This is a genomic window from Desulfovibrio desulfuricans DSM 642, from assembly GCF_000420465.1.
GTDB lineage: Bacteria > Desulfobacterota > Desulfovibrionia > Desulfovibrionales > Desulfovibrionaceae > Desulfovibrio > Desulfovibrio desulfuricans.
Window position 1 is genome coordinate 1 of sequence record NZ_ATUZ01000014.1, and the last position, 57,671, is coordinate 57,671.

The 57,671-nt window shown below is 59.0% G+C and carries 49 protein-coding genes and 1 pseudogene (1 of these 50 running past the window's edge); 32 read left to right on the forward strand and 18 right to left on the reverse strand.

What is annotated here, in order from left to right:
• Nucleotides 1-272 precede the first annotated feature (272 nt).
• The 6 genes from G449_RS0108195 to aprB form a co-directional block, all read right to left on the reverse strand.
• Nucleotides 273-995, reverse strand: coding sequence for a hypothetical protein (locus tag G449_RS0108195; protein WP_022658825.1), 723 nt, complete (start codon nucleotides 993-995; stop codon nucleotides 273-275).
• A 103-nt stretch (nucleotides 996-1,098) separates the two neighbouring features.
• Nucleotides 1,099-2,280: a quinone-interacting membrane-bound oxidoreductase complex subunit QmoC gene (gene qmoC, locus G449_RS0108200; RefSeq protein WP_022658826.1), complete on the reverse strand. Its 1,182-nt coding sequence runs from the start codon at nucleotides 2,278-2,280 to the stop codon at nucleotides 1,099-1,101.
• Nucleotides 2,281-2,293: 13 nt separating this feature from the next.
• Complete coding sequence (locus tag G449_RS0108205) at nucleotides 2,294-4,558, reverse strand: FAD-dependent oxidoreductase (RefSeq protein WP_022658827.1); 2,265 nt, start codon at nucleotides 4,556-4,558, stop codon at nucleotides 2,294-2,296.
• Nucleotides 4,559-4,563: 5 nt separating this feature from the next.
• Entirely contained in the window at nucleotides 4,564-5,799 is a 1,236-nt protein-coding gene (locus G449_RS0108210) for a CoB--CoM heterodisulfide reductase iron-sulfur subunit A family protein (protein ID WP_022658828.1), read from the reverse strand.
• Between the two features lie 365 nt (nucleotides 5,800-6,164).
• Nucleotides 6,165-8,153: an adenylyl-sulfate reductase subunit alpha gene (aprA, locus tag G449_RS0108215; RefSeq protein ID WP_022658829.1), complete on the reverse strand. Its 1,989-nt coding sequence runs from the start codon at nucleotides 8,151-8,153 to the stop codon at nucleotides 6,165-6,167.
• A gap of 37 nt (nucleotides 8,154-8,190) precedes the next feature.
• Nucleotides 8,191-8,679 carry an adenylyl-sulfate reductase subunit beta gene (aprB, locus tag G449_RS0108220; RefSeq protein WP_022658830.1) on the reverse strand — a complete coding sequence of 163 codons (489 nt, stop codon included), beginning with the start codon at nucleotides 8,677-8,679 and terminating at the stop codon, nucleotides 8,191-8,193.
• A gap of 492 nt (nucleotides 8,680-9,171) precedes the next feature.
• Between aprB and G449_RS0108225 the strand changes: the two genes are divergently transcribed.
• A complete protein-coding gene (locus tag G449_RS0108225) occupies nucleotides 9,172-10,962 on the forward strand; it encodes a 3-phosphoshikimate 1-carboxyvinyltransferase (protein WP_022658831.1) in 1,791 nt (596 codons plus the stop codon).
• A gap of 291 nt (nucleotides 10,963-11,253) precedes the next feature.
• Here G449_RS0108225 and G449_RS0108230 read toward each other — a convergent pair whose 3' ends face one another.
• Nucleotides 11,254-11,691, reverse strand: coding sequence for an MbtF (locus G449_RS0108230; protein ID WP_027180823.1), 438 nt, complete (start codon nucleotides 11,689-11,691; stop codon nucleotides 11,254-11,256).
• A gap of 88 nt (nucleotides 11,692-11,779) precedes the next feature.
• Between G449_RS0108230 and G449_RS0108235 the strand changes: the two genes are divergently transcribed.
• The 12 genes from G449_RS0108235 (at nucleotide 11,780) to G449_RS0108290 (ending at nucleotide 24,712) form a co-directional block, all read left to right on the forward strand.
• Complete coding sequence (locus tag G449_RS0108235; RefSeq protein ID WP_022658833.1) at nucleotides 11,780-12,970, forward strand: pyridoxal phosphate-dependent aminotransferase; 1,191 nt, start codon at nucleotides 11,780-11,782, stop codon at nucleotides 12,968-12,970.
• A gap of 52 nt (nucleotides 12,971-13,022) precedes the next feature.
• A complete protein-coding gene (locus tag G449_RS0108240) occupies nucleotides 13,023-13,442 on the forward strand; it encodes a rhodanese-like domain-containing protein (protein ID WP_022658834.1) in 420 nt (139 codons plus the stop codon).
• 247 nt (nucleotides 13,443-13,689) lie between these two features.
• Complete coding sequence (locus G449_RS0108245; RefSeq protein ID WP_022658835.1) at nucleotides 13,690-15,180, forward strand: flagellar hook protein FlgE; 1,491 nt, start codon at nucleotides 13,690-13,692, stop codon at nucleotides 15,178-15,180.
• Between the two features lie 256 nt (nucleotides 15,181-15,436).
• Nucleotides 15,437-16,318: a shikimate dehydrogenase family protein gene (locus G449_RS0108250; protein ID WP_022658836.1), complete on the forward strand. Its 882-nt coding sequence runs from the start codon at nucleotides 15,437-15,439 to the stop codon at nucleotides 16,316-16,318.
• A 24-nt stretch (nucleotides 16,319-16,342) separates the two neighbouring features.
• The gene (gene aroQ / locus G449_RS0108255; RefSeq protein ID WP_027180824.1) at nucleotides 16,343-16,795 is read left to right on the forward strand and encodes a type II 3-dehydroquinate dehydratase; all 453 of its coding nucleotides are present in this window, start codon (nucleotides 16,343-16,345) and stop codon (nucleotides 16,793-16,795) included.
• Between the two features lie 119 nt (nucleotides 16,796-16,914).
• The gene (locus G449_RS0108260; RefSeq protein ID WP_022658838.1) at nucleotides 16,915-17,496 is read left to right on the forward strand and encodes a 4Fe-4S dicluster domain-containing protein; all 582 of its coding nucleotides are present in this window, start codon (nucleotides 16,915-16,917) and stop codon (nucleotides 17,494-17,496) included.
• Complete coding sequence (locus G449_RS0108265; RefSeq protein ID WP_022658839.1) at nucleotides 17,493-18,425, forward strand: CoB--CoM heterodisulfide reductase iron-sulfur subunit B family protein; 933 nt, start codon at nucleotides 17,493-17,495, stop codon at nucleotides 18,423-18,425. Before G449_RS0108260 ends, G449_RS0108265 begins: the two co-directional genes overlap by 4 nt.
• On the forward strand, nucleotides 18,425-20,386 hold the full coding sequence (locus G449_RS0108270; protein WP_022658840.1) for a CoB--CoM heterodisulfide reductase iron-sulfur subunit A family protein: 1,962 nt from the start codon (nucleotides 18,425-18,427) through the stop codon (nucleotides 20,384-20,386). Before G449_RS0108265 ends, G449_RS0108270 begins: the two co-directional genes overlap by 1 nt.
• Complete coding sequence (locus tag G449_RS0108275; protein ID WP_022658841.1) at nucleotides 20,374-21,822, forward strand: hydrogenase iron-sulfur subunit; 1,449 nt, start codon at nucleotides 20,374-20,376, stop codon at nucleotides 21,820-21,822. Before G449_RS0108270 ends, G449_RS0108275 begins: the two co-directional genes overlap by 13 nt.
• The gene (locus G449_RS0108280; protein WP_022658842.1) at nucleotides 21,819-22,904 is read left to right on the forward strand and encodes a 4Fe-4S dicluster domain-containing protein; all 1,086 of its coding nucleotides are present in this window, start codon (nucleotides 21,819-21,821) and stop codon (nucleotides 22,902-22,904) included. Before G449_RS0108275 ends, G449_RS0108280 begins: the two co-directional genes overlap by 4 nt.
• Before the next feature lie 179 nt (nucleotides 22,905-23,083).
• The gene (locus tag G449_RS0108285; protein WP_051135423.1) at nucleotides 23,084-23,944 is read left to right on the forward strand and encodes an FAD/NAD(P)-binding protein; all 861 of its coding nucleotides are present in this window, start codon (nucleotides 23,084-23,086) and stop codon (nucleotides 23,942-23,944) included.
• A 228-nt stretch (nucleotides 23,945-24,172) separates the two neighbouring features.
• Nucleotides 24,173-24,712: a hypothetical protein gene (locus G449_RS0108290; RefSeq protein WP_022658844.1), complete on the forward strand. Its 540-nt coding sequence runs from the start codon at nucleotides 24,173-24,175 to the stop codon at nucleotides 24,710-24,712.
• A gap of 133 nt (nucleotides 24,713-24,845) precedes the next feature.
• Here G449_RS0108290 and G449_RS0108295 read toward each other — a convergent pair whose 3' ends face one another.
• Both G449_RS0108295 and ilvD read right to left on the reverse strand, forming a co-directional pair.
• Nucleotides 24,846-25,781 (reverse strand): AEC family transporter, encoded by a 936-nt coding sequence (locus G449_RS0108295; RefSeq protein WP_022658845.1) that lies wholly within the window; start codon nucleotides 25,779-25,781, stop codon nucleotides 24,846-24,848.
• Nucleotides 25,782-25,895: 114 nt separating this feature from the next.
• Nucleotides 25,896-27,581: a dihydroxy-acid dehydratase gene (gene ilvD / locus G449_RS0108300; RefSeq protein ID WP_022658846.1), complete on the reverse strand. Its 1,686-nt coding sequence runs from the start codon at nucleotides 27,579-27,581 to the stop codon at nucleotides 25,896-25,898.
• Nucleotides 27,582-27,801: 220 nt separating this feature from the next.
• Between ilvD and G449_RS0108305 the strand changes: the two genes are divergently transcribed.
• Nucleotides 27,802-29,349, forward strand: a complete 1,548-nt coding sequence (locus G449_RS0108305) for a lipopolysaccharide biosynthesis protein (protein ID WP_022658847.1) — start codon at nucleotides 27,802-27,804, stop codon at nucleotides 29,347-29,349.
• On the opposite strand, the gene G449_RS18450 is transcribed toward G449_RS0108305, so the two are convergent.
• On the reverse strand, nucleotides 29,338-29,553 hold the full coding sequence (locus G449_RS18450; protein WP_159060456.1) for a hypothetical protein: 216 nt from the start codon (nucleotides 29,551-29,553) through the stop codon (nucleotides 29,338-29,340). The two genes, G449_RS0108305 and G449_RS18450, sit on opposite strands and share 12 nt — an antisense overlap.
• 322 nt (nucleotides 29,554-29,875) lie before the next feature.
• Between G449_RS18450 and G449_RS0108310 the strand changes: the two genes are divergently transcribed.
• The gene (locus G449_RS0108310; protein ID WP_022658848.1) at nucleotides 29,876-30,640 is read left to right on the forward strand and encodes a hypothetical protein; all 765 of its coding nucleotides are present in this window, start codon (nucleotides 29,876-29,878) and stop codon (nucleotides 30,638-30,640) included.
• Nucleotides 30,641-30,933: 293 nt separating this feature from the next.
• Here the strand turns inward: G449_RS0108310 and proB are convergent, their stop codons facing one another.
• The 4 genes from proB to rplU form a co-directional block, all read right to left on the reverse strand.
• Nucleotides 30,934-32,178 carry a glutamate 5-kinase gene (gene proB, locus G449_RS0108315; protein ID WP_022658849.1) on the reverse strand — a complete coding sequence of 415 codons (1,245 nt, stop codon included), beginning with the start codon at nucleotides 32,176-32,178 and terminating at the stop codon, nucleotides 30,934-30,936.
• A 17-nt stretch (nucleotides 32,179-32,195) separates the two neighbouring features.
• Nucleotides 32,196-33,296 carry a GTPase ObgE gene (gene obgE / locus G449_RS0108320; RefSeq protein WP_022658850.1) on the reverse strand — a complete coding sequence of 367 codons (1,101 nt, stop codon included), beginning with the start codon at nucleotides 33,294-33,296 and terminating at the stop codon, nucleotides 32,196-32,198.
• A gap of 256 nt (nucleotides 33,297-33,552) precedes the next feature.
• On the reverse strand, nucleotides 33,553-33,822 hold the full coding sequence (gene rpmA, locus G449_RS0108325) for a 50S ribosomal protein L27 (protein ID WP_022658851.1): 270 nt from the start codon (nucleotides 33,820-33,822) through the stop codon (nucleotides 33,553-33,555).
• A 132-nt stretch (nucleotides 33,823-33,954) separates the two neighbouring features.
• Nucleotides 33,955-34,263 (reverse strand): 50S ribosomal protein L21, encoded by a 309-nt coding sequence (gene rplU / locus G449_RS0108330; RefSeq protein WP_027180826.1) that lies wholly within the window; start codon nucleotides 34,261-34,263, stop codon nucleotides 33,955-33,957.
• Between the two features lie 237 nt (nucleotides 34,264-34,500).
• Between rplU and G449_RS17790 the strand changes: the two genes are divergently transcribed.
• From G449_RS17790 to G449_RS18780, 8 genes and pseudogenes are all read left to right on the forward strand, one after another.
• Nucleotides 34,501-36,135, forward strand: a complete 1,635-nt coding sequence (locus tag G449_RS17790) for a class I SAM-dependent RNA methyltransferase (RefSeq protein WP_022658853.1) — start codon at nucleotides 34,501-34,503, stop codon at nucleotides 36,133-36,135.
• 167 nt (nucleotides 36,136-36,302) lie between these two features.
• Nucleotides 36,303-36,695, forward strand: a complete 393-nt coding sequence (locus G449_RS0108340) for an AtpZ/AtpI family protein (protein ID WP_022658854.1) — start codon at nucleotides 36,303-36,305, stop codon at nucleotides 36,693-36,695.
• Nucleotides 36,679-37,101, forward strand: coding sequence for a hypothetical protein (locus tag G449_RS0108345; RefSeq protein ID WP_034605423.1), 423 nt, complete (start codon nucleotides 36,679-36,681; stop codon nucleotides 37,099-37,101). The genes G449_RS0108340 and G449_RS0108345 overlap by 17 nt, the downstream gene beginning before the upstream one ends.
• Before the next feature lie 146 nt (nucleotides 37,102-37,247).
• The gene (atpB, locus tag G449_RS0108350) at nucleotides 37,248-37,952 is read left to right on the forward strand and encodes a F0F1 ATP synthase subunit A (protein WP_022658855.1); all 705 of its coding nucleotides are present in this window, start codon (nucleotides 37,248-37,250) and stop codon (nucleotides 37,950-37,952) included.
• A gap of 126 nt (nucleotides 37,953-38,078) precedes the next feature.
• Nucleotides 38,079-38,402: an ATP synthase F0 subunit C gene (atpE, locus tag G449_RS0108355; RefSeq protein ID WP_022658856.1), complete on the forward strand. Its 324-nt coding sequence runs from the start codon at nucleotides 38,079-38,081 to the stop codon at nucleotides 38,400-38,402.
• A gap of 675 nt (nucleotides 38,403-39,077) precedes the next feature.
• Complete coding sequence (locus G449_RS0108360) at nucleotides 39,078-39,719, forward strand: redox-sensing transcriptional repressor Rex (RefSeq protein WP_022658857.1); 642 nt, start codon at nucleotides 39,078-39,080, stop codon at nucleotides 39,717-39,719.
• A 6-nt stretch (nucleotides 39,720-39,725) separates the two neighbouring features.
• Nucleotides 39,726-40,526, forward strand: coding sequence for an adenosylcobinamide-GDP ribazoletransferase (locus G449_RS0108365; RefSeq protein ID WP_022658858.1), 801 nt, complete (start codon nucleotides 39,726-39,728; stop codon nucleotides 40,524-40,526).
• A 136-nt stretch (nucleotides 40,527-40,662) separates the two neighbouring features.
• A pseudogene (locus G449_RS18780) lies at nucleotides 40,663-40,974 on the forward strand (nitroreductase family protein); the annotation flags it as partial.
• Between the two features lie 273 nt (nucleotides 40,975-41,247).
• On the opposite strand, the gene G449_RS0108375 reads toward G449_RS18780, so the two are convergent.
• The 3 genes from G449_RS0108375 to G449_RS0108385 form a co-directional block, all read right to left on the reverse strand.
• Nucleotides 41,248-42,441: a glycosyltransferase family 2 protein gene (locus G449_RS0108375; RefSeq protein WP_027180828.1), complete on the reverse strand. Its 1,194-nt coding sequence runs from the start codon at nucleotides 42,439-42,441 to the stop codon at nucleotides 41,248-41,250.
• A gap of 17 nt (nucleotides 42,442-42,458) precedes the next feature.
• A complete protein-coding gene (locus G449_RS0108380) occupies nucleotides 42,459-44,105 on the reverse strand; it encodes a cobyrinic acid a,c-diamide synthase CobB (protein WP_022658861.1) in 1,647 nt (548 codons plus the stop codon).
• A gap of 267 nt (nucleotides 44,106-44,372) precedes the next feature.
• Nucleotides 44,373-45,650 (reverse strand): AICARFT/IMPCHase bienzyme formylation region, encoded by a 1,278-nt coding sequence (locus G449_RS0108385; RefSeq protein ID WP_022658862.1) that lies wholly within the window; start codon nucleotides 45,648-45,650, stop codon nucleotides 44,373-44,375.
• A gap of 314 nt (nucleotides 45,651-45,964) precedes the next feature.
• Between G449_RS0108385 and G449_RS0108390 the strand changes: the two genes are divergently transcribed.
• The 4 genes from G449_RS0108390 (at nucleotide 45,965) to G449_RS0108405 (ending at nucleotide 51,718) form a co-directional block, all read left to right on the forward strand.
• Entirely contained in the window at nucleotides 45,965-46,330 is a 366-nt protein-coding gene (locus tag G449_RS0108390) for a hypothetical protein (RefSeq protein WP_022658863.1), read from the forward strand.
• A gap of 202 nt (nucleotides 46,331-46,532) precedes the next feature.
• Nucleotides 46,533-47,810: an adenylosuccinate synthase gene (locus tag G449_RS0108395; protein WP_022658864.1), complete on the forward strand. Its 1,278-nt coding sequence runs from the start codon at nucleotides 46,533-46,535 to the stop codon at nucleotides 47,808-47,810.
• 23 nt (nucleotides 47,811-47,833) lie between these two features.
• Nucleotides 47,834-48,739 (forward strand): hypothetical protein, encoded by a 906-nt coding sequence (locus G449_RS0108400; protein ID WP_027180829.1) that lies wholly within the window; start codon nucleotides 47,834-47,836, stop codon nucleotides 48,737-48,739.
• A gap of 141 nt (nucleotides 48,740-48,880) precedes the next feature.
• Nucleotides 48,881-51,718, forward strand: coding sequence for a diguanylate cyclase domain-containing protein (locus G449_RS0108405; protein WP_159060457.1), 2,838 nt, complete (start codon nucleotides 48,881-48,883; stop codon nucleotides 51,716-51,718).
• Nucleotides 51,719-51,959: 241 nt separating this feature from the next.
• Here G449_RS0108405 and G449_RS0108410 read toward each other — a convergent pair whose 3' ends face one another.
• The gene (locus G449_RS0108410; protein ID WP_022658865.1) at nucleotides 51,960-52,436 is read right to left on the reverse strand and encodes a hypothetical protein; all 477 of its coding nucleotides are present in this window, start codon (nucleotides 52,434-52,436) and stop codon (nucleotides 51,960-51,962) included.
• Between the two features lie 259 nt (nucleotides 52,437-52,695).
• Here G449_RS0108410 and G449_RS0108420 point away from each other — a divergent pair, with 259 nt between their 5' ends.
• The 5 genes from G449_RS0108420 to G449_RS0108440 all read left to right on the forward strand — a co-directional run.
• Entirely contained in the window at nucleotides 52,696-53,139 is a 444-nt protein-coding gene (locus tag G449_RS0108420; RefSeq protein ID WP_022658867.1) for a DMT family transporter, read from the forward strand.
• A gap of 105 nt (nucleotides 53,140-53,244) precedes the next feature.
• The gene (gene asnS / locus G449_RS0108425) at nucleotides 53,245-54,609 is read left to right on the forward strand and encodes an asparagine--tRNA ligase (RefSeq protein WP_022658868.1); all 1,365 of its coding nucleotides are present in this window, start codon (nucleotides 53,245-53,247) and stop codon (nucleotides 54,607-54,609) included.
• A gap of 225 nt (nucleotides 54,610-54,834) precedes the next feature.
• A complete protein-coding gene (locus G449_RS0108430) occupies nucleotides 54,835-55,881 on the forward strand; it encodes an aspartate-semialdehyde dehydrogenase (protein WP_022658869.1) in 1,047 nt (348 codons plus the stop codon).
• 59 nt (nucleotides 55,882-55,940) lie between these two features.
• Complete coding sequence (locus G449_RS0108435) at nucleotides 55,941-56,891, forward strand: aminotransferase class IV (RefSeq protein WP_027180831.1); 951 nt, start codon at nucleotides 55,941-55,943, stop codon at nucleotides 56,889-56,891.
• Nucleotides 56,891-57,671 carry the 5' portion of a glycosyltransferase gene (locus tag G449_RS0108440; RefSeq protein ID WP_022658871.1) on the forward strand. 461 nt of this gene lie beyond the right edge of the window, so the window shows 781 of its 1,242 coding nt (coding positions 1-781); the start codon lies at nucleotides 56,891-56,893; the stop codon falls past the right edge of the window. The genes G449_RS0108435 and G449_RS0108440 overlap by 1 nt, the downstream gene beginning before the upstream one ends.

Sequence of the window (57,671 nt, forward strand, 5' to 3'; positions counted from 1 at the left end):
TTGGCGACCAGCCGGAAAATTCGCTGCCGCCCCACTCCATGCCCGAACGCTGGTAGCAGATGCGCCCGGCGCGCAGGGTATAAAGGAGCGCTGCCAAAGGTTGCTCTGTGACTGTTATGGCAGAGGGCGCAGACGCACCCCTCCGCCAGCACGACTCACACGCTCCGGGTATTAAGTACTGCAGACAAATAAAAAACCCGCCAATGGCGGGGTTTTTATTTGTCTGAGGGTTCGGGGCAAGGCCCCAAAACCTCTCACAGGCAATCTTTACTTTAGAAGCCGAAGCCGTCGTTGTTGGCGCCGGAAGTACCGAAGCCGAAATCATCCGGCACGGCGCTTTCTTCAGCCGCAGGAGCAGCTTCATCACCGGCAGCGGCGGCAGCGCCAGCGGCAACGCCGCCCACAACCATGCCTTTCAGGCCGTCCTTGATGGCGTCCTTGATGTTCATCATCAGTTCGTCATGGTTGATGGCGACCTTGCCCTGGAATTCGGCAACCTGCTTGCGCAGCCCGCCCATATCGGTGTTCATGGTCTTGATTTTGGCTTCAAGCTCATCAACTTTCTTGGAAAGAGCGGCAGCGCGGGCTTCAGCGGGTTCCAGAGCGCGCACGCGGTCTTCAAGGGCCACGGCGGCGGCGGTCTGAGCAGCCATGCTGGCGTAGGTTTCGCCAAGGTAGTTCAGCACCTTGTCGCACAGGGCCTTGGTCAGGCCGTCCATGCAGGTGAGGGAAACATTGTCGCCAAGGGCGCTGCGGCCCGTGTTGACAAAAGCGTCCCAGGACTGGCCTTCAACCCAGTTCAGGTCGGCAAACTTGGGGTACCAGCGGGCCAGCCATGCGGCGGCAAAGGGGCCAACGGCCTTGGCGCAGGTATCACAGGCAACGGAACGACCGGCAACAAAACCGGCGATTTCCTTGACGTCTACGCCCTCCTTGCCCACAACCAGGGCAAGCACGGACTCCACGGGAAAAACCTTACGAGATGTATCGGACATGGCGGCCTCCTCCTCGGAGATCGTATTTTTTTCAGAAAAGCTCACGGGGAACTGTGCGCATCCTCAAGGGCGACCCCCGGCGCAAGGCCAGGGGCCAACGCCGTTAGCTTCTGCCGTACATGCGGGCGTAAACCAGGGCCGCCGTGCGGTACACGAAGTGGCCAAGCTTAGACCAGGGCAGGTAAGCGAAAAGCATCCACACAAATACCAGGTGCAGGTAGTACACCAGGAAAGCGGGCACAATGACGTCCGCCAGGCGGAAGCACTGCGACAGCACACCGGTGACGGCCACCAGCCAGATGATGCCCAGCAGATACCAGTCGTGCCAGCTTGAACCCTGGAACTTGGGGTTGAGCATCACGCGGCGGACAGTCAGGATGGCAAGACCGGCCAGCAGCATGAGCGCGCCCAGGTTGGCCAGAATCTTCACCGGGAAGAGCAGCGGCATGGGCGTTTCAATGTGGATGAGCGGAATAACCTTGCCGCCCCAGTGGCCAACAGCCACAACCGCCGTAACAAAGGCCAGAATGGCGAAGCTGTAAACCAGCAGCATGTGGCCGAACTTACGGTTGGGGGTTTCCGTGCCGGTGGCGGGGCCGTCTTCGCAGTCGTCAAACTTGCGGTGGGTGATGACTTCATCCCACAGCACGTCCCACAAATGCCAGACCCAGCACTTTTTCTTGCCAATGACGGCCAGTGAGCCTTCAGGCTTGAACATGCCCCACAGTTTCATGACGCCCCTGGCGATGATCAAGGCCGCGCCAAAGAAGGTAAGCATGAAAATGGGGTCGATGGTGTAGTCGCCGTAAAAAATCTGACCAAAAACAATGCGGCCATCGGCAGCGCGGGGGAACCACTGACCGCCGTTGAAACCGGCGCGGATCCACCACACAAAGAGCCACAACACAGCCGGGATGGCGAAGAGCACGGGCAGGCCAGCAGGCTTGCTCATGAGCTTGCCCACGCAGGTGGGTTCGGTCAGTTCGCGGTAAATGACGTTGCGCGCTGCGCCCATGAGGTCCGCAGGCTTGGCGCCGCGCGGGCAAAGGTCGGAGCAGTTGCCGCAGTTGTGGCAGAGCCACAGGTCAACGTCGGCGCGCAGCTTGTCTTTAAGGCCCCAGGAAGCCCAGACCATTTCTTTGCGCGGATAAGGCGCATTGGCCGGAGCGAGAGGGCAGGCCACGGAGCAGGTGGCGCACTGGTAGCACTTCTTGAGGGATTCTCCCCCAGATTCTTCCAGCGCCCTGACAAACTCCATATCAGGTTTGATTGTACATTGTGCCATTGCTGCCATCCTCCTACATGCCCTTGAACGGGTTGGGGCCCATGGCCATGATGCGGTCAACAAAGCCGTCGATCAGGTCGGGAACCTTGTCGTATTCGTCAATGGCCACTTCAAGCTGTTCCACGCGTTCGGGCTGCACGCCAAGGCGGTTGAGCGTCTCGGCAATGTTTTCCTTGCGGCGGGAGCAGATTTCAGAGCCCTTCACAAAGTGGCACTGGTAGTCATCGCCATATTTGCAGCCCAGCAGCATGACGCCGTCGTAGCCCTTGCTCATGGCGTCAGACACCCAGATGGCGTTGACCGAGCCAAGGCAGCGCACCGGAATGATGCGGCAGTAGGGGCTCCAGGGCTTGTTGCGGGCACCGGCCATATCGAGCGCCGGGTAGGCGTCGTTTTCGCAGGCCAGAATCAGCACGCGGGGGCCATCGGCTTTGAAGTCCTTGGGCACCTGCACTTCGCGGATCATGGAGCCGATCTGGTCGATATTGTAGTTGGCGAAGGAGATAACGCGTTCCGGGCAAGCGCCAAAGCAGGTGCCGCAGCGGCGGCAACGTGCCGGATTGGGCTTGGGCGTTCCCTTTTCGTCGTCGTCCAGAGCGCCGAAGGGGCATTCTTCCGTGCAGCGCTTGCACTGGGTGCAACGCACAAAGTTGAACACGGGGTAAGAAAGGTCGCCCGAACGGGGATGCACGGCAACACCGTGGCTGGCGGCTTCAATGCACTGCATGGCCTTGAGCACCGCGCCCTTGGCGTCTTCTTCGCAGGCGTCCATGGTCAGGGGCTGACGCACGCAACCCGCTGCGTACACGCCGGTGCGGCGCGTTTCGTAGGGGAAGCAGATGTAGTTGGAATCCGCAAAACCATCGAACAGGTTCAGATCCGGGAAGTCCGGGCCCTGGCGATAGTCAAAGTAGACTGTCACGTCCTTGGCTGTGGTGGGAACGAGGCCCGTGGGCAGCACAACCAGATCCACATCCAGATCAAAATCCATACCCAGCAGGGTATTTTTGCAGCTCACAACCATGTGGTCGCCAGCTTCGCGGATGTCGGTCACGTCGGCCTTGGTCATCATGACGCCCAGGCGATCCTGCATCTTCTTGTAGAAGCGTTCAAGGATACCGGGAACGGTCATGTCCTTATACAGGATAAAGGTCTGACAGGTGTCGTTGGTCTTTTCGCAGACCGTGTTGGCAAGGCGGAGCATGCCCACGCTGTTGACCGCGTTGGAATACGCAACATGGCGGAAGCTTTCGAGGTTGGCTTTTACAAAGCCTTTTTCTTCGCCTTCCGCAGGCTTGGCAGCTTCGGCGGCTTCAGGAGCGGCTTCGGCTTCTTCAGCAGCCTTGCGCACGGCCTCTTCAGCCATGGTGGTGTCAAGCACAAAGGCTATGCGGCGGGCGTTCACCTGATCGGCCACCAGCATTTTGCCGAAGGTGGCGGCGTCCACAACCTTGGTGCTCTGCCCAAGGCCCATGGAGGCAAGGTATTTCTGATCAAGCGGCACCCAACCGGTAGCCAGCACCACAGCGCCCACTTCAATAGTCTGCGAACCTGAGGGAGTGGCAAAAGTGGCCTTGAACTCGCCGGGCTGGCCTTCCAGCTTTTCCATGCGGGTATTCAAGTGCACGGTGATCTTGCTGTTGCCGAGTACCTTGCTTGCCTTGTCGGCCACGTTGGTGGGCTGTTTGTCCGTCCACGGGGAGGCCAGGGGCGAACCCATGGGGATGTTGTTGGCAGCGCCGCCAAGCTTTTCGGCTTTTTCAACGAGCACAACTTCGTAGCCGGTTTCAGCAGCTTCCGCTGCAGCGGTAAGGCCCGTCCAGCCGCCACCGATAACGAGCACCCTCGGCACACCGGTAATGGCGGCAGAATCGGGCACTTCGCTCTTTTGCAGCTTGACCACGCCCATGTTCACATAGTCGCGGGCCATGATCGCCAGCAACTCGGGCGCGCCGTTGGCCGTGTCCACGGGAGTATGGTCAGGATTTTTATAGGCCTGCACGCACTGTTCGCGCAGGTTTACGTGTTCCACCTGCACAGGCAGGCGGTAGATGTCCGCATCCACGCGGGGGGAAGCGCCGCACAGCAGCACGCCGTCCAGCCCCTGCGCTTCGATGTCGGCCTTGATTTCGCTCACGGCCAGGGCCAGCACAGGAACGACCTTGACCACGGGCACAAGACTGCCCCACTTCTGGCTCGTCTGTTCGGCCAGAGCGGTCAGATCAAGCCCGCCGCCAATGTTCTGCTGGTCAAAATAGACGCCAATTTTACCCGACATGCCGCCTACCTCCCTTTCACCGTTTGTACCGCCTTCAGGGCGGCGGCTGTGCCGGACTGCGCCGAGCGCATCACATCAAGGGGCATGCGCGCGCAACCAGCGGCGAAAATGCCGGCCTCTTCTCCGCCCGCGATAAAGCCGTCTTCGTCCAGCGGCAGGGGCAGGGGCGCATTTTCGCCAGCCAGCGAGGGCTGCATGCCCGTGGCCAGCACAACAAGATCATAATCAAGGGTCATTTTTTCACCGCGCACGGCGTCTTCAGCCGTAATGCGCACCCTGTTGCCCTCAGCCTGCACGGCGTTGGCAACCTTGCCCTTGACGAACTTCACGTTGGGCAGCGCCTTGACCTTTTCCAGCACCTTCACATAGCGGCCCGGGGCGCGCAGGTCGATGTAGTACACCGTAATCTGCGTGTCAGGATTCTGCTCTGCAATGTACAGGCACTGTTTGAGCGTGGCCATACAGCAGATGTAGGAGCAGTAGTTCAGGTGGTTCTGGTCGCGGGAACCAGCGCACTGCACAAAGGCGACCTGGTGGGGAGCACGGCCGTCGGAAGGACGGACAATGCGGCCACCGGTGGGGCCAAAGGGCGAAGCAAGGCGTTCAAGCTGCATGTTGGACACGCAGTTTTTCACGTTGCCCGCGCCAAGATTGGTCAACCGTGTAACATCATAGGGCTTCCAGCCTGTGGCAACGACTACAGCGCCGACATTGAGATCAAGCTCGCGCTGCGGTTCATTCACATCAAGGAACTTGGCCCCGGCAACCCGTGCGCTGTCAGACTTGGAAAGCGCATCAAGGTCAAGCGTGTAGCGGCTGGGGAAGGCGAAAGGCATATCCTTGTGCAGGGCCTTGCGCGTGGCAAGACCAAGCTCGAATTCGCTTTCCACTTCGCCGGTCAGGCTGGAGGCCAGCAGGCTGAAATCGATGTTGTGCGGGGCGGTGTGACGGGGGCTGATGCGCACCTTCACCTTGTAATCGCCCTTTACGCCCATAAACCCGACTACTTCGGCCTGGGTGAAAAATTTGATGCGCGGGTTGTTCCTGATGCGCTGGAACTGAATTTCCAAGCCGCAGGAGGGGGGACAAAGTTTTGGAAAATACTTATTGAGCTGAGCCACGCGCCCACCAAGCCAGGGCGACTTTTCGACGATAAAGACGTCGTGGCCCAGTTCCGCCGCTTCAATGGCGGCTGTGAGGCCTGCAAAGCCGCCGCCCACGACGAGAATGGCATTGGACATCCTGGATATCCTCCTGCGTTGTTGCATAGCGGCTGAAGAAGGAAACGGACTCCCGCCGCGAAAAAAAAGGAGCGGCCCCGTGGCCGACCTCTGCGAGCGCCAGCGCACAAAACTGCCCGCACCACGCCCGCCGACAAAGGGGGGCCTGCTGCCGGTCATCCCCTTGCCGAACATTTGCCTTGTGCTGCGCACCTATGCCCAAACAATCGGCACACCAACAGGCTGGCACGAAAAACCGCTCTTTTTCCGGCAGGGAGTTGCCCGCCGCCGGCACGCGTTTTTCGCCGCCGCAAGCCTTGTAAGCCAGAGCTTGCAGCAGAGGGGGCGGCCTTGCGGCCGCCCCCATTTGGCATCAGTGCCGCCGACTAGTCGGGGATGATCTGGTAGTAGGGCTTCTTGAAGATCTTGGTCTCGCCGGTGGCGGGATTGTACTTCGAGTTCACGAAGCACTTCCAAGCGTCGTCGTCCAGGCCCATGAAGTCCGCACGGTAGTAGAAGCCGGGGTAGCGGGATTCTTCACGGAAGGAGATGTGCTGCATGTGCAGACGCACCGTCCACAGACGATGGTAGTTTTCCCAGCAGCGCAGCAGTTCGTGCAGGTCACGAGCGGCCAGCTTGAAGGAGTCTTCTTCCATCATGGCGAGCAGGTTGAAGCCGGTGTCAAGCAGCGCCTTGGAGGTGGTGTAGTACGTGCTCACGCCACCGCCGTATTCGTCGGTGCACTTCACGAGACGCATCATGAAGTTCTTGGGCGTGATGTAGTTCGGGTTCACCACGGGGTCGGTCGAAGCGGCCTTGCCTTCTTCGAAGTTGTAGAAGGGACGGTAAACGGCCTTCTTCAGTTCTTCGGCGGTTTCAGCGAACTCAGGCTTGAAGTCCTTGTGATCAAGGCACCAGCGGACCATCTGCTTGCCAGCCATGCGGCCTTCAGCATGCGAACCGGAGGAGAACTTGTGGCCGGAAGCGCCCACGCCGTCGGCGCAGGTAAAGAGGCCTTCAACGGTGGTCATGCGGTTGTAGACCTTGCCGTTGGCAGCGCGCACTTTGTAGTCTTCGGGCACCCAAGCTTCGTCGGGACCGGAAACCCAGATGCCGCAGCAACCGGAGTGGGAGCCGAGCAGGTAGGGTTCGGTGGGCATGATTTCGGAACCACGTTCTTCAGGCGCGGTGTTGGTGCAGGCCCAAAGGTTGGCCTGGCCAACGCACATGTCGAGGAAGTCTTCCCAAGCTTCGGATTCAAGATCCTTCTGCTGTTCTTCGTTCAGGGTCGCGAAGGTGTTCTGCAGGGCGCTCTTGGTGTCCATGTAGATGGGGCCGCGGCCTTCGCGCATTTCACGAAGCATCATGTGGTTACGCAGGCAGGTCGGAATGACATGGCCCTTGGCGTAGCCGCGATCTTCGTAAGGCTTCAGCATGGCGCGGTTGGTGGCGCAATAATCTTCACCCTTGGAGTTGGTGGCTTTGGCCTTGAACAGGAGGAACCACGCACCCACGGGGCCGTAACCGTCCTTGAAGCGGGCGGGCACGAAGCGGTTTTCCATCATGGTCATTTCAGCGCCAACCTGAGCGCACATGGTGTAGGTAGAACCAGCGTTCCACACAGGATACCATGCACGGCCCATGCCTTCACCGGTGGAGCGGGGACGGTACACGTTAACGGCACCGCCAGCGGCCACCATGATGGTGTTGGCTTTGAAGATGTGCACTTCGTTGGCGCGCAGGTTGAAGCCCACGGCGCCGGCGATGCGGTTGGGGGTGTTCTTATCGAGAAGCAGCTTCACGATGAAGATACGTTCCATGATGCGGTCTTCACCCAGGGCATTCTTGGCAGCTTCGGCCACGATGCACTTGTAGGATTCACCGTTGATCATGATCTGCCAGCGGCCGGAACGCACAGGGGCATCGCCCTTGCGCAGGCTCTTGCCAGCAGCCTTGGCGGCAGCGCCGTTCAGGTTGTGGCCGTCTTCGCCCTTGATCCAGCAGGGAAGGCCCCAATCTTCAAACAGATGCACGGAGTCGTCAACGTGACGGCCTACGTCGAAGATAAGGTCTTCGCGAACCAGGCCCATAAGGTCGGTGCGGACCATGCGGACGTAGTCGTCGGCGTCGTTTTCACCCAGGTAGGTGTTGATGGCGGAAAGACCCTGGGCCACGGCGCCGGAGCGCTCGAGGGTGGCCTTGTCGACCAGCATGATCTTCAGGCCGTGCTTGTCACCCCAGCGCACTGCTTCAAAAGCGGTGCCGCAGGAGCCCATGCCGCCGCCCACGATCAGCAGGTCAACAGCATGTTCCTTAACTTCAGGCTCGGCAATGGCCACACCCTTCGTCGCTTCCTTGACGGGAATCATTGGCATAATTGTTTCTCCTTATCGCACTAGCGGTTGCAATAGCCTAGCGGCCGTGTTCCATGCAGGTGAAGGTCTTGTTAGCGTCCTTAACATCGAACTTCTTGCCAAGGGCGGTCTTGGGAGCGACCAGGGCAGTTTCGGTGAACAGCAGTTCATCTTCGATGTTGGCGCCTTCGGGATGACCTTCAAAGGGCTTGATGGAACCTTCCGGCGTAGTGCGGATGGGGAACTTGAAGCGTTTCACGTTGCCATTGCGGAACTTGACGGTCCACATGATGGAGTCAGCCGAACGCATGGGGATACAGGTCCCGCCCATGGGGGCAAAGTCTGCATAGGGACGGGCCGTAATGGCGCCCTGGGGGCAGATCTTAACGCAGGAATAGCATTCCCAGCAGGCATCGGGTTCCTGGTTGTATGCCTTCATTTCCTCAGAATCAAGAATCATGAGGTCATTGGGGCAAATGTACATGCAGGCCGTCTTTTCGCCACCCTTGCAGCCGTCGCACTTGGACGGATCGACAAACGTCGGCATACGTATCCTCCAACTCTTTTAAAAGTGTTTCAGAAAAACCCGCCGGGTTCGGCGAGGCGCGCGGCAAATCCGTCACGCCGGGGTTAGCCGAGCGCCTCCACAACGAAGGTTGGGCGTATGGCTTGCGCAATTAGTAACAAGCACTTAGCCTTTGAGTCAACCCCCCTCTGCAAAAATTCGTGGAAACTTCACAGAGACGTCATGTGGATTTACAGCAAATTCAAAATGTTGATTGCCTTGTGAAAAAAAATCTATTTCGCATTTTCGCCACTCTTGCGTCACAACCATTTCAAAAGTTAACGGATCATGCCACGCTGGGCTACCCAATGCGCAACCCTTGCAAGAGAAGTCATTTCAAGCTAACACGCTTGGGCAGATAAGGGAAGCCCCCGCGGCAAAACGAGCCATGAGTCGGCAACCTGTTGTTTTTTCAATGCTGCGCCACGGGCGGACCCCTCCTATCCAAATTTCATTATCAGTACAGGACAAGGCATGACCGACAATTCCAACGATTCCCGCGCTCCCCGCGAAGCACGGGGCCAGCGCGCCCCGCGCGGCCCCCGTAACGGACACGAAACCGGCGACGCGCGCGCCCGCAAGCCGCTGCGCGAAGTGGTTTGCGAGATCGACCGTGACATTCTGCGGCTGCTGCTCCGCCGCAATAATATTCTTGTCCGCATGCGCGGCGACAAACCCCGGCTTGACTCCACGGAAGAAAAAACCATCCGTGAATCGTGGGAAGCCTCCGTTTCCCACATCAGCCGAGATGCGCGCCTTTCCGGCCACTTTTTTTCGCTCATGCAGGAAGTGGAATTTCAGCCCCGTCCCGCCTCTGCCCGCGCTGACGGCGCGGATGAAGGCGGCGAACTCGGCGGCGCGGCAACGAAGGAACCGCCGCGCACGGCCTTTAACCTTGCGCCGCCAGCCAAGCACGTGCGCCTGCACATGCCTGCACCTCTGGCCTGCCGGGCCACGCGCGCATGGCTGATGCTGGCCGCAGCCACAGGCCAGCCCCTGCATATCGCGCCCTGCCTCATGAATGATCCCATTGTGGACTGCGTCAAAATGCTCAATCAGGCAGGCGCCTCGCTGACCCGCGAGGATGAAGGCGTTTCCGCCCGCCCGGCTGCTCCGCTTGGCGCATCTGACAAGGTTATCCACACGGGCGACAGCGCCTGGAACTTTTTCATGCTGCTGGGGCACTATCTTGGCCGCCCCTCGCGTGCCAAGTTTACTGGCGATGCAAGCCTGAAACTGGCTGACTTTTCTTCTGTGCGGCACTTCCTGCCCACTCTGGGCGCGCGCCTCGTGCATGTGGTGCCCAAGAGCGACGGCATGCCCGCACGCCTCGAGTGCTCTGGCATTTTGCCTGATTCCGTCAAACTGCCTGCCGATGTGCCCGCAGAACTTGCCGAAGGCATCCTGCTGGCGGCTCCCGGCTACGAAAGGGCAATCACCCTTGATCTTGGCTCGCACCCAGAGCACAGGCTCATTGTTGCCCGCATACTGCCCATACTGCGCGCAGCTGGCGCAGATGTGCAGATGGAAGGCGCAAAGGTGCGCGTCAACCCAGGCCCGCTCAGCCTGCCCGCCCTGCCTCAGGCTGGCATGGAGCCGGAACTGGCGCTCTTTCTTCTGGCGCTGCCCCTGGCTCTCGGCGGTGAAGCCCTGCTTGGCGGCCAGTGGCCCGCCCTGCCCGCAGCTGAAGCTGGCTGGGATCTTTTGCAACAGCTCGGCCTTGACCTGCGCTTTGAAGCGGGCAAAAACGGCGGAGAAGTCTGCGCCCGCGCCGCTGCGCCCCTGAAACAGTACGCTAAGGGTGATCTGCCTGCCGGGTTCCCCGCTGTATGGGCCCCGCTGCCCGTGGCTCTGGCCGCCTGTGCAGCCCTTAGGGGCGACAAGGCCGTTCTGCCCGCCCTGCCCTCTGGCACAGACCGCGCAACGGTAGAAAGTTTTCTTTCTGCTGTGGGTCTGGATTTGGATGAAAACGGCAGATTGTGCAAAAAAGAACAATCTGGCCCGCGCACGGGCTGGAATGCCCCTGACCCGGTATGGGCAATGGCCCTTGCACTGGCTGCTTGTGCAAGCCCCCATCAGAAGCTGGGCAACCCTGGCATCATGACCGGGCTGTACCCGCCCTTCTGGGCGCTGTACAATACTCTGCCCGAACCGGCAGTGCGCCGTTCGGCCGCGCCGGAAGCTCCGGCTGCCGCTCCCAGACGCCGCATTATCACCGGCGCAGTGGCTGTGCCGCCGGAACTGAAAGACGAAGACGACTATTAGAAAAGAATAAACAACAGGCGCTGGCGGCGAAATATCGTCCCCAGCGCCTGTTGGCGTTTACAAGGGCAAGCGCAGGCTCACAGGCATTGCATAGGGCAGGAGCCCAGCGGCAAGCCTCTGCCCTGCGCTATCGCAATGCTATGCGGGCACAGAAAAAATTTTCTGTCCGGCAACGTCGGTGCAACGACAAAAAAATCCGCCCCGTGCAGCATATCTGCAACGGGACGGAAATTCCGTTTGAGCCGCCATGCCCACTCCGCAATTGCGGACAAAAAAACGCGGCTGCGAAGATTATTCCTGAGTAAAGCGGAACAGCCTCACGGAAAGGGGCTGCATGTTCTGCCGGTTCATGGCCGAAACAATAAAGGCATAGTTTCGGGGCTGTCCGGCGGGCGGGCAGGGGCCACGATAGTGGCGCGTCAGGCCGCCCTCGGGGATAATGCCGCTGCCATCGTTGTTCCACTCGCCACCGCCAAGGAACAGATCCTGGCCATCGCTGGTAAATTCCACCAGGCGCACGTCATAGTAATCGGTGCTGCCGGGGGTCTGTGCCACCTGAATTTCAGGCGATATCCGGGAACAGCGGTGAACTTCGCGCAAGGTAACGGTAACGGCCATGCCGTCCGGAATTTCCTGCGTCTCCTTGGAGGCGCAAGCGGGCAGCAGGGCTGCCGCGCACAGCACCGGGAAGAGCGCACGCCGGGCTTTGCCTAAAATTTCAAAACGCATCAGGGCCTCCAAATGACAATTGCTTTATGCGGCTTTTGGAAGCATAACCAATAGTCAGGCCGAATACAACAACCAGTGGGAGCAGTATATGTCCATTCTTGCAGACAGCGTTACGGGGTACCTGGAACACTCTTCGTGGATCCGCCGCATGTTCGAGGCCGGAGGCCAGCTCAAGGCCCGTTTTGGCGCGGACAACGTTTATGACTTCAGCCTGGGCAACCCCGACCTGCCAGCCCCCCCCGCCGTTGTGGACGGTTTGCGTTCCTTCACCGAACACGCTGGCGAACCTTTTGCTTTTGGCTACATGCCCAACGGCGGCTTTGTCTGGGCGCGCGAAAAACTGGCCGCCCACCTCAGCAAGGAGCAGGGCGTAGAACTCACCGCCAATGATGTGCTGCTGGGCTGCGGCGCTGCCGGCGTACTCAACGCCTTTTTGCGCGCGGTAATCAATCCCGGCGAAGAAATGCTGGGCTTTGCCCCCTACTTTGTGGAATACGGCTTTTATGTAGCCAACCACGGCGGGACCTTCCGCGCTGTCATGAGCAAGGCCGACACCTTTGCGCCCGACCTTGCCGCGCTTGAAGAAGCCATCAGCCCCAAAACCCGTGTGGTGCTCATCAACTCGCCCAACAACCCCACCGGTGTGATTTACAGCCGCAAAGACCTCAAGGCGCTGACCGAACTGCTGGAAAACAAGAGCCAGGAATACGGCAAGCCCATCTGGCTGGTGGCCGATGAACCTTACCGCTTCCTTGCCTATGATGGTGCGGAAGTGCCTTCGGTGCTGCCGCTCTACCCTTACGCCGTGGTCATCAGCTCTTTCTCCAAAAATCTTTCGCTGCCGGGCGAACGCGTGGGTTTTGCCGCTGTTTCGCCCCTGCTGCACGAAAAGGCCGAGCTCATGGCCGCCCTCACGCTCACCAACCGTATTCTTGGCTTTGTGAACCCTCCCGTAGTGGGCCAGCACATCATGGCCGCCGCCCTGGGCAGCCAGGTTGACCTGAACGTCTACGCCGCCCGCCGCAAGGCCATGGCCGAGGTGCTCAAGAACGCCGGATATGAATTCCAGATGCCCGCAGGCGCGTTCTACTTCTTCCCCAAGGCTCCCGGCGGGGACGATGTGGCCTTTGTGAACAGGCTTGTTGAAGAACGTGTGCTGGCGGTTCCCGGCTCCGGCTTTGGCTGCCCCGGCTACTTCCGCCTGGCATTCTGCGTGGGCGAAGAAGTGATCCGCAAGGCTGCCGATGGCTTTGCCAAGGCCCGCGCCTCCGTAAAATAGCAGCGCAGGCTGGCCAAGGCCCAGTTCTCAAAAACCACTACAGGTAGCAGAAATGACGCACACCCACTCCGCAACGCCATCGCACGGCAGGTTTTACGGTCTGATGTCGGCGCTCGCATGCTTCCTCCTGCTGGCTGCCGTTCAGGTTTCCGCCAAGGATATCAGCGTGAAGGACGCCGCAACCCTGTTGCAGAATCCTCCACAGGGGCTGACCATTGTTGACGTGCGCACCCCGGCGGAATTCCGCGAGGGGCATCTTGCAGGCGCAGTCAACATGGACTTCTTCGGCGCATCCTTTGATTCGCAGATACTTGGCCTGCCCAAGGACAAGCCCGTGCTGCTCTATTGCCGCACGGGCAACCGCTCTGCCGGAGCCTACGACGCCATGGAAAAAGAAGGGATAACCAGTATCCTCCACATGAATGAGGGCATCACGGGCTGGCAGAAACAAGGCCTGCCGCTGCAAAAATAGTGCGCCGCAGTGGCGCGGGCAGCGTTACGGCTGGCACGGATTCTGCTTCTATTCAGGGCGGAGAGGAAGATTTTTCCTCCCGCCCTTTTTCTTTGTCTGTCCATATGTGCGGCTAACGCGCAGCAGGCAAGGCGCGCCGCACATATGGACGGCGCTGCGGCTGACGCTTTCACAACAGAAACGTCTTGCCGTTTGGGGCATCGTTTCCGGGCAGGGGAAAATTATTCCCTCCCACAGGAGGCAGAGCATGAACTCGTCATTGTTTATCGGCGCCACAGGCATGAAAACGTTGAGTAGCGGCATGAACGTTATCTCAAACAACATCGCCAATGTGAGCACCATCGGGTACAAGCAGCAAACCGCTCTGTTCTCTGACGTTTTTTACGCGCAGCAAGGGGCCATAGGCGACTGGTGGGATGCGCAGACAGACTCCAAGGTTGCCCTCGGGCAGGTAGGTCAGGGCGTACAGCTGGACGCAGTACTCACACGGTACAATCAGGGGGCTCTTGAGTCTTCCAATACCGTTACGGATATGGCCATCAGCGGCAAAGGCTTCTTTCAGGTAACGGACAAAACCGGTCAGGAGTATTACACCCGCGCGGGCGACTTCCGCCCCGACAATCAGGGAGTTTGGCGCACGCCTGCCGGCATGGCCCTTATGGGCTACAAGTACGCAGAGGACGGCAGCAAGGGCGGTCTGGCGCAGGTTACAGTTGACAGATTCGCCAAGATGCCTGCCAAGGCCACCACGGCTGTTGATATGCGGTTTAATGTGGGGCAGTCCAAAGACACTACCAGTGACCCTGCAAATCCCTATTTCAGCCTCGTCGGCCAGTATAATGCCGCCAATGATCCGCCCATGAGCAGTTCCAGCTACGGATACGGGCAGAGCATTACCCTATACGGCGCCGATGGCACGGCCCACTCGGCCACCATCTATTTTGACGGCGCACCATCCACAGGGTCCGGAACCACTGTGGAGTACCTCATTGCCTCGGATGCCGATGCCAAAGGCGGCACAGCCCAGCCCCTGATGGCGGGCACCCTCAGCTTCAGCACCAAGGGCGAACTCACCGGCATGTCGGCCTACACCCCATCCACTGCGGGCAGCACAAACCTTGCGGACTGGAACGCGGCCACGCTCTCCAAGGACGGCATACCCCAGATGACTGTCAACGGTGCGCCTGTCACTGTGAACCTGGGCATTACCGCCAAGAGCGGCTGGCAAAACAGCCCTGGCAATGCCGCCAGCGTGGGTACCGATCCCACTGCGCTGGCAAGTATGGGCAACGCCTATACCCGCGCAGCGGACGCCACAACCAACTACACCTCTTCCTCTCCCGTGACGCGCACCAGAACCCAGAATGGGTACGCTGAAGGCACACTGAACAATATCAGTATTTCTGCCGACGGCACGGTTGTAGGCAAGTTTTCCAACAACGAAAGCATGGATCTCTGGCAGATTCCTGTATGCCGTTTCACCAGCGAAGACGGTCTGCGCCGCGAGGGCAACAACCTCTTTTCCGCCACAGAAGATTCCGGCAATATGGAAATGGGCGTTGCCGGCACGGAAAACTACGGCAAGATAAACGCGTACAACATTGAACATTCCAACGTGGACATGTCCCAGGAAATGGTCAACATGATTGTCAACCAGCGCGGCTTTCAGTCCAACAGCAAGGTTGTGACCACGGCAGACCAGATGCTGCAAAAGGCCATGGAACTCAAACGCTCATAACAGCATGGATGCGGGCTTTCCCTGGCTGTAATGATTTTCCGGCCCCGGCATAACCGGGGCCTTTTGTATTTCTGGCAGGATACCGCTGCGTGACAGATGCACCCATACCATATTTAAACACTTTGGTTATCCGGGCGATCCGGACGCAGCAGCATTGCTCCGTACAGCCCCATAGGGTACAGTGTTGCCTCAAGATGTGGATCACCCTGTAAAGAAACACCTTTTTGCCGCACTTTCCCGCAGGAGAGCACCCCGCATGAGCGCCGCAGCATCCTCCACCAATGGTACCGCTCTCTATGGCGTCACCGGTTGGCCGCTGGCCCAGACACTTTCGCCCCTGTTGCACAATACGGGTTTCCGGACGCTGGGCATCAACGCACTGTACCAGAAATGGGAAGTGCCGCCCGAAAAACTGCCCGCCTTTGTGGAAAGTGTACGTCTGCTTGATATTCGCGGTTGTTCTGTGACCATCCCGCACAAGGTTGGTCTTTTGCCCCTGCTGGACGAAATCAGCCCCCTTGCACGTCAGGTGGGCGCGGCCAATACCATTTACTGGAAGGGCTACCGCCTTTGCGGCGAAAACACCGATGTGGCCGGATTCATGGCTCCGCTTGCAGATATGCCTCTTGACGGGGCGGATGTGCTGCTGCTGGGTGCGGGCGGCGCTGCCCGGGCCGTTGCCGCAGGTCTTGCATCGCCGGAAAATGCAAAGCGCCCTGCCAGAATCTTTGTGGCCACGCCTTCCGATAAATCGCACATGCCGCTGGCCGAAGAATTCGGCCTTACCCCCCTGCTGTGGAAAGACCGGCACGAGCCTTCGGCCCTGCTGGTGGTCAACACCACTCCCCTTGGCATGCGCGGCAAGGCGGAGGATGACACCCCCTATGATTTTTCACAGGCTGCGCCACTTTCCGCAGAGGGCGCTGCCAAGGCAACACCCATTGCCTACGATATTGTGTACAACCCCCTCGAAACCCGTTTTCTGCGCGAGGCCCGCGCGGCTGGCCGTTGCTGCATATCGGGCCTTGAAATGTTTTTTGGTCAGGGCGACGCGCAGTTCCGCCTCTGGACGGGGCAGGGCCTGCCGCCCGAATCACGCCGCGCCCTTGAGGCCGCCCTTGGGCAACAGCCCCAATAAACCGACATGAAAAGCGAGGCTTCCATGCGAATTCTGGTGCTGCACGGCGTCAATCTGAACATGTTTGGCAAACGCGACCCTGCACAGTACGGCACGGCCACCCTGGCGGACATTGACGCAGCTCTGCAATCGCTTGCCCAGGAGCTGGGCGCGACTGTGGAATGCTTTCAGACCAACCACGAGGGCCTGATGGTGGAGCGCATTCACCAGGCGCTTGGCGAGGACGTTGACGCAGTGGCCATCAATGCTGGCGCATGGACCCACTACAGCTATGCCATTGCTGATGCCCTGGCCATTCTGCCTGTGCCTGTGGTGGAGGTTCACATGTCCAATGTTCACGCGCGCGAGGCATTCCGGCACCATTCTGTGCTGTCGCCAGTGTGCGCGGGCAGCGTGTGCGGATTCGGCGTTGAGAGTTACCTTCTCGGCCTGCGAGCCGCGCAATCGCTGGCGGCTAAAGCCGCAGCCAAAGCGTAGTAAAGACGCAGTATATAATTTGCTGGGGTGCGAGCCTAGATTTTTGACTTTTTCTGCTGTAGCGTTGTAGATAGTCTTGTCACAGCGGCACCCCATCAGCTTCTAACCAGAGAGTTCCCATGAACGAAGCCATTAACCTGAACCGCCTGCGCGACCCCGCCTTTACGGAGGAAGTGGATGCGCACAGCGGGCAAAAAGTGTCCACCTGCTATCAGTGCGGCAATTGTACTGCCGGCTGTCCCGCAGGGTTCGTTTACGACATGCAGGTCAACCAGATCATGCGGGCGGTACAGTTGGGCTTGAAGGACGCGGTACTTGATTCGCGTTCCATCTGGATGTGCCTGTCCTGTTCTACCTGTAGCCAGCGGTGTCCCAACAACATTGACGTGGCCGGAGTCATGGAGACCCTGCGCCACATGGCCCGCAAGGAAGGCCGCGTGGCCGTTCCCAAGGTGGAAAAGTTCTGGTTTTCCTTCCTGGATACGGTGCGCACCTTTGGCCGCACCCACGAAATCGGCACCATGGCACTCTACATGATGCGCTCGCTACGCGTGTTTACCGACGTAGACCTCGCGCCCGAAGCCCTCAAAAAGGGCAAGCTGGGACTCAAGCCCCACATTCTGCCGGGCGGGGCAGGGCCGGTTACCCGTATCTTTACGCGCTACAAGGAACGCGCCAAGCGCGAGGGGGTGCGCCCATGAATTTTGCCTACTACCCCGGCTGCTCCGCCAGGGGGTCTTCAAAAGATTACGAAATGTCCACCCAGGCTGTGTGCAAAGCCCTGGACATGAGACTTGTGGATATTCCAGACTGGAACTGCTGCGGCTCCACCCCGGCCCATGCCGTGGATACGGAACTTTCCGCCGCCCTGTGTGTGCGCAATCTTGATATTGCCGCCCAGCAAAAAGCCGAAGTTCTGCTGACGCCTTGCCCCAGCTGCCTTTCCAACCTGCGCATGGCTGCCAAGCGCATGGAAAATCCCGCCTTCCGCAGCCGGGTTGACGAACTGCTGGACGGCCCCTCCGCCAAGCAGTTTCCGCCTGTCACCTCCGTCATGCAGGGCATTGCCGCGCAGATGGAAATGGACGCCATCGCCGCCCGCGTGCGCCAGAGCCTCAAGGGACTCAAGCTCGTGGCCTACTACGGCTGTCTTATGAGCCGCCCGGCGGAAGTCATGAACTTTGGCGACCCCGAAAATCCCACGCTCATGGAAGAAATGATGTCTGCCTGCGGCGCGGAGATGCTTGATTTTCCGCTCAAGACAGCCTGTTGCGGCGCATCGTTCGGCATTCCCGAACGCCCCATGACAGCCAAAAATTCGGGCCGCATCCTCGAGCTGGCAACCCGCCTCGGCGCGGACGCCATCGTAGTGGCCTGTCCTCTCTGCCAGATGAACCTTGACCTGCGCCAGGATCAGGCCAGCGCGGCCATGGACACCAAGTTCCGCATGCCGGTGCTCTACTTCACCCAGATGATGGGCATTGCCTTTGATCTGCCGGAAGAAGAACTGGGCCTGAACAAGCTGTGCGTGAGCCCCAACGGACTTATCCGCAAACTGGGCGAGCTGCGCCGCGAGGAAGCGGCCAAACCCACAGAGCAGAAGGCCAAGGCCGCTGAAGGAGGCAGGTAATGAGAATAGGCGTCTTTATCTGCCACTGCGGCAGCAACATCGCCGGAACTGTCGACTGCGCCCAGGTGGCGGCCATTGCCCGCACCTATCCGGACGTGGTCTATGCCGACGACCCCATGTACACCTGCGCCGAACCGGGGCAGGCGGCCATTGAGGCCGCCATCCACGAGCACAAGCTTGACGGCGTGGTTGTTGCCTCCTGCTCGCCGCGCATGCACGAACCCACCTTCCGCCGCACGGTGGAACGCGCGGGGCTGAACCGCTACATGCTTGAAATGGCCAACATCCGCGAGCATGTTTCGTGGATAGGCAAAGACATGGAAGCCAACACCAACAAGGCTGCCGAACTGGTGCAGCTTGCGGTGGAAAAGCTGCGCAACAACAAGCCCCTGCTGGCCAAGAGCTTTGACGTCAACAAGCGCGTGCTTGTGATCGGCGGCGGCGTGGCTGGCATTCAGGCCGCGCTTGACTGCGCCGACGGCGGCATTCAGGTGGTGCTGGTGGAACGCGATGCGACCATCGGCGGCAAGATGGCAAAGCTGGACAAAACCTTCCCCACCGTTGACTGCTCGGCCTGTATTCTCGGCCCCAAAATGGTGGACGTGGCTCAGCACTCCAACATCACGCTCTATGCCTATTCCGAAGTGGAAGACGTTTCGGGTTATGTGGGCAACTTTACGGTCAAAATCCGCAAGCGCACCACCTATGTGGACTGGAGCCTGTGCACAGGCTGCGGCGCATGCACAGAGAAATGCCCGGCCAAGAAAACGCCCGATACCTTCAATGAACTTACGGGCAACACCACGGCAATCACCATTGCCTTTCCGCAGGCCATCCCCAAGAAGGCCGTCATCAATCCGCAATTCTGCCGCCAGCTTCTCAAGGGCAAGTGCGGCGTGTGCGCCAAGGTGTGCCCCACAGGGGCCATCAAGTACGACATGGAAGATGAAGTCATCACCGAAGAAGTGGGCAGCATTGTTGCCGCCACCGGTTATGACCTCATGGACTGGACCGTGTACAAGGAATACGGCGGCGGCGCTTACCCCGACGTTATCACTTCCTTGCAATACGAGCGCCTGCTCTCCGCATCCGGCCCCACGGGCGGGCACGTGAAGCGCCCCTCTGACGGCAGGGAACCCAAGAATATCGTCTTTGTGCAGTGCGTCGGCTCGCGCGACAAATCCGTGGGCCGTCCCTACTGCTCGGGCTTCTGCTGCATGTACACGGCCAAGCAGGCCATTCTGACCAAGGATCACATTCCCGATTCCAAGTCCTTTGTCTTCTACATGGACATCCGCGCGCCAGGGAAAATGTACGACGAGTTTACCCGCCGCGCCATGGAAGAATACGGTACGGAATACATCCGTGGCCGCGTGTCGCAGATTTATCCCGATGGCAACGGCCAGATGACGGTCATGGGCGTGGATACCCTGCTGGGCCAGCCCGTGGAAATCAAGGCCGATCTGGTGGTGCTTGCCGTGGGCGTCGAGGCCAGCAAGGGCTCGCCCCAGCTGGCGGAAAAGCTGCGTATCTCCTACGACAGCTACGGCTTCTTCATGGAAAGCCACGTCAAGCTCAAGCCTGTGGAAACCAATACCGCTGGTGTGTATCTGGCGGGCGTATGCCAGGGGGTCAAGGACATTCCCGCCTCCGTGGCCCAGGGTTCCGCCGCTGCGGCCAAGGTGCTGGCGCTCTTCTCCAAGGACAAGCTTGAAAGCGACCCGCAGATCGCCCAGGTGGACATCCGCCGCTGCGTCAACTGCGGCAAGTGCATCCGCTGCTGCCCCTTCGGAGCCATCAAGGAAGTGGAGATCCGGGGCGAGGGCAAGGCTCAGGTCATCGAGACCGTGTGCCAGGGCTGCGGCCTGTGTACGTCCACCTGTCCGCAGGGGGCCATCCAGCTTTCACACGCTACTGACAACCAGATCCTTGCGGAGGTAAACGCCTTATGCCAGTGCTAAACGGCAAAGAACTGAGAATTGTAGGTTTTCTCTGCAACTGGTGTTCGTATGGCGGCGCGGATACTGCCGGTGTGGCCCGTGCCACCCAGCCCACAGACCTGCGCGTCATCCGTGTTCCCTGCTCGGGCCGTATTGACCCGCTGTTCATCGTCAAGGCGCTGCTCAACGGCGCGGACGGCGTGCTGGTTTCCGGCTGCCACCCGCGCGACTGCCACTACGCCGCGGGCAACTTCTACGCCCGCCGCCGCCTTGAGGTGCTCAAGCAGTTCCTGCCCGTGCTGGGCATTGACGAACGCCGCTTTGAATACACATGGGTTTCGGCCTCCGAAGGCCAGCGCTGGCAGCAGGTGGTCACGGTCTTTACCGATCGCATCCACAAGCTCGGCCCCGCGCCCAAGCTGGAAGATCCCGAACCGCTGCTCAAAATCGCCGACATGGCGCTGACCTCCCTGCGCTCCCTTGGCACAGGGCAGAACGCCGCCCTTGCCGACCTGAAAGAAGCCATCAAGGCCAAGCTGCCCGAGCTGGACTGCGTGCTCGGCTGGCAGCAGGGCTATGACGCCGCGCACACCGTGCCCCTGTTCATGAAGACCCCCGAGGACGTGGACAAGCTGGTGTGGGGGCCCTTTAACGTCAACAATCCCGCCGTGTATCTGCCCTCGTTCAAGGGCAAGAAGGTGGGCATTGTGGTCAAGGGCTGCGATTCCCGCTCCGTGGTTGAATTGCTTCAGGAAAACCTGATCCGCCGCGAAGATGTGACCATCTTTGCCCTGCCCTGCGAAGGCACGCTGGACATGGCCCGCGTCAATCAGGATCTGGGCCGCTACACCAAGATCGACGGCGTGACCTATGACGAGGCTGGTGTGACCATCACCGCCGACGGCAAGGATCACCGCTTCTGCATGACGGACTACGCACAGGGCAAGTGCTACGGCTGCACCACGCCTTCGGCAGTGCTGGCCGACACCCTGCTTGGCCAGCCCGTCAAGGTTGACGGCGCGGCGGGCACCCCGCCGGAACTGGCCCTGCTCGATTCCATGACTCTGGACGAACGGCTCGCCTTCTGGCGCGGCCAGATGGATCGCTGCCTGCGCTGCTACGCCTGCCGCAATGCCTGCCCCATGTGCGTGTGCCGCGACTACTGCGTATCCGACAGCCGCGACCCGCACTGGATGACGCAGGAAGACAGCGCCAAGGAAAAACTCTTCTTCCAGACCATCCACGCCATGCATCTGGCTGGCCGCTGCACAGGCTGCGGCGAATGCCAGCGCGCCTGCCCCGTGGGTATTCCCATCCTGGCCCTGCGGCAGCAGATTGCCCGCGCTGTGGCCCAGCTTTTTGACGGCTACCAGCCCGGCCTCAATCCGGACGAAGTGCCGCCCCTGCTGGGCTATGAAGTGGTTGAAAAGAACATTCATGAGAGGGACTGGAAATGAGCATGATCCGCTTTGTTACCCCTGACGGCTTGCCCGCGTTTCTTGCCTACCTCTCACAGAATGGCCGCCGTGTGCTGGTGCCGGTAGAAAAGCCCGCCAACAAGCGCTCGGTCGTCTTTGAGCCGTGGCAGGAAGGCAAGCCCTTCACCCTGGAAAAGGCCACCGTGCCAGCCAAGGAGGCCGTGCTGCCCCAGTGCGAAACCCTTGTGCGCTACAAAAAAACCAAGGACCCTGAAAACCTCGAACGCGTCACCATGAGCCTGGACGACAAGCCCGAGGCTCAGCCCACCGTGGTTTTTGCCTGCCGCCCCTGCGATGCGCGGGGCTACGTGGTGCTTGACCGCCCCTACCTCAAGGGCCCTTACGCCGATCCTTACTACAAGGCACGACGCGAGCAGCTCACGGTGGTTACGCTCACCTGCGGCAGCGGCTGCAACACCTGCTTCTGCCACTGGGTTGGCGGCGGCCCAACCTCCCCCGAAGGCTCGGACGTGCTCATGACCGAGATCGAGGGCGGCTATGTGCTGCAAGCCATCACGCCCAAGGGCGAGGAACTGCTGGCTGCGTCTTCCCTCGCGGAAGGGGCCGAGCTTTTCCCCAAGGCGGAAGCCGCCCGCAAGGAAGCCTGGGCCAGCCTTGTACCTGCCCCCAATATCAAGAACGCGCCCGAAAAGGTGGCTGCCCGCTTTAACGACACGCAGTTCTGGCAGGATCAGACCGACCGCTGCCTCTCCTGCGGGGCCTGCACCTACTTTTGCCCCACCTGCTACTGCTTCACCATCACCGACGAAGGCGAAGGACTGAGCGAAAAAGGTGGCCGCCGTCTGCGCAGCTGGGACAACTGCATGTCCTCGCTGTTCACCCGCGAGGCCAGCGGCCATAACCCGCGCATGCTCAAGGCATTCCGCATGCGCAACCGCGTTTCGCACAAGTACTCCACCTATCCTGAAAACTGGGGTTCGTTCTCGTGCAGCGGCTGTGGCCGTTGCATCAGCAATTGCCCCGTCTGTCTGGACATCCGCTCCATCGTGCTGGCCGCCATCGAAGACGGCAACGATGACAAGAAGTCCACGGACAAGTAGGAGCAGACATGGCAACCAAGAAAACTACCGGCAAAGCCACTACCCCCAAGACTGAGCCCCAAAATACCGCCGCGCCTGAAAAGGCCGCTGCAAAGGCAGAACCCGCTGTGGATACCAAGCCAACTGCCGCCGCCAAGCCAGCCGCCAAGCCGGGCCTCAAGCCCGCGCCCGACGGCGGCATGCTGCGCGAAATCACGGCCCGTCCCATGATGCAGGGCAACCCCTACCTGCCCATGCCCGCCACCGTGGCCGAAGTCATACAGGAAACCGGCAACATCAAGACCCTGCGCGTGGTGCTGGACGATGATGCGGCCATGAAATCCTTTACCTACGAACCCGGCCAGGTGGGTCAGCTCTCCGTATTCGGCGCTGGCGAATCCACCTTTGTCATCAACTCGCCGCCGTCGCAGAAGAACTACCTCCAGTTCTCCGTCATGCAGGCGGGCGAAGTGACTTCGGCCATCCACAGGCTCTCGCCCGGCGACAAGGTGGGCGTGCGCGCCCCTCTGGGCAATTACTTTCCCTACGCCGACTGGAAGGGCAAGGACATCTTCTTTGTGGGCGGCGGCATCGGCATGGCCCCCATCCGCACCATCATGCTGCACGTGCTGGAACACCGCGCCGACTTCGGCAAGGTCAGCCTGCTCTATGGCGCGCGTTCCCCGCGCGACATGGCCTTCAGCTATGAAACAGAAGACTGGCTGCGCCGCGATGATCTGGACTGCACCCTGTGCATCGATGCCCCCTTTGACGGTTGGCCGCACAAGGTGGGCCTGATCCCCAACGTGCTGCTGGAACTGAACCCTGATCCCAAAAACTGCGTGGCCGTGCTCTGCGGCCCGCCCATCATGATCAAGTTCACGGTGCAGGCCCTGCAGAAACTCAACTTTGCGCCTGAAAACATCGTGACCACGCTTGAAAAACGCATGAAGTGCGGCGTTGGCATCTGCGGACGCTGCAACATCGGCGGCCGCTACGTATGCGTGGACGGCCCCGTGTTCACCTGGCAGGAATTGCAGGATCTGCCGCCGGAACTGTAAAATTCCACGGCATTCAGCATACGTCTGTTTGCGGGGGGTTCCCTTGTGATTGTCCTTGGGCAGCCATAATGGAGCCTCCCCTTTTTGTGCCCCCGGGGAGTTCTGCCTGCACAATCACACAGGCCACGGAGCCAAGCTGCCTTTGTCGCTGCACATCCATTCGGCGGCAGTTGACAGGACGGGCGCAGTGGGTCAAGGAAGTACAACGCTTTCTACAAGGGAGTATTCATGAAAAAAACGCTGATTCTCTGTTGCCTGATGCTTGGACTGCCCGTGGCTGTTCAGGCCGGTAACGACAAGATTGATCCTTCCACGTATATCTGCGCCGAACTCGTGACCCAGCCCATGACCGAGGGGGGCCAGCCGCCCATATTTGAAGGCCTGCAAATTGACGGCTATGTGAGCGCCAAGATGGGCAACCCCATTGCAGACCCGGAGACCCTCGCCCCCATGCTGGGCCAGGTTTACGGCGCCTGCCAGGTTGACCCCACCAAAAAGGTCGCCACCGTTTGGCAGGAAGCCCGCAAGACCTTTCCTGTCGATACAGAGAGCACATGGCGCGCAGACAAGACCCTGTGCAAGGATTACACCGCCAACCCTGATGACGGCAGCGGCTTTGTAATCTGGCTTGACGGCTACAACCGGGGCAAGAGCGGCAAACCTGCCTCCGTGCTTGTCAACGATGACGCGCTCAAGGCCTACCTTGACGCTTGCAGCAAAAAGCCCGATTCCCTCATGCTGGACGTATTGGCTGAAAGCGCCAAGTAGCCCAACCACTCCACAAAAATTTGAAGGCCGCAGATTGCAAAATCTGCGGCCTTTGCATTTGAGAAAAGGCAAAAAGAGGCATGCTGATTGAAATGCTACCTCCGCATGAAGGCGGCGCAATGCCTGGACTGCTCTAAAAAATAACCATGTAAAGCGGAATGGTGATCATGGAGAGCAACGTTGTCAGGCTGACGGCCTGCGCCCCAAATTCAGGGTCTGTGTGGTAGTGGGCGCTCAAAATAGCCGCCTGGGCCATCACAGGCAGGGATGCCTGGATGATGAAAACCTTGCCCATAAGCGCAGGCACCGGAAAGAAATACAGCAGGCCAGTCATCACCAGCGGGCCAAGCATCATGCGCCCCATCGCCAGCAGAACCATATCCTTGCCGATCCTGATACTGCGCAATCCCATGTCGTAGATGGAAATACCAATAAAAATCATGGCCAGCGGCGTAGTGAGATTGCCCAGCGAGCGGGCGACGTTCTGCAAAAATTCGGGCAGTTCAACGCCCAGCATTGTCAGAATCAAGCCCGTAATAAAGCCCATGAAAGGCGGGGAAAACACTTGCCTGACCCTGGTGCGCAGGGGGATTTTCCCTCTGTTTTCAGTAATATCACATGTGATTGAATAGACCCCAACAGTCCAGAAAAAAACCGTGCTGGCAGCATAGTACAGCAGCACATAGGGGATGGAACTTTCGCCAAACAGAGCCAGATTAACGGGAATACCAATAAAAATTGTGTTTGAATTGGCCACGCTGGCACAGAACAGGCCAAAATGCTGCCTTTTGACGCGGGCCAGCTTGGCAAGCGCAATGGCCAACGCAAAGGTGAGGGTCACAGAGCCCAACGGCAGCAGCGCCCCCTTTGCCAGCATGATCAGATCGTCCCGATGGAACGAGTGCATGATGGTGTACATGAGAAAGGGCGGCAGGGCGATCTGGGTGATCAGACGCGGCAGAACAATACGGGTTTCCGCGCCAAACCAGTTGCGCGCCGCCAGCATGAAACCCACAAAGCCCAACAGCATCAGCCCGAATACACCGCCCAGCGCATGCAAAAACGCCATGTCTCTTTATCCTTTCAAATAACCATTTCGCAATATTGGCCCAGGGGCCAGAAACCCCCACGTGCCAAAAACAAATCCGGCACGTGGGGGCTTTGAATCATTTCGGCCAGTTGCTTAGATATCCTTGTAACGCCCGCCATTGGCAGCCGAGCTGACCAGATAGGCATAACGCCGCAGCACAGGGTAAGGGCAATCCTTTTTGGGCACCACAAGGGCGGCGCGCCGCTTGGCAAGCTCGGCCTCGTCCACAAGCAGATCCAGCTTGCGGTTGGGAATGTCGATATGGATGGTATCCCCTTCGTGCACCAGAGCGATAACACCACCGTCCGCCGCTTCGGGCGAAATGTGCCCGATGGCCGCGCCATTGGTGCCGCCGGAGAAACGGCCGTCCGTCAGCAGGGCAACATCCTTGCCAAGGCCCATGCCTGTGATAGCCGCCGTGGGCGAGAGCATTTCGCGCATGCCCGGGCCGCCGCGCGGGCCTTCGTAACGGATCACAACGCCGTCCCCGGCCTTGATCTTGCCGTCAAGAATGGCCTTCATGGCGTCTTCTTCCGACTCGAAAACGCGGGCCGTAACATCGCGGCGCATCATTTCGGGGGCAACGGCAGACTGCTTGACCACAGCGCCCTCGGGGGCAAGGCTGCCGCGCAGAATGGCAATGCCGCCCTGCTTGGAATAGGGATTTTCAACACTGCGGATCACTTCAGGGTTCATGACGCGGGCGTTCATGTCCTTGAGGTTTTCGCCCACGGTCTTGCCCGTGGCGGTCATGCAGTCCTTGTTGATGAGGCCCAGCTTGTCCAGCTCGGTCATGACGGCAGGGATGCCGCCCGCGTTGTCCAGATCAACCATGTAATGCTTGCCCGCCGGGGAAAGCTTGCACAGATTGGGGCTCTTTTTGCTGACTTCGTCAAAAATTTCCAGGCCAAGCTTCAATCCGGCCTCGCCGAACACGGCGGGCAGGTGAAGCACGGTGTTGGTGGAGCAGCCAAGGGCCATATCCACGGCCACGGCGTTAGCAACAGACTTGGGCGTTACGATGTCCAGCGGGCGGATGTTCTTGCGCAGCAGATCCATAACCCGCATGCCCGCCGTTTTGGCAAGGCGGATGCGCGCGCCGCTCACAGCGGGGATGGTGCCGTTGCCGGGCAGGGCCACGCCGATGGTTTCAGACAGGCAGTTCATGGAGTTGGCCGTGAACATGCCCGCGCAGGCGCCGCAGCCGGGACAGGCGCGTTCGGCCATGTATTCCAGCTCTTCTTCGGTCATGGCGCCGCTGCGCACCTTGCCCACGGCCTCAAACACGGTGATAAGATCGCCGCGCTTGCCGGGGCCGATGTCGCCGGGCAGCATGGGGCCGCCGGAAACCAGCACCGAAGGGATGTTCAGGCGCATCATGGCCATGAGCATACCGGGGACGCACTTGTCGCAGTTGGGAATAAACACCAGGGCGTCAAAGGCGTGACCGCGCGCCATGATTTCAATGGAATCCGCGATGAATTCACGCGAAGGCAGGGAAAAACGCATGCCTTCATGGTTCATGGCCAGGCCGTCGCACACGGCAATAGCCGGGAACTGCAGCGGCGTACCGCCCGACATACGTACACCGGCCTTGACCGCATCGGCCAGGCTGTTCAGGTGCATATGCCCAGGAACGACCTCGCTGGCTGCGTTCACAATGCCTACCAGGGGGCGTTCCATTTCTTCTCTGGTGAGGCCCAGAGCGTAGAGCAGGGAGCGGTGGGGGGCTTTTTCCAGCCCGGACTTCATTTTTTTGCTGCGTGCTTCATCATCCATGACGGTATCCTTATGGTATGAACAACAAACATTCCTCTTGCGCCCGCAATCGGAATGAGAATCGTACGGTAATTTTTTACGCCCGTAAACACGGCATGGCCCCTCCTGCCGCCCTGCCGGGGGCCGCACCGTATGTGGGGAATCCCTGGCTGAGCAGGTATTTTTTCCGCACAGGCCTCAGCCCCTTGAGCGCGCCGCCGAAGTGAGCTAATTTCCCGGCATGCAAAGCTCTACCCCAACTTTGGCCCGCCGCTACATATTCAAGCTCGTGGCCAATATCGCCTCCGTCCCGGTCTACCTTGTCATGGAGGCCATTCTGCCCCGCGCACTCGGGCCGCAGATGTACGGCAATTACAGCTTTGCCACCAACCTCTTCCAGCAGCTTTCCGGCTTTCTGGATATGGGAACCTCCACCTGCTTTTACAATTCCCTTTCGCGCCGTCAGGCAGAGACCGGCCTCATCGGCTTTTACATGCGCGTTACAGTGGCGGTATTCGCCATTATTTTGCTGGCCGCAGGCCTGCTGCAAATTCCTGCGGCTGGCGAACTGCTCATGCCCGATGTGCCCCTGTGGCTTGCGCCGCTGGCAGCCCTGTGGGCTTTTCTGACATGGTGGGGCCGCGTGCTGCGCTCCATGAACGATGCCGTGGGCGCAACTGTTTCTTCCGAAATGGTGCGCACCGTTGTTTCCCTGTTCACGGTGGGTTTGCTGGGACTCATGTTCTGGGCCGACGGGCTGAACATTCACACGCTCTTTGCCCAGCAATACCTCATGCTGGGGGCAACTGCCCTTGGCTACTGGCTGGTTACGCGCACCTACTGGCGGCAGGCGGGCATTCCCCTGCACTTTCGTCTCACCCCTGAGCAGACGCGCGCCTATGGGCGGGAGTTTTTCAATTACAGCCACCCGCTGTTTGTGCAGGCCCTGCTCTCCTTTTTGCTCCTCACAGCCGAGCGCTGGCTGCTGCAATGGTTTGACGGCAGCGTGGAACAGGGTTTTTTTGCCCTTTCCCAAAAAGTCAGCATGGCCTGCTTTCTTTTTGTTTCAGCCATGACGCCTCTGGTCATGCGCGAACTTTCCATCGCCTGGGGCAATAACGATCGTGAGGCCATGGGTCGCCTGCTCACGCGTTTTGCCCCGCTGCTGTACGTGGTGGCTGCCTATTTTTCGTGCTTTACGCTGGCTGAGGGTTCCGCCCTGGTGAACTTTTTCGGCGGCGCGCAGTTTGCCGCTGCGACCCTGCCTGTGCAGATCATGGCGCTCTATCCCCTGCATCAGGCCTATGGGCAGCTTGCCGGATCGGTTTTTCACGCCACGGGCCGCACCAAGGTGCTGCGCAACATGGCGGCGCTGGAATGCATTTACGGTTTCAGCACAGCGTGGTTTCTGCTTGCGCCGCCGGAATATTTCGGCCTTGGCCTCGGTGCCGTGGGGTTGGCGATCAAAACCGTGTGCGTACAGGTCATCACCGTCAACGTGTATCTTTGGCTGGCCTCGCGCTTTATTCCGCTCAAGTTCTGGCGCAACGTGGCCCACCAGATCTGGAGCCTCGCCGTTTTGCTGCTGCTGGCCTTTGGCTGCCGCCAGCTTACGCTCTATCTTGGCATTGGCGATGTGGATTCCTTGCCGCGCTTTCTTGTTTCCGGCGTCATCTACACCGCTGCCATCGGTCTGCTCTGCCTGGGCATGCCCGCTGTGATGGGCTTTTCGCGTCAGGAATTGCGCGAAGTATTTATCCGGTTCAGCAAATCCAGGTCACACGGCTAACACCCCGCCCCACAAAATAGAAAGGCCGGACTGTATCTGCCCCCCGTCAAGTGGCAGGTCAAAAAAGCCAGGACGAATAATCAAGCGGCCAGCTTTTTCCAAAATTCTATTGGAAAGAGCTGGCCGAGCCTTTTTTAAAATCTCTCCGTAGTATAAAAACGTATGTGTTCTTCTACCAGAGCGACGGTTTTCTGCTGACTGCACAACCTCTTCCCTGTGAACGCTTCGGTGAGTTTTTTGGAGGCAGGTGGCTATGGTAGCAATTTGTATGGTTTAATCTTTGCCGCCCGGTAGGGCCTGCTTCATGCAGGGTTTAAAGTCCTACCCATTGGCAGGGGTTGCGATGGGGCGTTTCTTGCGTGAGGTAATTGCTCTATAAATAAAGTAATACAGGAGGACGCGGTAACTAGCCTTCATAATTCGTGGCTTCCGCATGCAAGAAGCGGCAGGATTCAGATAAACTTTTTGAAAAAAATGTCGTTAAGAAGAAGAGGAGCACATAACTCTGCGCAAGCGAGGTGTCGGAATGGACTTTTTTGATGATATTTTGACAGCCACATATTTAAAGAAGGCCAGCTTGAGCCTTCTGCTGGATGGTTTGCCGCAGTCAGTGCCCCAAAGTTACACATCCGGCAAAGAAATGCTGGCTGCCGCCTTGACCGGGCGAATCCGGACTGATGCATCCATGCTGCGGCAAGGGGCGAAAAACGCCACGGAAGGGGCAAATATAGCCACGTTGATTGCAACGTCCACATCGACGGTGCGCGACAACCTGAACCAGATGTTAACCCTTGCCCAAGAGGTAAAGGCTGACCCGACCAAGGGCAGCGTCAACGGCGCCGCATTTACAACCCTTGCCGGGGAGCTATCCTCAATTGTTTCTGGAACAAAATACAATAATATTTCTTTGTTAGACAAAAATGGCTGGACGAATGACAGTCGCCTCACCGTCAGCGGCGATGGAAAATCCTCGACCTTTAAACTACAGATGGGATACGGTAGTTCAACCTTTACGCTGAACGATTTGTCGTATCTGAATTACTTGAAGAGTGTAGATTTAAGCAGCGGCTCACTTGATATAGATGCGCTTATCAGTGATCTTTCAACACAAATAAATACAGTTGATGTGATCTATAGTCGGAATGATTCGCTATCCGGGTCTTACACCAGCGAGGCGAGTGTCATGGTGGAACAGGCAGACATTCTTGATAAGGCCGCGCAGGATGCGATGCCGAGTGAGGAAGATCCGCTTTTACGGGATATTGGCAGTATTATTTCCACAACATCCTGAGTACTGTTGTTGCGCAAATCTTCTCGGGGTATGCATCGGTTTATATTCCGTCAATGCTCCCATTCGCCAAACTTCCGGAGATTTTTTTACATTTCTCCCCGCGCAGCAACCAAGGGCACTTCGTGCAATTGTTGCTGGCCCCTTACTGAAAGGCTTAACAAGTGGCTTTTGTACTTGTTCCCCTGTGGCGCTTTTTTACGTTGTCTACCTGGGGGGGGTATAGCAATGCAGCCTAGGTGGCCGGTATATCGCTGTCTACCCTGATGAGGGCAGTCAAATCCGGCCCTTTGTGTTTACACTGCCGCATCAAGCAGCAGATTGTCCCTGTGGATTACCTCAGGGTAGTGCGCATCACCCAGGATAGCTGCGACTTCGTGCCTTTTCAGGCCCATAATTTTTTTCAGGTCTGAGGTGCTGTAATTGGAGAGGCCCACGCCGAGGCTTTGCCCTTCGTGCAGCACACGTACCAGCCCGCCCTGCTGAAAACTGCCCTCAACGCGGAACACACCGCCGGGCAGGAGGCTGCCGCCCTTGTGCAGCAGGGCCTTGGCCGCGCCAGCGTCCACATGCACACTGCCCGCCGGATCAGACTGATAAGCCAGCCAGAATTTGCGGCGCGGTATGGCATGCCGCGCAGGGCAAACCCATGTGCCGCCTGTAAATGGCTCGTGCCCCAGTGGAGCCGGGCAAATACCGCTGGCGGCAAAGGCCCGCGTGATGATCTCCGGCTCACGCCCCGGCAAAATCAGCGTTGGCACGCCAATCTGCGCGGCGCGACGGGCCGCCAGAAGCTTGGAATACATACCGCCCGTGCCTACGGAAGTCTTACCGCCGCAAAGCTGGCCCAGATCGAGGGCCGCCACATCCTCAATGTGATCCATGATGGGAGCGTTGGGTTCTTTTTGCGGATCGGCAGCCAGCACGCCCGAGGCGGAAGTGAGATTGATGAAAAGATCAGCCCCGGTCAGATTGACCAGAAGGCTTGCAAGGCAGTCGTTATCGCCGAACTTCAGTTCGCTGATGGACACTGTGTCATTTTCGTTGACAATGGGCAGTACCCCCCATTCCAACAGTTCGGCAAAGGTATTGCGAGCATTAAGGAAGCGCTGACGCGCGCGCAGGTCATCCCGGGTCAGCAGAACCTGGGCAGTGGGCATGCGGTGGGCAAAAAAGACCTTGTCCCAGCTCTGCATGAGCTGCCCCTGCCCCACTGCTGCCGCAGCCTGACGTGCCGCAAGGCCCGTGGTTTCAACCACATGCCCGCGCGTGGCAAGCGCGGCCCGCCCAGCGGCTACAGCGCCGGAAGAAACAAGCACCAGACGGCGCGGCTCCGCGCCCCCCGCGTTGCTGGATGCGGCATCGCCCGCAGGCAGCAGATTGCGCAGCCGCGCCAACTGCCCGGCCAGATTCTCCAGCACGGGCATGCTCAGGCCCTGGGCATCGGTCAGCACGGCGCTGCCTACCTTGACGACCACCACCCGCGCCTGGGCAAGAACCCGTGCGCGTTCCTGCCGCCAGTCTTCCGTCGGCGCTGTCATATATGCTCCACAGACCGCTACTCGCGGGTATAGATCACTTCAATTTCGGGGAAGTCCTCTTCCTCATCGCCGTCAGTATCAGCAAAATGCAGGATAGGCGCGTGGCTGGCGGTTTCATCACGCATACGCCACAACTCTTCCACCAGAGGCTCAAGGTCGATGTTGTCCCGCGCGGAAATAAAGAAGATATTCCGGCCATCGGCTTTGGCCCTGCTTTTCAGCTCTTCCAGGCGCTCGGGGGTGATGAGGTCGATCTTGTTGACCACCTCGATCTGCTGACGCTCTCCCAGTTCTTCGTCAAAGCGGCACAGTTCCTCATTGATGAGGTTAAAGCCCGCCCAGGGGTCATCCTCGCCCACGTCTTCCACGCTGAGAATGTGCACGAGAAAGCGTGTGCGCTCCACATGCTTGAGGAAGCGCAGTCCAAGCCCCTGACCTTCGTGCGCGCCCTCAATGAGGCCGGGAATGTCGGCAATGACCATGCGCCTGTCGGGATCCACTTCGTCAATCATCACGCCGAGATTGGGCGTGAGCGTGGTGAAGGGATAGGCCGCGATCTTGGGGCGCGCCGCCGACACCTGCGAAATAAAGGTGGATTTGCCCGCATTGGGCAAGCCCAAAAGACCGGCATCGGCCAGAATCTTCAGTTCAAGGCGCAGATTTTTTTCTTCACCCGGCTCGCCGGGCTGGCAAAATCGCGGTGCGCGCATGGTGGAAGACTTGAAATGTTCGTTGCCCTTGCCGCCGCGGCCGCCGCAGGCAACAATTACTTCCGTTTCAGGATCGCTGAGGTCTGCCAGCAGTTCTTCACCATCCGGCCCTTCAACAAAAACAAGCGTACCCACCGGCAGGTGCAGCACCATGTCTTCGCCTTTTTTGCCATCGCACTGGCTGCCTTCGCCGGGACGACCATTGCGGGCCTCGTAAAGGCGCTTGAGCCGAAAATCGTACAATGACAGCAAACGGCCATCGGCTTTCAGCACCACTGAGCCGCCGTCACCGCCATTGCCACCGTCCGGGCCGCCGCGCGGCACAAACTTTTCGCGCCGAAAAGACAAACAACCATGCCCGCCCTTGCCGGCGCGCACCTGAATTCGAGCTTCATCTACAAATCGCATGGGATATCCTTGCGGTCAGTCCGCGCGGCTGCGCCTGCAATGCTGGCGCTCGCCGTAATGTATAAGGGGGCTGCCGTTCCGAAAAAAACCGCGCAAAGTATGCAGCAATGCAGTTCAGCGCCACATGGCAAACACCTGCTTGCCCACGCTGCCTGCTTTTCGGTCTGTGGCCTTCGCCACACATACCCCAGCACAAACACCGAGAGGGAAGAAGCCTCGCGGCCCCTTCCCTCATCGGCAAATTCCACGCGGCCGCTTAGTCGGCGGCCGCCTCCACATGCACTCGCGTGTGGACGCGACGCTTGCGGAGATACTTCTCAAAGCGCACAACGCCGGCCACTTTGGCGAACAGGGTAAAGTCCCTGCCCATGCCCACGTTCACACCGGGGTAAACGGTAGTGCCGAGCTGACGCACCAGAATATTGCCAGCCAGAACCTTCTGACCGCCAAAACGCTTTACGCCGCGGCGTTGGCCTTCACTGTCGCGACCGTTGCGCGAAGAGCCGCCTGCTTTCTTATGTGCCATGGTAGCCTCCCTGGGGCGCCGACCCTGTGGACCGGCGGGGCAAAGTAAATATCTTTCAACGCGCCCTGCACGAATGCAGAGCTATTGGCAGACCATGCCCGCGGCCTGCCGAACCTCGGCTAAAGCCGGGTTCTAGGCGTTGATGCTCTTAACGCGAATGGTGGTGTAATCCTGGCGGTGACCGCGCATCTTGCGCGAGTCATTACGACGCCAGCGCTTGAACACCTTGATCTTGGGGCCGCGCCCGTGATCCACCACTTCCGCCATAACGGCGGCCCCGGCAAGATAGGGAGCGCCGACTTTGCATTCAGCACCGCCGACCATCAGCACCTTGTCCAAGGAAATTTCGCTTCCGGCCTGAACCGCAAGCTTTTCCACAACTACTTTAGAACCTTCTTCGACGCGGTACTGTTTTCCGCCGGTCTCGATAATCGCGTACATATCAACCTCCAAAAAGAGAAAGGCATATTTGCCCCACAGGCCGACAAATGTCAAGCGCGTTTTGCATAATTTTTTGCAAAACTCACTACAACAGTCCGCGACTTGCGCGAGTGGCGAGAATACACAACTTCATGTCAGGGAGCAACGCCTTTCTGCACCCCGGCACACGCATCCCCTCCCTTTGCCGCTTGCGGCCGCACTTGCACAGCCGCAAGCCTGCTGCTATCTGTGGGGCGCATGAACACAGCACCCACACAGCTCACGCTCGATATCACCGCCCTTTCGCACGATGGGCGCGGCATTGCACGCCTGGCGCCGGAGGGCATCCATACCGGCAAGGGCACTGTCGTATTTGTGGCAAATGCCTTGCCGGGGCAACGGGTGAACGCGCGCGTTTTGCGGCGCAAGCCTTCCTTTATAGATGCGGAAGCCGCAACCTTGATCAAAAACGCGCCTGATGCTGTCGATCCCATATGCCTCCACCATGCCGAGTGCGGCGGCTGCCCCCTGCAAACCATGCCCTATGCGCAGCAACTTTATTGGAAGCGCACTCTGGCAGTGGACGCCCTGACCCGCATTGGCAAATTTGACCGCGCTCAGGTTGAATCAATGCTGCCGCCTGTCACCGGGTCGCCCGCGCTGACGCGGTTTCGCAATAAAATGGAATTTGCCTTCGGGCACGACACTGAAGTCGGAACAGGTCTGAAACTTGGCCTACGCCGCCGCAATGGCCGCGATGTGGTGGCCGTGCCGCACTGCGCCCTCATGCCGCCCGAAGCGCTACAGATAGTCAGCATGGTTGGCAACATGGCGGCGCAAAGCGGCTTTGCCGCCTACGCAGCGCCCGATACACGACAAAGCCAGCCCATTCGCCCCACGCACGGCCAGCAAAAGCAGAGCCGCCGTGGCGGCTTTGCCCGGCGCGCTCCGCGAAATCACGCCATCCCGGTTCACGATGTCGCGGCCAATGGGTTCTGGCGTTTTTTTGTGCTGCGGCGCGGCCTTGCGGCGGACATGCGCACACCGCGCTGGTGGGCCCTGTGCATCACAAGTCCCGGCGATGCCCCGCAGCGCGCTGCCGTGAGGATGCTCGGCAGGGAGGTTCTGGCGGCATTCCCCCAGTTGGCAGCATTTATCCATGAAGAACGCGCCACCGCCGATGCCTTTGCTTTTGGCGAAAAACGCGTGCAGACCCTGGACGACACTGGCCGGGAAAATCCTGCAGCCGCGCGCTTGTTTCTGCCCCTTGCTGGCATGAACTTTACCCTGGATGCGTCTTCCTTCTTTCAGGTGAACACCGGCGGGGCGCAGGCGCTTGCGCATGCGGCACAGCGCATGCTTTTGCCTGACAGCCCGGCGCAGAGCCCTCAGGACGCCCGCCCCCGCGGTCTGCTTGATCTTTATTGTGGTGTCGGCGCACCGGGCCTGTTGCTGGCGCGCAGCTATTCCGCGCTGCTGGGCCTGGAGCAGGACAGACGGGCCGTGAAGCTCGCCGCCATAAATGCCAAGGACAATGACATCAATTACTGCCAGTACGCGGCAGGGGATGCGGTGCACCACCTTGAGCGCCTTGCGCCTCTGGAACCTGCAAGCCGCTGGCAGGCTGCTGGCTTTGGCGAATCAGCCAGCCCCCCGCAGGCATCAGACGCTCTGGCAGACCCGCCAAGGGCCGGACTTTCACCCCGCGCGCTGGATGCACTCATGCAGATCGCGCCAGACAGAATCCTTTATATATCGTGCAACCCGGCTACGCTGGCACGAGATGCCGCACAGCTCCGCAACAAATATTCCCTGGAGCGGCTTGAAGCGGTTGATCTTTTTCCGCACACGCCGCACCTTGAATGCCTGAGCCTCTGGCACAGGTTCGACTGAGCCGCAGGCAGACATTTTTTGCATATTCACGAGGCTCGATTTTTGGTATCAACAGCCAGTTTTCCGCGTCTATGGCCCATAAGGAATGCAGCGTAATCACAAGTTTCCGCCCAAAGTCATTGACGCGTCGGGTCGCCTGTGATAATTTGAACAGCGTTAAGGGGACCATGACGCTTACAGGTTCCAGCCACGTGCGCGGAGGCCTTATGTCGTTCAAGGATTTTCTTAAGCAGCAGCAAACCGGCATGGAAGCCATGGCCAACACAGGGGTCATTGGCCTGCATCTGGTGAGCGGCCCCGCAGTGGGTTTTGCCATAGGCTACGGCATTGACCACTGGTTTGGCACCAGCCCATGGGGCAAGCTGGTTTTTCTGTTCATCGGCATTGCGGCGGGGTTTTTGAACGTGTATCGCGACACCCAAGCCCTGCTGCGCAAAATGGCGGCGCAGGACGCCCGCCGAAAAGGCCTTGTGCCGGAACAGCAAAGCGAAACGCCCCCAGCGGGGCAAGGCAAAACAAACAGCCGTGCGCAGACTGAAACTGATGATACACAGCCTTGACGCTTGGCTTTGGCGGCGCGGCATAGATCACCCGGCTATCCGCGTTTTGCTGCGTAACGAAATTTTGCTCGCCGCATGCAGCCTTTTGATCGGCGGGCTGGCCTTTACGGCCACACCCTGGTTTTTCTGGTTTGGAGTGGGCCTGACCATCATGGCCTGGACATTTTGGGGATTGGCGCGCTTTTTTCTGCGCAAGGGCCTGGGGGATTACAGCACGGCCTTTTTGCGCATAGTACTGGTGCGCTGGATGGGTCGGCTGGTTATAATCGGTGCGCTCCTTTATGTTTCGCTGATTGTGTATCAGGCACCTGTTTTCGCCATAGTAGGCGGCATGGCCGCAGCCGGAGCTTGCGCTCTGGCAAGTTATGCCCTGGCAGCGCGTGGACCGCGACGCCGGGCAGACTAAACCGGCAAGGCCTGACTGCCAGACCGGGACAAAACAACCGCACCACGGCAAGGCAAATGCCCAAGGCCGCAAATTTTGGGGAATGGCCCGCACGGGTCTAACATTAACGCCGCGCTTTGGCGCGTACTCACCAGGAGGCATGGCTCATGGCAGGTGGTTTGCCGCATCCGGTATTGCTCTCCACATTTATGGGCATGGACGAGATCGCCATCGGTGGAACGATGGTGGAATTCAAACATGTGTTCTACTCCTGGGTCTGTATGGCCATTCTGTTCACCGTAGCGTTGATCATGCGCCGTCGGTTGACCATGGTTCCCGGAGGTTTACAAAACTTTTTCGAAGCCTTGGTGGATACCATCGAGAACTTCATCCTTGCCACCATGGGTGAGCACGGACGCAAGTTCGTGGGCCTCCTGGCTGGCATGTTCATCTACATTTTTGGCATGAACCTCATGGGCCTTGTGCCCGGCTTTGACGCTCCTACGGCCAACCTCAACACCACCGTGTGCATGGCGGTGTTTGTGCTTGTGTTCTACAACGCCGTGGGTCTGATCCGCTGGAAGGCGCACTACATCCACCACTTTACCGGCCCCTCCAAGGTGCTCATTCCGCTCATGTTTCCGCTTGAAGTGGTCTCGCACCTTTCGCGCCCGGTTTCGCTTTCTCTCCGTCTTTTCGGCAACATCCGCGGTGAAGAAATCGTTATGGTGCTGTTCTTCGTAATGGCTCCCATACTCGGTACCCTGCCCATCTACGCCCTCTTCCTTTTGGGCAAGACCATGCAGGCTTTCGTGTTCTTCATGCTGACCATGTTCTACATCAAGGGCGCGCTTGAAGCTCCCGAGCATTAGGCCGATAGCCACGGGCTGCCTGCGGCCCGCCGAATAAACATCGGCGAATTGCGGGACGTTACACACGACACATAGTGGGGAATGGTCGATAACGACCCAACAATACAACAGTGCAAGGAGTGTCTCATGCGTAAGTTTCTGATGATCGCCCTGAACACCGTGGCCCTTCTCGGCATGGCCACCATGGCTTTTGCTGCCAACCAGCTCGACGCCTCGGCTCTGGGCTACACCTGCCTGGCCGCCGCTCTTGGCATCGGCATTGCCGCCTTCGGTTGCGGCATCGGCATGGGTCTTGGTCTGAAGGGCGCCTGCGAAGGCGTTGCCCGCAACCCTGACGTGAGCGGCAAGATCACCGGTACCATGATTCTGGCCTTCGCCTTCATCGAATCGCTGGCCATTTACGCCCTGGTTATCAGCTTCATCCTGCTGTACGCCAACCCCTACGCGTAAGTCCGGATCACATTGATTTGTAAAAAAGGCGGCCCTTGGGCCGCCTTTTTTATTTGCTTCAGGTCATATCTGCTACGCCTGCAGCTATCGATCCGAACCCGATACTGCTTCCAACCAGCAATTTCTTGTTGTCCAAGCTGCCAGCAACAGTAAAAGCCATGAAGATAAAACTTTGCCTCAGTCACAACACCTGCCAAGAAAAGTCAAACATTGTTGAGTACACACTTCCACACGGATAGACTTGATATATAGAGAAAGACAGTTATCTGCTTGCAGCAAATACCTTTCTTTGAGTCAGCATTCAGTAAGCTTCGTAAGAGGCTTAACCTTTGTTAACTTTTATGGTATAGATTTTGTTCTACATAGCTTTTAGAGCCTAACGTATTGAAATAACAGATGGCAAACTTGTGACGCGGTGTTAGCTGCAACTTGCTAAGTGGTGAAATAAATTTTATCAAAAAAGTCAGCAGGAAAAAGCCAAGGCACGGCTCCACCGCCCTTGATCCCAGCTGAATATTGCAGGCATAACACTCTTCTTTTCCTGCTATTTAGCGAAGTTGCCTGCCATGCGCGCCATGTATTCACAAAGCTTGCGCCTGTGTGTATTTCTGCTATAAAATCAAATTCACAAAGTTTGTAACAACAAGACACGCTTGGCATCCCAGAAGGTACAACATGGTCAACCCACCCAAGAGCAAACACATCCCACGCGCGACTATCCAGCGCCTTGCCACATATGTTCAGGTGCTGGAAAATTTCGCACGTGACAGTGTCGAAGTCATTTCATCCAATCCCCTTGCAGAGGCCTGCGGCGTCAACGGCTCGCAGGTGCGCAAAGACCTTGCTTACTTCGGCGAATTCGGCATCCGTGGCGTTGGCTATCATGTCAAATCGCTCATTGCCGCCATCACCTCATCCCTGGGCGTTGACCGCGAATGGCGCATGGCGCTGATTGGCGTTGGCAACCTCGGCAAGGCCATCCTGAACCACGGAGAATTCCGCTCACGCGGATTCAATATTGTGGGCATTTTCGACTGCGACCCCTTTAAAATCGGCGAAATTGTCCACGGCCTTGAAGTGCACTGCACTCGTGATCTCAAGGATATGGTGACCGATCTGAACATCGAGATCGGCATCATCACCACCCCGCCGGAGCGGGCGCAAAGGGCTGCGCAGCACTTGATGGACGCAGGCATTACCTCCATTCTGAACTTTGCCCCCTCGCGCATCAAGGTGCCGGACAGAATCAACGTGGAGTACGTGGACTTTTTCCACCATCTCTACGCGCTGGCGTTCAACCATCCCCAGACACGGTAACCAAACGTGACACTCACTTCTGTGACATCCTGGCCAGGGCGCTTTCATGACGCCCTGGCTTTTTTGACCCGCCTTGTCCCCCCCCGACCCTGCTGCACCGCAGATTCCTTCAGCGCGGCCATGCCTTTTTTTGCCCCGGTGGGTCTGGCGCTTGGCGCACTTTGCACGGCTGCCGCCTTTCTCTGCCTGTGGGTCTTTAACGCCCCAGACTCAGGCTTCGCGGGCCGCTGCCTTGCCGCCGCCCTTGCCGCCTGGGCCTGGATGCTCTGCGAAATATGGGCAACGCGAGGCCTGCACTGGGACGGATTATCAGACCTTGGCGACGCCGTGAGCAGTGGAGCCAGCGGCGAGCGCTTCTGGGCCGTGCTGCGGGATAGCCGCCTGGGTGCATTCGGTGCGCTGCATCTGCTTGTTGCCTTCAGCGGATTATGGCTGGCTCTCACATGGCACCTTTCCAACGGCCAATGGATTGCCCCCCTGCTCGCGCCAGCATGGGGCCGCGCAGCCTGCATCTGGCTGGCGGCATATAGCGTGCCGCATGATGAACGCTCGCTCGGCGGCCTTGCCTGCGCTGGTTCAAGCCCACAACTGGCCCGCTGGCAAGTTGTGCTGGCAACGGGCATGCTTGTGCTGGTTCTGCTTTTGGGCGATTGCCCATTCTGGCGATTGCCCCTGCTGGCCTTTGGAGAATTTCTGCTGATCCACAGCCTGATCGACACTACACGGGAACACGGCGGAGTTTCCGGAGATTTTCTTGGCGCGTGTATCCAGTGGAGCCAGTTGTGGTTCCTGTTGGTAACAGTGTAAGCTGAGTCCGACTGACGCAAACGACCGGGTTTGCCCCGGAATAACCAAGGAGCCAGCTATGGATTTTAAAGCGCTTGCGGAAGCGGCCCGCACCTGCCGCCGCTTTTATGAAGACCAGCCGCTTGGCATGGCCGACATGGAATGGCTTGTGGACTGCGCACGCCTCGCCCCCTCCGCCAAAAACGGGCAGGAACTGCGCTTCATGCTTGTGGGCAACGGCGAAACCTGCCAAAAGCTGTTCGCTCTCACCCGCTGGGCAGGCGCGCTGAAAGACTGGGGCGGCCCGCACCCCGGTGATCGCCCCACAGCTTTTGTGGCCATTCTTATGCCCAAGACCGGCAAGGAACTGACCTGCATGGATGTGGGCATTGCGGCCCAGACCATCCAGCTTGCCTCCACCAGCCGAAACTGGGGTTGCTGCATGATCCAGTCTTTTGACCATCAGGCCGCACCCTCCCTGCTGAACGTACCGGAAGACATGAAAATCGCCCTGGTGCTGGGCCTTGGCGTTGCCAAGGAAAAGCGCGTTGTGGCCCCCATGCCCGAGGGCGGCGCAACTGCCTACTGGCGTGATACTGAAGGCGTCCATTATGTGCCGAAGCGGAGTCTTGAAGACCTGATTATTGCACGATTCTAGTCTATTATAGCCTGAATTGATGAAAGAAATCGCGGCAGAGCTTGTCTCTGCCGCGATTTCTTTCATTTTCGGAGAGTTCCCTGTTCAGCCAGCATGCTCCACAAGCCACTGGCCGAGCAATTGGGCAAGAGCTGTGTCGCCGTTGGCATAAGCCGCACGGCGCGCCTGCTGCACACGGGCCTTTGCCATTGCCGGGTCGCACGTGCCACCCTCAAATACGGCCTGGGGATCAAGCTGCGACAACTGTTTACATACCCTTGGGTCGGGCATGAGCCGCAGACATTCCATAAGCGTGCCCGTTGCGGCAACAAGGTCGCCCGCCTGCTCCTGATGCCGGGCCAGCAAGAGCCAGCCCTCAAGCCAAAGAGGTTCGACACGCAACAAAGCCTTGCAGGCTTCGCTGTTAAAGGGCTTGCCGCAGAACTCCGCGCTGATGCGCTGCTGCTGTTTCTCGGGCAGCACCATCCAGGTATCGAGACTTTCACCAATACACAGATCGTATCCATCCAGTTTTGCCAGCACGTGTTCATCAGGGCGCACGGCTCCGCCTTTGCGCTGCATGAGCAGGGTGCAATTTTCCCTGTCATGGGCAAAGCGGCCCGGCGTCCGGCTTGTATGATGGTAAATGACACTGCGGCTCTCCACCCGCAGTTTCAGCCCCTGCGCACGCAGGGCAAAGCACAGGTCAATGTCCTCAAATCCGTTGCGAAACCCTTCATGAAAGCCGCCGCAGGCTTCAAACTGCGCCTTGCGCAGCATGATGGCCGCGGCGGTGATGGCCTGCAAGGGGTGGGGCTTGCGCGCTGCGGCAAAGCTGCCGGGCAGGTGTTCGTAGAGGTGCCCCACCGCATTGAAGGGATTCACGTAGATGCCGCAGTGCTGCACGGTGCCGTCAGGATACAGCAGCAACGGCCCAGCCGCGCCGATCTTGGGATCGGACATGACCGCACGCAGGGGCGGCAGCCAGTCCGGGGTAAGCGTTGTGTCGTTGTTGAGAAAAAACAGCAGATCGCCGCCAGCCGCCTGAGCCCCGGCATTGCAGCCCCGCGCAAAACCCACATTTTCAGTCATGCGCACGGCCTTGAATGCCGTGCCGAACAGGGCCTCGCCCAAGGGTTCAAGTCCTGAAGCCGTGGCATCTGTGGAGTGGTTGTCCACAACCACCACTTCCATGTTTTCTCCAGCGGAATGCTCGGCCAGCGAACGCAGGCAAGGCTCTGTCATGTCCCAGAGGTTCCAGACAGGAATGACCACAGAAACACGGCTTGCTTCCGACATTTCAGCACCTCCGGGCATCAGCGCCCCTGAGCAAAACGGGCGGCAGCCGCCACGAAATTGGGGGCCCAACAGGGGACTGCCGGGGCAAAAATATGCGTATACGAAGCCCAGACATTCTGCCGCAACAGCCCGTCCAAAGCGGGCGCGCTGGTCAGCTTGGCAGTTTCGCCTTTTTTCTGCCCGTCCGGCTCTGCCTCACGTCCCATGCCCTGCCCTTTGCGCAGGCGCAGGCCGTGCCGGGGCGCAGCGCCCTGCCAGCAGCAGCGCGAATAATGAAATTCGTGCCCCAGAATTTCCAGCCCTTTGGGGAAAAATGGATTTTCCTCCACCACTGTTCCGTGCACGTAGCCGAGGCCCTGTGGTTTGCCGCAAAACTGGGCAACAACGGGGAAGATATTGCTCATGGGCCAAAGCACGCCCTCGCGTTCTATGCCTTGCGCCAGCAACATAAAACCACCGCATTCTGCATAGATGGGCAGGCCAGCCCCAGCCCATGCTGCCAGGGTGCGCAGGTGGGGCGAAGCGCTGAGGTCCGCAGCGCAATCTTCGGGAAAGCCACCGCCCAGGTAGAGGCCGTCTATTGCTCCAGCCTCGTCATGCTGCGGTTTTTCGCCGCGCAGTGCGGGCCAGACGCCGGAATGCGGCCCCACGATCTCAAGCCGCACCAGTTCCGCACCAGCACGCTCCAGGGCCTCAAGATTTTCTTCATAATAAAACCACAGGGCGCTGTCGCGCACATAGGCTATGCGCGGACGGCAGACTGGCATGGAGGCCTGTACATCGGGCAACCTGCCGCCCGAATTTTCAGCCGGAGTGGAGGCATCCGTGAGCGGCGCTTCCGTTGGCGCTTCCGCAGAACTGAAACATTCCACCGCCATGCCGACCGCCGCATCTACCGCCCCATTGGTTGACCAAAACGGCTCGGTCTGTTCCGGCCAGGGATCGGCAATGGCGGCCGCGCGGGCAGCAGCCATCACGGCATCAAGATTTATGTGTTCGGCCACAAAGCCGCCAAGCTTGTCGAGCACGGCACGGGCCTCAGGGGAAAGATCATCGCCGCAGGAGGCAATCCCCATGTGGCGCTCGGGCAGCGGGTTATCTTTCAGGCGCGGCAGGGCCCCAAGCACTGCCACATCCGTATATTCCTCAATAACCTTGCGCAGCAGGGCTTCGTGCCGCGCCGTGCCCACCTGATTGAGCACCACGCCCGCAAATTGCAGCCCCGGCTCAAAGGTTGTCATGCCGTGCACCAGCGCCGCTGCCGTACGCGTCATCTTTGTGCAGTTGATGCTGAGGATGATGGGGCAGCCAAGCATACGCGCCAGTTCCGCTGTGGAGCATGAGCCAGCCACGTCCATGCCGTCAAAAAGCCCCCGGTTGCCTTCAATCATGCCGAGCACTTCTGTCACGCCGCTTTGCGCCTGTGTTTTGCGCATGGCATGTGCAAACAGGGCCTTGAGACGTTCTGGCTGGAGCATGTAGGGATCAAGATTGGTGGCGGGCCTTCCGGCGGCCATGGTCAGCCACGCGGCGTCAATGTAGTCCGGCCCTTTTTTGAAGGGCTTGACCGTATGCCCCTGCGCGGCAAGGGCGCGCGTGAGCCCCAGGGAGAGCAATGTTTTGCCGCCGCCGCCAGAAAGGGCCGATACGCACAGCCGGGGCATGGATACAGCCGCTAAACCGCAGGCAGAGTGAGAGAGGTCGGATTGTGGCAAGGAGTGTTGCATGCGGCGGCCCTGTGGAGCAGTGCTCTCAATGGTATTGCGCCCAATTAGTTTGCACAAGAGATGGCGCAGTTCTTAGCCTCAAAGGCTTGCGGCCCGGCCGGAACGCGAAAATCCACGTTGACCGGGCCGGGCCGCGCACCTGACAGAGTCAGGGACAAAAGCCATTCATAACAGCGCAGTTTCGAACACTGACTGCGCGCTGCCCTAGTGCTTGAAGGAGCGCTGCCCCGTAAACACCATGGCGACCTGCGGCTTGGCCTCGTTGCAGGCCATAATCACTTCCGCATCGCGCATGGAGCCGCCGGGCTGGGCAATGGCCGCAACGCCCTGGGCCACAGCCACATCCACCCCGTCACGGAAGGGGAAGAACCCGTCCGAAACAAGCGCAGACCCGGCCAGCCCGCCGTGGGAGGCTTCGGTGCGGCTTTCAATATCCGCAAGCTTGGCGGCCATAGCCGCATCGGCGGCGGCCTTTTCCTTGAGTTCATAGAGCGACAGGCCGAGTTCGCGGAAGGCAAGCGTGTCTGCATACTTGGTGTGCGCCTTATGTATGGCGAGTTCCACGCAGCCCACGCGATCCTGTTCGCCCGTGCCGATGGCAAGGGTGGCGCCGTCGCGCACAAAAATGACGGAATTAGACGTAACCCCGGCTTCCACTGCCCAGGCAAAGCGCAGGTCGTCCAGTTCCTGCTTGCTGGGAGCGCGGGCGGCCACAGAAACGCCTTCCTTGGTGGTGGCGGTGGCGGGCAAAAAGTCCTTGGCTTCAAGAATGCGGTTCACAAAGGACTTCTGCACAATAATGCCGCCGTCAGCCAGACTCTTGATGTCAAGAAAGGCCGAGCTGGTCAGTTCTTCAAGCCGCCCAAGGCCGGGCAGTTCCATGATGCGCAGATTTTTGCGGCCCTTGAGGATATCCACTACGCCTTCTTCAAAGGCGGGAGCGGCAACCACTTCAAAATAGTTGGCGGCGACAATTTCCGCAGCTTCGCGGGTAAAGGGACGGTTGACAACCACGGCTCCGCCAAAGGCGGCGATGCGGTCGCACCAGAAGGCCTTTTCAAGGGCCGCAGCAATGCCGTCATTGCTCCAGGCCGCGCCGCTGGGGTTATTGTGCTTCAGAATCACCGCCGCGGGGCGCTCGGTGAGGTACTGCAAAATATTGGCCCCGTTGTCCACGTCCGTGAGGTTGGTCTTGCCGGGGTGCTTGCCTGCCTGAATCATCTGGCTTTCGGTAAGCGCGGAAACAATGCCATTGCCGGGGCCGCGCCAGTTCAGACCGCCACACGTGATGGTGCCTTCCTTAAGAGCGTAGAGGGCTGCGGGCTGGTCGGGATTTTCGCCGTAGCGCAGGCCCTTCTCCTCGTTGTCCAGCGTCCAGGTGCGCTTTTGGTAGACGAGTTTTTCATCGCCCAGAATGATGGTCATGGTGTCAGGGAAAGCGTCCTTGTGGACGGTGCTGTACATGGACTTGAGATCCGACATGCTTGCCTCCAGATGTTCGCCGATCAAGTGAGGCATTCGCATACCATAAAACATGCCGGACAACCAGCCCCGATTCGCTGCTGACGGCGGTTGGGGCGGCCTGGAGGTTGCGGTGCGGCAAAGCCCATCGGCAGGAGGCAGGGGATTCCATCAGGCAAGAAAGGCGCACGTCTGGCAAGGGGAGCGTACACTTATGGTATTTGACCCGCGGCAGCCGCAGCCTGACGCCGCATGGCGGCAAACCTGCCCGGCCCTCGCCCGCGTTGACGAAATTTCATGCGCACACTACAGTACCTCGTTACATGGGAGGTAATATGGAAAAGCTGCTTGTCAGGCTGGCCCAGCAACTGGACGCCATTGACGAAGCCTCGCTTATGTCGTTGTGGAGCAAATATGCTACGACGGCCAGCCGCTTTGAACCCACCAAGAGGTGGGAAGAAGCTACGCTCGTATTTTCGCTGATTCAGGCTAAACGCTGGAAAAACCAGCTTTTCAACTACCACTGGGCCAGGCAGGCGCAGCCGCTTGGCAAGGAGCCTGAAGGCGCGGTCAATCCCATGCCGGAATTTAAGCTTGAAGGGCCGGAGGCCGCCCCGGCGGCCAGCAAGTGCAGGGTGCTTGAGTTTAAGCCCTCCAGATCGAGCGAAAGGGAACAGACTGACCCCAAGCCCGAAAGTTGACGCGCATGCAGATTAGATGGCCCTGGGTAGTCATTTGACTTACAGTTGCATACGGGATACGTACCATCAAAGGCTTTGCGTCCCGCTTTAGCGGCAGTGGGGCCGTAGGGTAGACTCCCTTCGGTCGATCTGTCGCGCCCGGCGTACGAACGCGCCTTACATCACCCGCCGTTGCGCGGCGGCATTGCAGGCAGGTAACACCATGGCGAATACGGTCATCATCGGCGCTCAGTGGGGCGACGAGGGCAAGGGCAAGATTGTTGATATGCTGAGCGCCCAGAGCCGCGTTATAGTCCGCTTTCAGGGCGGCAACAACGCAGGGCACACCATCAAGGTGCAGGGCGAGGAAACCATTCTTCACCTTATCCCCTCCGGCATACTGCACGAAAACAAAATTTGCCTCATCGGCAACGGCGTTGTGCTCGACCCGCATGTGTTCCTGGAAGAAGTGGATCACCTTGCCGCCAGAGGCATTGACGTTTCGCCCGCGCGTCTTGGCATCAGCAAGAAGACCCATTTGATCATGCCGTATCACAAAAGTCTGGATCAGGCCCGTGAAGCCAAACGCGCCGGGCACAAGATCGGCACCACTGGCCGCGGCATCGGCCCCTGCTATGAAGACAAGGCCGCCCGGGTGGGCCTGCGCGCAGGCGACCTGACAGACCCGGATCTTGTTCGCGCCAAGGTGGCCCACGCCCTGCAGGAAAAAAACGTTCTGCTGCGCGACCTCTACAAATTTGAACCTCTCGATGAGAACACCGTGAGTGAAGAGTTGCTGGCACTTGCGCCGCGCCTTGTTCCCTACCTCACCGAGGTGGAAGAACGCATGCAGGAAGCGCAGGCCGAAGGCGGCGACATCCTTTTTGAAGGCGCTCAGGGCATTCACCTTGATATCGACCACGGCACATACCCCTTTGTTACCTCATCCAATACGGTGGCGGGCAATGCATCGGCTGGCTGCGGCATTGCGCCCTCGGCCCTGAACCGCATTGTGGGCATCGTCAAGGCCTACACCACGCGCGTGGGTTCCGGCCCCTTCCCCACCGAACTGCTGGACGACACAGGCAGCTACCTGCGCACACAGGGTCATGAATTTGGCGCCACCACGGGCCGTCCCCGCCGTTGCGGCTGGCTGGATGCCGTGGTGCTGCGCGAAAGCGTTCGCCTGAACGGGCTCACGGACATTGCCCTGACCAAGCTTGACGTGTTGCAGAACCTGCCGGTGCTGAAAATCTGCGTTGCCTACGAATACAAGGGCAAGCGCCTGAGCTATCTGCCGCAGGAAGAATGCTCCCTTGGCAGCGTAACGCCCATCTACGAAGAAATGCCCGGCTTTGAAGAAGACATCACCCAGTGCGCCAGCTATGAAGAGCTGCCCGCCACTGTGCGCGCCTATATCGCCCGCATTGAAGAACTGACGGACGTCAAGGTTTCGCTGGTTTCGGTGGGCGCAGATCGCCGCCAGACCATCGTGCGCTAGGAGGCGTAGCGGCCTTACAGGTCATGAACACCCTGCTGCCCGCCATAGCTGATGACGCCTTTGACCGGCTGAAGAGCGTACTCGACAATCTGGGTGCGACTCCGCCGCAGGTATTGCTGCTTGAAGGCGGCAGCGAGGCCCAGCGCCTTGACACGGCACGCTACTGGGCCGCCCGCATCAACTGCCCGCAGGCGGAAACATCGGGCGCGCCCTGCCTGACCTGCCCGGTGTGCATGCAGATTGCCGCTGGCGAGCATCTTGATCTGGCAGCGTATGACGGTCGCATAAGCAACCGTGAAGATGAAGAAAACCCTGGCCCTGTCCGTGCGTTCAACATGGAACGCGTGCGCGAACTCAAGGTTCGCCTGCGGGATGCTCCGCACGGACAGGGACGCAGGGTTGTTATACTGATGGGGCTCAGCCTCACCCGCGACGAAGCTTCCAATGCCCTGCTCAAGGCCCTGGAAGAACCCTCAAGCACCACTGTCTTCGTTCTGCTTGCGCCCCAGCGCGAACAGCTCTTGCCCACCTTGGTTTCCCGCTCATTCTGCCTCACGCTGCCCTGGCCTGACAGCCGCGCCGAGGATGAAGACATGCGCCCTTGGGAAGACGCCCTTGCGCAATTTCTTGTTCAAGGGCAAGGTTTTTTTGACCGTGTTGCTGCCAAGGGAGCCATCGACGCAGCAGGGGCTACCCGTTTGCTGCTGTGCTGCCAAAAGGCCATGAGCAGAATACTTTCAGACAGGCATGACCCGGCGCGCCCGCTGGATGCGGCTCTGGCCGGGCTGCGCGGCAAGGCCCGTGCGGTAGCCTGCCAATGGTTTGCCGAAGCTCAGGATGCCCTGAACTACGGAGTTACTCCGGCCAGAATCCTTGAGGCGCTGGCGGCCCGGCTTTTTGCCTTGCGGCGTATGGCGGGTCAATCGTAACAGGCGTTCTGCGTCACGGGGTTAAGGCATATGGGCAACAGGCATTTTTTCCTTCTTACGCTCCTGTTCTGCTTTGCCTTATTGTGCACGCTACAGATTACTGTTCAGCCAACCTTTGCCGAACAACATCGCACCGTGCGTGTGGCCCTCCCCCCTATTTCGCAGTTCAACCGCGTAGACGATGGGCAGGTTGTGGGGTACATTCCCGATTATCTGACCCAGCTCTCCCGCTATACGGGATGGAACATAGTTTACGTTGTTGAAAAAGACTGGGCCGCCTGCCTGGCCGCGCTGGATAAAGGCGAGGTCGACATCTGCACGCCCGCCCGGTATTCGGCTGAACGCGCCCGCCAGTATCTCTACTGCGCATACCCCGGCGGCACTTCCTATACGGCCATTCTGGCCCCCAAAGATTCACAGGTTATTTACGATGATCTGGAAAGCCTCGCGCAATTACGCGTGGGGAGCATGGGCAACCCCATCTGGCTTAAGGATTTTGCTGACTTTATCAGGCAGCGCGGCGGCACAATGCCCACCATTGTGGAGTACCCCGGCAGGGAAGAGTTGCGGGAAGCCATGCATTCCGGCCAGGTGGACGCCATTCTGGAAACCGTACTCTCGTTGCGAAATGACGAAAAAATTCTGGCAAAGTGCAAGCTCACGCCTTTTTTTTACATAGGTTCACCTAAAAACCCAAAACTTATGCAGGAACTTGAGCAGGCCATGGTGCAGCTCAAGATGGAGCAACCCGATCTGGAGTATCGCCTGGGGCGCATGTATCTTCTGCGCATGTTTCAGACGCCGCTTTCACGGGCGGAACTGACTTACATTGCCCAGCAGCCGCCCCTGCGCGTGGGCTATGATCCTGACCGCAAGCCCTATTCGTGGCAGGACCCTGTGACCGGGAACGCACGTGGCACCCTCCCGGACATCCTGCGGGATGCAGCAGCGCGCAGCGGTTTGCAGGTTACTTTTGAGCCTTATGCTGTACGCCCCGCAAATTTTACAGATGCCTATACCCAGAACAAGCTGGATATGGCCTTTGGTTCGTTTCCCTCTTCAGCCCTTCAATCCCACAAGAATTTCCGCCTGACCGCGCCGCTGACGCGCAGCAGCCTGTACCTATACGCCAAGCCTGACGCGAAACTGGAACAAGAGACGTTATTTACACTGGCAGTACCGGCAAGCATCTATAATGCGGCAGAGTACGCCTCCCGCACGTTTCCCAATGCGGTCATCAAGCTTTTTTCTGATGAGGAAGCATGCCTGACTGCCACTGGCCGACGCGAAGCCAACGCCATTCTGGGCAATTCCATGGTTCTCAATAACCTTACGAGCTCCCCGCGTTTCAGCGAGTTCAATCCTGTCACCAGCTACAGCGATGTTGAAGAAGCGCGCCTGACCATCAGGCCGGGGCTGCCTGATATGTTGCTGGGCATTTTGAACAACCTCCTGCTGACCATTGATGAAAAGAGCCGGACACAGATTATTTCCAGCAATATAGCAGCGGCAGCTACTTCTCCGACACTGGCGGATATTGTGTATGAAAACCGCTCGCTGCTGATGGTTGTAGCCGAGCTGATGCTCTTTGTTTCGGCTCTTGTTGCCTACGCCCTGCACCTTCGCCGCAAAAGTCTGTCGAACCAGATCGCCAGCGAGCAGCGCCTTGCCCACATAGCCGACAACATCAACGGCGGCGTCATCAGCATATCTACAGAGCTTCCCTTGCTGATTCTTGATGCCAACAATGGATTCTGGCAGTTGCTTGGCTACGAGGCCGACAAGCCGCAGACTACCGCGTTTATTGATCTGCTGCATGCTGACGACACAAAAAAGCTGCTGGACATGCTGGCAGACAAAAAAAGCGGCCCTGTGACAAACACCACGGAACTGAGGCTTCGCCACAAGGATGGTCAATGGCTGCCCCTGTTGTTGCGCGGCACATTTTCCGGCGATGAGAAGGCTCACCGCTCCATTGATTGCGTGGTGGTGGACATCACCGAGCAAAAGCGCATGCAGGAAGAGCTTGAGCAGGAAAAGGAGCGCTACCGGATACTGCTTGAGCAGTCGCAGGACATTTTTTTCGATGTGGATACAGAAAAACGCCAGTTCCGCTGTTCGCCGAACTTTTTGCTGAAATTCGGCAGGGAGGCCACGCCCCTCTTTAACGAAACCGGCCGCCCAACCAACAGGCATATCATCCATCCTGAAGACCTGCCCGCCCTCAACGAACTGCGACGGCGCATCCGCAGCGGCAACCCTACTGCTTTTGCAGTCATGCGCATCCCCACTGCCGAGGGGCGCTATATCTGGTGCCGAGTGCAGGCCACACGCATCAGCAAGCAAGACGCACCCTTGCGCCTTGTGGGCAAAATTGTTGATATTGATGAAGAAGTGAGACGCCGTGCCGAGCTTGAGCGCCGCACCCAGCGCGACAGTTTGACGGATCTGCTGAACAAGACCGCCTTCCGCGACAAAATATGCGCAGCCATGCCCGCAAAACCGCAGCAGGATAAGACAGACGCGCTTCTCTTCCTTGACCTGGATAATTTCAAGCTGATCAATGACACCTTTGGGCATGTCAGGGGTGATGCCGCCCTGCTTGAAGCCAGTGATGCCCTCAAACGCATCTTTCGCAATGCTGATGCTGTGGGCCGTTTCGGCGGCGATGAATTCTGCGTTTTTGTCAGGGATATCACCCGCGTGGCGCTCAAGGAACGGGCCGAGGCTCTGCTTTCAGAACTGCACAAATTTATTGAGCACGAGGGTCAGCGCGTGGAGATCACCACGAGCATAGGCATCTATCTGTTTGACGGCACCGAGGCGTCTTACGATGTGGCCTTGCACCGCGCGGACAATGCGCAGTATCTGGCAAAGCAGGCTGGCAAGAACTGCTACCGCTTTTATGATGAAACTCCTGAAGCCTGGGCTGACGAAACAAATACGACCAAGCAGGTTAGCGAAGGCGCAGCAACGTAATCCCTGCAATGGGCTTTTGGAACGCGTCTTATTTTGCCGCTATAAATAAAAAGGCTTCCCGCCACGTGGGAAGCCTTTTTATTTGCGCCACAAATTTCGGCGCGCGCGGGGTTGGAAGGAAGCTTGTTCGATTCAGCCGTACACTCCCGGCCCTGGTTCGAGCCGTCAGGTCAGCCGATAAAATTCACCAGTCTCAATGCTCGTCAGCATGTTGCTGCAAGCGCCAAGCATTGGCCCTCTGTTACTTCCACAGGCTGCTGTACTTGGCGGCTATGCCGTCAGTACGTTCCACCAGTTTGTCCACCAGACCGTCCACATCTTCCACGCTCGCCGTGCCAAGATCCCGGGCCAGCAGGTAGCCAAGGTAACCACGGCCCTGCTTGAACACCCAGCATACCGAATACACGGAACCCACAGCGGGGCGACCGGCAAATTCAGGCTGCGTGCTCACCATGACGTAGAGCTTGGGGATGTCTTTTTCTTCATCATCATTGAGGGTGAACAGGCTGCTCTGGTTGAAGCGCTCCTTGAGCTTGGTGCCGAGGCGCGCGCCAATGCTGTCTGTGCCTTCCAGCGACACGCTGACCGTGGTCACGCGGTCAACGGTCTTTTCTGGCTTGTCCTGCACGGGTTTGCCTGCCTGTGGGGTAGCCGCAAAGGCCACGCCTGTGAGCGCCAGAATGCATATCAGGGTAAAAACGCCAAAAAAAAATTTCATGCCTCTCCCTCAATTTCAGAATATACCCGCTGTCAGCGAATGCCGGGGCAAGGCCACCAGAACGCCCGCAGGAAACTGATTTGTTCTTGACCTTGATCCATTCTATATAATCTTTAGAAAAAGGTGAAGCGGGTATTTTTTCATGCGCAAACGGGCAAAAATGTATATAGTCCGCGCCCTGACCCGGTTTGCCTTGCCTGCCGCCATGTTGCCGCGCTCAAGCCCATCGGGGTAATGACACCGATCAAAGGATTTTTTCATGAAGCACATTCTTTTATTGCTGGCTTTTGGGGCCGGTTGCTGCCTCCCTGTGCAGGCGGGAATAAACAACTTGCTGCGGCGCTTTCTGGGCGAACCCATGCAGGCCGCGCTTGTTTCATTTGCCGTGGGTACGCTGGCGCTGTGGGTATACAGCCTGGCGGCAAGGCACACATGGCCTTCCATTTCTCAGCTTTCCGCTGTTCCGTGGTGGATGTGGACAGGTGGCGTGCTTGGCGCAATTTTTGTGAGTTGCACCATCTTTCTTGCCCCCCGGCTTGGGGCTGCCACCATGACCGCCGTCATGCTGTCGGGCCAGCTGATGGCCTCTGTGCTGCTTGACCATTATGCCCTCGTGGGCTTTCCCGAACACCCTGTTTCGCCATTGCGCCTTGCGGGCATTGCCCTGCTTTTTGCGGGTGCATGGCTTGTGCGGGTGTTTTAACGCAAGGTGGATCCAGCACAGGGCTTTCACTGCGCGCGCCATCTTGAGCTGCGACGCACTAAGGGCTACAGTGTCTGCAAATTGCCGCATCACAAGGAACATGCCATGCAAAGAACCCTTATCATAGACGCCTTGGCAGCGACCGAGGCTCAAGCCTCCATCACCATATGCGGCTGGATCCGCACCCGCCGTGATGCCAAGGAATTTTCCTTTGTGGAGGTCAACGACGGCTCCTGCCTCGGCAACATGCAGTGCATTGTTGACGCGGGCACCACCGCCCATGAGCAGCTTGATCAGGCCGCCACGGGCGCCGCCATCAGCGTTACGGGCGAACTTGTGGCCTCGCCCGGCAAGGGGCAGCTGTGGGAAATCAGGGCGCAGAGCGTCACTGTTTTCGGCCTGGCTGATCCCGAGACCTTCCCCTTGCAGAAAAAACGCCATTCTGATGAATTTTTACGCACAATTGCGCACCTGCGTTCCCGCACCAACAAATACGGCGCGGCATTTCGCATCCGTTCCGAAGCGGGCCAGGCTGTGCATCAATTCTTCCAGAGCCGCCGTTTTTCATGGGTGCATACGCCGGTGCTCACCGGGGCGGACTGCGAGGGCGCGGGCGAAATGTTCCGCGTCACCAGCCTTGAACCCGGCGACAAGGATGTGGCCGTCGATTTTTTTGGCCGCCAGTGCAACCTGACTGTTTCCGGCCAGCTTGAGGCCGAGGCCCTCGCCATGGGTCTTGGGCGCGTGTACACATTCGGCCCCACCTTCCGCGCCGAAAATTCCAATACGCCGCGCCACGCCGCCGAGTTCTGGATGATCGAGCCGGAAATGGCCTTTGCCGACCTGCAAGACCTCATGGAACTGGGCGAAAGCCTTACCCGTCATGTGATCGAACACGCCCTCGCCCACTGCGAATCCGACCTCAAACTCTTTGACAGCTTTGTGGACAAGGGTCTCATTGAACGCCTCAAGGGCATGGTGGCTGCGCCCTTTGCCCGCGTTTCGTACACGGAAGCCGTGGAAATTTTGCAAAAATGCGGCAAGGAATTTGCCTTCCCTGTTTCATTCGGCACAGACCTTCAAACCGAGCACGAACGCTATCTGGCTGAAGAGCATTTTAAAAAGCCTGTGGCTGTGTATGATTACCCCAAGGAAATCAAAGCCTTCTACATGCGCCAGAACGACGACGGCAAAACCGTTGCCGCTATGGACATGCTGGTGCCGCGCATCGGCGAACTCATCGGCGGCTCGCAGCGCGAGGAGCGCCTTGACCGTCTGACCAACCGCATTCAGGATCTCGGCCAGAATCCGGAAGATTACTGGTGGTACATGGATCTGCGCCGTTTCGGCACAGCGCCCCATGCCGGTTTTGGCCTTGGCTTCGAGCGTTTGCTCATGATGCTGACCGGCATCACCAATATTCGCGACGTCATTGCCTTCCCCCGTACGCCGGGCAATCTGGAATTCTAGAACGATTCCGGCAAGATCCCTTTTAGCCAGCCTGTTGCGAAAGCAGCGGGCTGATTTTTTTCAATCCGCCTGTACCGCCAACCGCAAAAAGCGCCAAAAAAGCCGAGCCAGCGCCGTAGCGGGGCCGTCATGCCCTTCACATTTGCCTTTTTGCCGGGTATAGTACGCGCTCACCTTTTTGGAGGCATCGAGCCGCCGCCCATCGCCCAAGGAGAGCGAAATACCATGAGCAAGAAGCTGACTGTAGCCGTTGTAGGCGCCACAGGCGCCGTAGGCCGTGAAATGCTCAAGACCCTGCACGAGAGGGACTTTCCCGCCACTGAAATACGCGCCTTTGCGTCCGCCCGTTCTGCGGGCACCAAAGTGCCGTATGGCGGCAAAGAGCTGACCGTGCAAGAGCTTAAAGAAGATGTCTTTGAGGGCATTGATTTGGCCATTTTTTCCGCTGGCGGCAGCACTTCGCAAAAATTTGCCCCGCATGCGGCCAAGGCTGGCTGCGTGGTGGTGGACAATTCCGCTGCATGGCGCATGGACGACCGCTGCCCTCTGGTGGTGCCGGAAGTCAACGCCCACGCCCTTGAAGGCCACAACGGCATCATTGCCAACCCCAACTGCTCCACCATCCAGATGCTGGTGGTGCTCAAGCCCCTGCACGACGCCGTCAAGATCAAGCGCGTTGTGGTTTCCACCTATCAGGCGGTTTCCGGCACCGGGCAGAAGGGTATTGAAGAACTGGAACGCCAGGTGCGCGACCTCTTCAACGGCCGCGAGACGGAATGCAATACCTACCCCTACCGCATTGCCTTCAACGCGCTGCCGCACATCGATGTCTTCCTTGATAACGACTACACCAAGGAAGAAATGAAGATGGTTCATGAAACCGTCAAAATATTTGAAGATCCTTCGGTCAAGGTTACGGCCACCTGTGTGCGCGTGCCGGTGTTCTACTGCCACGCCGAATCGGTGAACATTGAAACCGAAAAGAAGCTCACAGCCAAGGATGCCCGCGTCATGCTTTCGCAGGCTCCGGGCGTGCGCGTGGTCGATAATCCCCGCGAACTCATGTACCCCATGCCCTCCTACTGCGTGGGCGAGGATGAAACCTACGTGGGCCGCATCCGCGAGGACGAAACCATTGAAAACGGCCTGAACCTCTGGATTGTGGCCGACAACGTGCGCAAGGGCGCAGCCCTCAACGCCGTGCAGATCGGCGAAGAACTGATCAAGCGCGACCTGCTGCGCGTGACCGACAAAAACGTGTTCCTGAAGTAATTGCCTGCGCGCGCGGGTTTAGCTGACCCGCGCGCCTGCGCGCTTTGGAGGCCTTTGCGGTGCAAGCTGTAGACGCTGAAACATATCTCAAGGCCCTGCTTTCCGCGCCCCGGCCAGGGTCGGAGCAGGTTCTCGCTTTTTATGACCACCGGGTGGGGCATATCTGCACCGACCCGCGTCTTCTGCTGCTGCCCATTGATGACCATATCTGCCATCGCGGCGACGGCCTTTTTGAAAGCATCAGTTTTCGCCAGCGCACAATTTTCGGGCTGGATGCGCATCTGGCCCGTCTGGTGGACGGCGCTGCGGCCCTTTCCATCACGCCGCCCTGCACTTGGGAAGCCCTGCGCCAACACATAATTGATGTGGCCCTTGCCGCAGGCGTGGACAATGGCGATCTGCGCGTTTTTCTGAGCCGCGGCCCCGGCGGATTTGGCATTTCGCCCGCAGAATGCCCGCAGGCTGGCCTGTACATTGTGGCCCTCAAAAAGGCTCTGCCCACAGCGGCTTTTTATGAAAAAGGCCTCACAGCATTTGCCAGCGCCATCCCGCCCAAGCAGGAATATCTGGCCCGCATCAAGAATACCAATTATCTGCCCAATGTGTTCATGGCGATGGAAGCCCGCCAAAAGGGCATGGACGTGGCCGTGACCTTTGACGAAAATGGCATCATGGGCGAGGCCGCCGTGGCCAACGTGGGCCTTGTGGACGCGCAGGGCCGCCTGATCTGCCCAGAAATCAGGCGTATTCTGCCCGGCACCACCCTGCTGGCCGCCATGGAAGTTGCCGCAGAGCGCATGCCCGTCGTGCAGATGCCCATTCCCCGCGCGGCCATAGACAGCGCCAGTGAAATGCTGCTGTTCACCAGCTCCACCCTTTGCGTCGGTATCACCCATTTTGACGGCAAGCCCGTGGGCCATGGCGCGCATGCTGGCAAGCCCGGCCCTGTGGCCCTGTGGCTCAAGGATGTTCTTTTGGACTATATGCTGAAAAAAGGCGCGCCCCTCTGATGCGTGTTCTGCTTATTGCCCTGCAACAGACCACTGACGGCCCCGCCTCACCCGAAGAGCAACGCCACTGGACAGAACAGGGCGCGCCCATGCGCCTTGCCCGGCTGGAAGAAGACCACGCGCTGGCCCTGACCTGCGCCATGCGCGACGGCGGCAGGCTGGCCCCCATGCTGCTGTGCCAGAAGAATTCACGCCTGCACCGCCGCGCCGCCGCGCTGAACCTGCCCATACTCACGGCAGGCGGGCCAATGGATTTCATGCGCCTGTGGCTCTGGCAGCGCAAGCACAAGCACTTGCTGGTGCAGACTTTTGGAGAAAGCGGCATGGCCATTGGCCGCCGGGTGCTGACCATGCGTCCCCCGTCCTCCACCCTTTTGAGCCATGCATTTCTGCTGCGCGCGCCGCGCCCGGAAGTCTGCTTTGGCAAGGGAATGCTGGCAGCCCACAAAATACTCTGCGGCTCCAGCTATGTGCGCGACCGCATTGCCAAAGCCAGCGGCATCACCGAGGGCGAAACGGCGTGGCGCGGCCCCAAAAAACGCGCGCTGCCCCTGACGGACGACACGCTCACACTGGCAGCGCCGGGCATGAGCATTGAAGGTTTCGAGCCTGCGCCCGAATGGCCCGCAGAACCAACAGAAGGCCAGCGTTTTGTTTTTTGCATGGGCGATGCCCTCACGCCCCGCTCGGGCGCGCATATTGTCATCCGGGCCATGGCCGCCATCTGGCAACGCCGCGATTTGCCCGCATGGGAAGTACGCGCCGCCGGGGGTGGACCCC

Coding starts and splice junctions, on each gene's coding strand:
- G449_RS0108285 (WP_051135423.1), top strand. CDS start 23,084: ATGCTGCGCGAAATCACGGCCCGTCCCATGATGCAGGGCAACCCCTAC.
- G449_RS0108420 (WP_022658867.1), top strand. CDS start 52,696: ATGAAGCACATTCTTTTATTGCTGGCTTTTGGGGCCGGTTGCTGCCTC.
- G449_RS0108305 (WP_022658847.1), top strand. CDS start 27,802: ATGCAAAGCTCTACCCCAACTTTGGCCCGCCGCTACATATTCAAGCTC.
- rplU (WP_027180826.1), bottom strand. CDS start 34,263: ATGTACGCGATTATCGAGACCGGCGGAAAACAGTACCGCGTCGAAGAA.
- obgE (WP_022658850.1), bottom strand. CDS start 33,296: ATGCGATTTGTAGATGAAGCTCGAATTCAGGTGCGCGCCGGCAAGGGC.
- G449_RS0108395 (WP_022658864.1), top strand. CDS start 46,533: ATGGCGAATACGGTCATCATCGGCGCTCAGTGGGGCGACGAGGGCAAG.
- G449_RS0108410 (WP_022658865.1), bottom strand. CDS start 52,436: ATGAAATTTTTTTTTGGCGTTTTTACCCTGATATGCATTCTGGCGCTC.
- aprA (WP_022658829.1), bottom strand. CDS start 8,153: ATGCCAATGATTCCCGTCAAGGAAGCGACGAAGGGTGTGGCCATTGCC.
- G449_RS0108360 (WP_022658857.1), top strand. CDS start 39,078: ATGGTCAACCCACCCAAGAGCAAACACATCCCACGCGCGACTATCCAG.
- G449_RS0108225 (WP_022658831.1), top strand. CDS start 9,172: ATGACCGACAATTCCAACGATTCCCGCGCTCCCCGCGAAGCACGGGGC.
- G449_RS0108250 (WP_022658836.1), top strand. CDS start 15,437: ATGAGCGCCGCAGCATCCTCCACCAATGGTACCGCTCTCTATGGCGTC.
- aroQ (WP_027180824.1), top strand. CDS start 16,343: ATGCGAATTCTGGTGCTGCACGGCGTCAATCTGAACATGTTTGGCAAA.
- G449_RS0108430 (WP_022658869.1), top strand. CDS start 54,835: ATGAGCAAGAAGCTGACTGTAGCCGTTGTAGGCGCCACAGGCGCCGTA.
- G449_RS0108310 (WP_022658848.1), top strand. CDS start 29,876: ATGGACTTTTTTGATGATATTTTGACAGCCACATATTTAAAGAAGGCC.
- proB (WP_022658849.1), bottom strand. CDS start 32,178: ATGACAGCGCCGACGGAAGACTGGCGGCAGGAACGCGCACGGGTTCTT.
- G449_RS0108400 (WP_027180829.1), top strand. CDS start 47,834: ATGAACACCCTGCTGCCCGCCATAGCTGATGACGCCTTTGACCGGCTG.
- G449_RS0108375 (WP_027180828.1), bottom strand. CDS start 42,441: ATGTCGGAAGCAAGCCGTGTTTCTGTGGTCATTCCTGTCTGGAACCTC.
- G449_RS0108290 (WP_022658844.1), top strand. CDS start 24,173: ATGAAAAAAACGCTGATTCTCTGTTGCCTGATGCTTGGACTGCCCGTG.
- G449_RS0108385 (WP_022658862.1), bottom strand. CDS start 45,650: ATGTCGGATCTCAAGTCCATGTACAGCACCGTCCACAAGGACGCTTTC.
- G449_RS0108380 (WP_022658861.1), bottom strand. CDS start 44,105: ATGCCCCGGCTGTGCGTATCGGCCCTTTCTGGCGGCGGCGGCAAAACA.
- G449_RS17790 (WP_022658853.1), top strand. CDS start 34,501: ATGAACACAGCACCCACACAGCTCACGCTCGATATCACCGCCCTTTCG.
- G449_RS0108245 (WP_022658835.1), top strand. CDS start 13,690: ATGAACTCGTCATTGTTTATCGGCGCCACAGGCATGAAAACGTTGAGT.
- G449_RS0108260 (WP_022658838.1), top strand. CDS start 16,915: ATGAACGAAGCCATTAACCTGAACCGCCTGCGCGACCCCGCCTTTACG.
- G449_RS0108345 (WP_034605423.1), top strand. CDS start 36,679: ATGATACACAGCCTTGACGCTTGGCTTTGGCGGCGCGGCATAGATCAC.
- G449_RS0108270 (WP_022658840.1), top strand. CDS start 18,425: ATGAGAATAGGCGTCTTTATCTGCCACTGCGGCAGCAACATCGCCGGA.
- G449_RS0108205 (WP_022658827.1), bottom strand. CDS start 4,558: ATGTCGGGTAAAATTGGCGTCTATTTTGACCAGCAGAACATTGGCGGC.
- qmoC (WP_022658826.1), bottom strand. CDS start 2,280: ATGGCACAATGTACAATCAAACCTGATATGGAGTTTGTCAGGGCGCTG.
- atpB (WP_022658855.1), top strand. CDS start 37,248: ATGGCAGGTGGTTTGCCGCATCCGGTATTGCTCTCCACATTTATGGGC.
- G449_RS0108235 (WP_022658833.1), top strand. CDS start 11,780: ATGTCCATTCTTGCAGACAGCGTTACGGGGTACCTGGAACACTCTTCG.
- G449_RS0108195 (WP_022658825.1), bottom strand. CDS start 995: ATGTCCGATACATCTCGTAAGGTTTTTCCCGTGGAGTCCGTGCTTGCC.
- G449_RS0108240 (WP_022658834.1), top strand. CDS start 13,023: ATGACGCACACCCACTCCGCAACGCCATCGCACGGCAGGTTTTACGGT.
- G449_RS0108275 (WP_022658841.1), top strand. CDS start 20,374: ATGCCAGTGCTAAACGGCAAAGAACTGAGAATTGTAGGTTTTCTCTGC.
- ilvD (WP_022658846.1), bottom strand. CDS start 27,581: ATGGATGATGAAGCACGCAGCAAAAAAATGAAGTCCGGGCTGGAAAAA.
- rpmA (WP_022658851.1), bottom strand. CDS start 33,822: ATGGCACATAAGAAAGCAGGCGGCTCTTCGCGCAACGGTCGCGACAGT.
- G449_RS0108210 (WP_022658828.1), bottom strand. CDS start 5,799: ATGTCCAATGCCATTCTCGTCGTGGGCGGCGGCTTTGCAGGCCTCACA.
- G449_RS0108280 (WP_022658842.1), top strand. CDS start 21,819: ATGAGCATGATCCGCTTTGTTACCCCTGACGGCTTGCCCGCGTTTCTT.
- G449_RS0108265 (WP_022658839.1), top strand. CDS start 17,493: ATGAATTTTGCCTACTACCCCGGCTGCTCCGCCAGGGGGTCTTCAAAA.
- atpE (WP_022658856.1), top strand. CDS start 38,079: ATGCGTAAGTTTCTGATGATCGCCCTGAACACCGTGGCCCTTCTCGGC.
- aprB (WP_022658830.1), bottom strand. CDS start 8,679: ATGCCGACGTTTGTCGATCCGTCCAAGTGCGACGGCTGCAAGGGTGGC.
- G449_RS0108390 (WP_022658863.1), top strand. CDS start 45,965: ATGGAAAAGCTGCTTGTCAGGCTGGCCCAGCAACTGGACGCCATTGAC.
- G449_RS0108230 (WP_027180823.1), bottom strand. CDS start 11,691: ATGCGTTTTGAAATTTTAGGCAAAGCCCGGCGTGCGCTCTTCCCGGTG.
- G449_RS0108340 (WP_022658854.1), top strand. CDS start 36,303: ATGACGCTTACAGGTTCCAGCCACGTGCGCGGAGGCCTTATGTCGTTC.
- asnS (WP_022658868.1), top strand. CDS start 53,245: ATGCAAAGAACCCTTATCATAGACGCCTTGGCAGCGACCGAGGCTCAA.
- G449_RS0108295 (WP_022658845.1), bottom strand. CDS start 25,781: ATGGCGTTTTTGCATGCGCTGGGCGGTGTATTCGGGCTGATGCTGTTG.